The sequence below is a fragment of the Rothia sp. HMSC071F11 genome (genome assembly GCF_001809115.1).
Lineage (GTDB): Bacteria > Actinomycetota > Actinomycetes > Actinomycetales > Micrococcaceae > Rothia > Rothia dentocariosa.
The window spans coordinates 399-56,419 of record NZ_KV795754.1 but is presented as its reverse complement, the minus strand read 5'-3'; the positions used below and the strand labels follow the sequence as shown (position 1 = coordinate 56,419).

Below are 56,021 nucleotides of genomic sequence, written 5' to 3'. Positions count from 1 at the left end.
CGCGGCATCAATACTCGTCACATCGCCAAGAAGTTCGAGGGTGAGGGTTCCGTAGGCTTTCCCCTGCAAGGTCTCAATGCCGCCGTGCACAATATTGAAGCGCACGTTCCGCGAGCCCAGGTACGCCAGGATTTTGCCGAGTTCCTGGTTGCCTTCCACGATCTCGACGTTCACCAGGTAGCCCTTGTGGTTCTTGCGCAGCGCGGCAGCCGCATCGCCGGTGGGGCTCTGCTTGACGGTGGTCGCCACGAATCGTTGCGCAACCTCGGTCTGCGGATTCGAGAAAACCTCGTAAACGCTTCCGGTTTCGACCACGCGGCCTTCTTCCATGACCGCCACACGATCGGCGATCGAGGAAACAACATCCATTTCGTGGGTAATCACGATGACCGTAATCCCAAGCTCACGATTGACCTCTTTGAGCAGCTCAAGCACCTCATGCGTGGTTTCCGGGTCAAGGGCGCTGGTTGCCTCATCCGCCAACAGCAGGGAAGGCTTCGTAGCGAGCGCACGGGCAATACCCACACGCTGTTTCTGCCCGCCGGAAAGCTGGCTTGGATAGTATTTTGCGCGGTCTGCCAAGCCCACGAATTCGAGCATCTCCTGCACGCGTTTGGTGCGTTCTCCTTTGCCCCACCCGGCGACCTTGAGCGGGAACTCCACGTTTTGGGCTACGGTGCGCGAGTTCATGAGGTTGAACTGCTGGAAGATCATGCCGATATTGGTACGGACTTTTTGCAGCTCAAGGTCACGTTTACCGGAAATCTCGAAGCCGTCCACGGTCAGGGTACCGCTGGTGGTGCTCTCCAGCCCGTTGATCAGGCGCACCAGGGTGGATTTACCTGCGCCCGAGTAGCCGATAATCGCGAAGATCTCGCCCTTCTTGACGGTGAGGGAAACGTTTTTGACGGCGGCAACTTCTTTTTTGCCCTTGCCGAAAATTTTGGAGACGTTATCAATCGTGACCATGGGCTCGGCGCCGGTATCCGCTGCGCCGGGGCTGATGAGGGTGTTAGTACCCTTCGGTGTGGTGGCGCCGGGCTCTGGGTTCTTCGCCCACGGGGCTGCCTGTTCGCTCACTGTACGCTCTCTTTGCTCTCGTGTGTTTTAGGGCTGGGGCGGAATACACCGGATGCGCTTGTGCTCGGCGGCGCGCATCCGCATGTATTCACCCCAGGGACGGCAAAGGCGGTAAGCCGGTTTTCGCCTGGTTTTCAGGGAAATTCCGGGTTACCGCATTTACCGTGTGCACTCATGCACGTGTCTGTTTTACTTGCGAAGCGCCGATTCTTCTTTCTGCAGTGCCTGCTTCAGTTCATCCTGGGAGAGGTTGACCTCAACTGCAGTGTTCTTGGAGTCTTCCTTCACGGCGTCCTGCACGGGCTGGGTGTGGAAGATTTCGACGACCTTCTTGTAGGTTTCGTCGTCTACCTTATCCTTCTGTGCCACGAACAGGTTCACGTAGCGGCGGGCGTCGGGGTTGTTGGGGTCATCCTGCGCGAGGGCGTCCGAGGGGTTCAGACCCGCATCCGCCAAGAAGGTGTTATTGATGACGGAGGCGTCCACGGAGTCCAGGGAGACCACGGTCTGCGATGCATCCACGGGGGTAACCTTGACCTTGGACTTCTCGGTATCAATATCGTCGTGGGTGGGGCTGTGCACGTCAGACTTGAGGGTTACCAGGTTCTGAGCCTTCAGCAGCAGAATGGCGCGTGCCTCGTTCACGGGGTCGTTCGGGATGGCAATGGTACCGTCCTGGGGAATTTCGTCTACCTTCTTGTGCTTCTGTGAGAAGAGAGCCATGGGGTAAATATTGGTTGAACCGACGATCTGCAGGTCTTTACCCGAGTTCACGTTGTAGTTCGCCAGGTATGCGATGTGCTGGAAGCGGTTCAGGTCGGTATCGCCCGATTCCACGGAGGGGTTGGGCTGGTTGTAGTCGGTAAATTCCTGGTATTCGATGTCGATACCCTGCTTGGCGGCTTCTTCCTTGAGCACGTCGTTAGCTTTCTCGGTGCCGACCACGCCGATGGTGACCTTCTTGTTGTTACCGTTACCGTTCGAGGAGGAACCGCAGGCGGCGAGGCTGAAGACGAGAGGTACAACTGCCAGTGCAGCAACAAATTTCTTCACGGCTATGAAACTTTCTGTTGTTTGGGTTTACGATGCGCCACCACGTGCACGGTTTAACTCCTGTGCGGGTGGTTCCCGGGTTTCCGGGGGTGTTTACCCATTAGAGCATGCCCCCGGCTGTGGGTGGTAGTTATTTGACCCCACCGTGACACACTCCGTCAAGCTCGTCATATTTCTTAACATTTCGGAGCATGCAGGGTGTGAGCCAGGACTCGGGCGGGTTCTCAGGCTCGGGTTCCGTGCCCTTCCGGCTCCGCGAGCAGGTGGTTTTTGGTACGAGCAGGTAGGAAAATCCTACCTTGTCGGCAAAATCCTACCTGCTCGCGGGTAGGTTTGATACCGACAGGGATGCGGCAGTCGCCACAAACCCGCCCCCGATAGCCCAACCGCCGGGTAGAACCGGGGCATCCGGCATAGTCGGGATGCGCGCCGTGAAGGTGCCGCGCGCATCCTCTCCCCTGCGCCCCGCCCCAGATTCGACATCGCAGGCTACGGAAATATCACTCACGTCAAACCCTCGAAAACCCAGGGGGTACCAGGTTTTGAGCGCCGCCTCTTTCGCAGAAAACAACACCTTCGAGTAGACCCCAAAGGCAAACCGCTTTTCTTCGTCGCGCACAATAAGCTCTTGCACGGCGGCAGAGAGCGGCACCGCGGGCTCAACATCGATCCCGATGCCCGCATAGCGGTGTGCCGAGGCAACCGCCGCCGCACGATACCCGGCGCAATGGGTCATGCTCCCCACAACCCCGGCAGGCCAGGCGGGCGAACCATCGGCGCGCGGCACGAACACGGGCTCAGTCGGCGGTTCGGTGAGCTCAGGCTCCCGCAGGTACAGCCGCTTGAGCGCCAGTCGGGCGCAGGAACGCGCCGTAGTCGCCTCGCGCACGCGCTTGGGGACGGCACTGGCGAAATACTCCCGTTCAGCATCACGAAGGTGCCCGAAATCGCCGGTGGTCTCTGCCACGCATATATCCGGCGGAAGCAGGCTTCGCATCAGCGATTCACCCGTGTTCTCGGCGGTGCTCATATGCTCAAGCCCCCGCGAATTTTCGGTGCCGTCCGAGCTCTCGGTGCCCTTCATCTCGTCAAACGCTGCATTCACGCGGTTCACCATACTATTGCCGCCACATCCGCTGAGGTATTGTGCCTAGTCAAAGGACGGAATTTCGCCCCGTTGCATGGCGTGCACCGCATTGCGGAAATCCTCGGTGAGCACACCGCGGGCGAAGAATTCGTGCTCGGCGTGCATATGTTCCTCAAGCTCCACAACATAGCGCGCGGCCAGCATAGACTTGGCGGCGCACACCGTATGAGAGGCCGAACCGGCAATCTGCTCCGCGAGCTGTTCGGCACATGCATTCAACTCACCCGGCTCCGACACCCGATGCACCAGCGAAAGCTCCTGCGCACGCGCGGCACGCAGAACAGGCTGGGTGTATAACAGCTCGGTGGCGGCGCTGAACCCGGCGTAGCGCGGTAAGAACCAGCTCATCCCGCCGTCCGTAGATGCCCCGATCATGCCGTAGGCAATATTGAGTTTGGTGCGCGGTTCGGCAACACGCAGATCGCATGCGAGCGCCAGGGACATGCCCGCCCCCGCCGCCTGCCCGTTAATAGCGGCGATAAAGGGGATAGGCGCGGCAACGATCCCAAGAATAATGTCTTCGAGCAGACGCGCGAGGTCGCGGCTGTACGCTAAGGATTCTTCTTTTTCGCGCGACATGCCTTCGGCGAAGTCATCGTAGCTGCCGCCTAGGCTAAAGTCCTGCCCGGCCCCGGTGAGCACGGCAGCTTTGAGCGTGTCGTCCTCGTGCAGCCGGTTGAGCACCTCGCGCAGCTCGGTCGCCAGGTGGCGGCTGAGGGTGTTGCGGTTTTCGGGCTGATTCAGGGTCACATACGCGATGCTGCCGCGGCGTTCGAGGAGTACGGCGGGGTTATCTGCGGTGTTGTTAGTCATGAAGTACCATCCGAACTGTGGCTGTTGTGGCGGGTTTGCTCTGGCCTTTAACATGAACGGCAACACGAATTTCGGCGAGAGTGGCATCCCCAAAATCTTCGGCGCTCACGATTGATGCACTGCCGCATACCTGCGAGTCCACCGGCACGGCGCTGCGGAACCTGGCGGCACTCACCCCGGCGTTCACAAGCATGGAGGTGCCCTCTGCGGGGAGCAGCTGCCCGGCGAACGTGATGGCGAGGCTCAGCAGATACGCCCCGTGCACGATGGTGCCGCCGAAGGGGGTGTGCGCCGCGCGGTACGGGTCTGTGTGAATCCACTGGGTGTCGCCGGTGAGATCGCCAAAGCGGTTGATGTTCTGCTGGCTGATGCGCATCCAGGGGGTTTCGCCCAGGGGTTCGCCGATGCGCGCACTCAGATCGGCGGTGCGTTCCGCGGTCATGATGCGCCTCCGGCGGCGTGATCGGCGGCGGTTTGTACGTCTTCGGGGGTGATAGCGCCGCCTGCGCCGGTTCCGGTGACGGTTTTCAGATCGACTCCGAGGGAGCGGGCAAGCCTGCGCACGGCGGGCGAAACTTTGGCACCCGAACGAGCCTTACCGCCTTGAGTTTTGGCGGATTTTGGCGGCAGCGCGGTACCGGTGCCACCTGGTTTGATGGGCATTTTGCCCCTGCCCACCAGGTGTTTGCTCTCTCCCGCGCCAGGTTTGGCGGGGAGCTTATCGGCTGAATCCTTCGCGGGGGCTTCTGCACCAGCCGTGGGCGCCTGGGTCTGCGGGGTGGGGGTGCGCAGCTCGATGAGGGGCGCATCCACGTCGACAACCTGACCGACCGGTTCGAGCAGACGCACCACGACGCCCGCGACCGGTGAGGGGATTTCGACCGTGGATTTAGCGGTTTCGACCACCACGAGCACCTGATCCAGCTCAACCTGCTGCCCTTCGCTGATGAGCCACTCGATAATCTCGCCCGAGCGAAGCCCCTCCCCCAAATCCGGCAGGTAAAAGGTGAAGGGGTAGCCGGAAGCGTCGGAGTCCTCGGGCGGTAAGGGTTCGGGGCTTGGGGCGGATGAAGCGTGCGGTGTATCAGTCATGCGTGTTTCTCCTAGTCGTTCTCGGCGTAGAGGGTTGCGATAGCGCCCAGAATCTTCTCTTCGTTCGGCAAATACAGGTGTTCCAGCCCGGGTGGCGGATAGGGCACGTCCAGGCCGGTCACACGCTCTACGGGGCGTTCCAGATAGTCGAAACAGCGTGAGGTAATGCGCGCCACCACCTCGGCGCCGAATCCGCCGGTCTGCGGGGCCTCGTGCACCATGACGGCGCGGCCGGTGCGCATCACGCTTTCGCATACGGTGTGTTCGTCGAACGGGGTGAGGGTGCGCAGGTCGATCACCTCAACGCTGTACCCGTATTCGGCGGCGGTTTCGGCGGCGGCAAGCGCCATCGGTACCGTCGGCCCGTAGCTGATGAGGGTTACGTCCTCGCCGGGGCGGCAAATTCGTGCCTGCCCAATCGGCAGAGGGTTCGCCGAGGTATCAAGGTCACCCTCTTCCCAGTACAGACGCTTGGGTTCGTAGAAAATCACCGGGTCGTCGCTGCGAATCGCCTGGCGCAGCATATGGTAGGCGTCCGAAGGGTTCGAGGGGGTGTACACGTGCAGCCCGGGAGTATGCGCAGCGTAGCCCTCCGAACTGTCGCTGTGATGTTCCACGGCACCCACCCCGCCGCCGTAGGGCATGCGCACCACCACGGGCATGGAGAGATCGCCGCGCGTGCGGTTGCGCATTTTCGCCAGGTTGCTCACCATCTGTTCAAAGGCGGGGTAACCGAAAGCGTCAAACTGCATCTCGATCACGGGGCGGAACCCGTACATTGCCATGCCGATCGCAGCCCCCATAATTCCCGCCTCAGAGATGGGGGTGTCGAAGCAGCGTTCCTCGCCAAACCGTTCGGTCAGCCCGTCGGTCACACGGAAAACACCGCCGAGGGTGCCTACGTCCACGCCGAACATCACCACGCGGTCGTTATGCTGCATTTCGTGGCCCAAGGCCAGGTTGAGGGCGCCCACCATTGAGGTTCGCTGCACCGCATCCGAGCGGGATTGGGTCGATTCCGGCGCCTGAGGTGCGGTGTCAGATGCGGTCTTCGCGTCGCGTACCTGAGTATCTGCTGCCTGCTGGCTCATGCGTTTTCTCCATTCTGCGCGGCGTGCTGTTGTGCGTACTCTTCGGCGACGGCGCTCAGGGTTGCTGGCGGGTTCGCATACACGTGGGCGAAAAGATCCTGCGGGTCGGGCATCTGCAGCTGCATCATGCTGGTGCGGGCCTCGGAGGCGATCTTTTCTGCGGCCAGGATTGCGTTTTCGATATGGGTCTTCGCGTTCGGCAGGCGCTGGTACATCTGATGCTGAATGCGGGTGAGCGGGTCACGCCCGCGCCACTGCTCGACTTCTTCGCGGCTGCGGTACCGATCGGGGTTGTCGGAGGTCGTATGCGGCCCCATGCGGTAGGTCATCGCCTCAATCAGGGTGGGTCCGCCACCGGCGCGGGCACGCTCGACGGCTTCGTGCAGTCGGGGGTACACCTGCTCAAAGTCGTTGCCGTCAACCCGATATGCGGGCATGCCGTACCCTTCTCCCTTCGCGGCGATACTTGCCGCGCGCATCTGCCGGGATACGGGGGTTGAGATAGCGTACCCGTTATTCTGCACGAGGAAGACGACGGGTGCCTCGAAGACGGCGGCGAGGTTAAGCGCCTCATGAAAGTCGCCTTCGCTTGTGGAGCCATCGCCGCACATCGCGAGGGCTACCGTGGAATCACCGGCGAATTTTGCCGCCATTGCCAGCCCGACCGCGTGGGCGGTATGCGTGGCGAGCGGCGTTGCCTCCGGGGCGGTATGCGTTTTCGTGGGGGCATACCCGCAGTGCGAGGATCCGTGGAAGGGCGAGAGGACTTCGGCAAGGTCGATACCCCGGCTCATGACGGCGACCGAATCGCGGTAGGTGGGGAAAAGCCAGTCGGCGGGTTCTAAGGCGAGGGCGGCGGCAACCTGGCACGCCTCCTGCCCCAGGGATGAGGGGTACGCCCCCATATATCCCTGTTTGGCGAGGTTGCTCGCCTGCTGATTAAAGTGCCTGCCCGCGAGCATGGCGGCGTGGGCGGTGATGAGCAGGTCATCGCTCACACCGTTCTGCACCTGCTGCGGCGGGGATTGTAGTGTGCTGTTGGGCATGTTAACGCCTATCTGTCAGTCCCCTCATAAAAGCTCTTTTTATGAGGGGTGTGGGTGGCATAAGAGTGAAATACGGTGGCGGATTCTAGCTGCGCGCAACCGGGATGCGCCCTGACCGCCAGCGCTCAGGCGGTGGTTTTGAACCCGATCACGCCCGCGCCCCAGGTGAATCCCGCCCCGAAGGCGGTCAGCGCCAGCAAGTCTCCCGGTTTCACGTGCCCCTCCTGCTGCCCGACGGCTAGGGTAATCGGGATGGAGGCGGCAGAGGTGTTCCCGTACCGGTCGATATATGAGAGCACTTTGGAGGAATCCCAGCGCAGCCGCCGTGCGACCGCCGCCATAATCCTTCCGTTGGCCTGGTGGCAGACCAGCTGGTCGATCCTCTCCGGGTCGATACCGCACGAGTCGAGTACGTAGGTGATTTCCTCGGACATCGCATCCACCGCCGCCATATAGACCTCGGCACCGTCCATCACCACCTGCTGCGTGGAGTCAGAAATATACAGCGCCTGCGCCTGGCTGCCGTCGGAACCAAACGAACACATATAGGGGTATTCGTCCTCGCTCACCTCGGGGGCCGCCTGTACGATAGCGGCACCGGCACCGTCGGCGAAGAGTACCGCCGTGCCCGCATCCTCGGGGTTAGTCAGGCGTGACATCGCATCGGCACCAATGACGAGCGCCCGGTCGATACTGCCCTGCTCGATTTTTGAGGCGGCGTAGTCGAGGGCGTACAGGAACCCGGAACATGCGGCGTTCAGATCAACCGCGCCCACCTGCGGGGTGCCTAAACCTGAGGCGACGACGGGCGCGAGCCCCGGCGAAACCTGGTCAGCGGTTGTGGTTGCGGCAAGCACAAAGTCGATTTCTTCGGCGCTTATACCGGCATCCGCAAGTGCCTTCTCGCTCGCTTCAAGCGCCAGCTCGGCGAGAGTCTGCTCCTGGCGCAGGTGGTGGCGCTGGCGCACTCCGGTGCGACTGGCAATCCATTCGTCGTCCACGCCGAGCGCGGCGAATTCGCTGTTTGGAATGGGGTCATTGGGCACGGCGGCGCCAACGCCCGAAATTGTCACACTCATGGTGCCTTTCTTGAATTTCTATATAAAGGTGAATCGGCTGCGTGCCTTAACGGCACCGCCCTGATTCACGGTGATCTCTGTCTGATAGGTGTCGCGGTGTTTCTCGCACCGCAGCAGATTGAGGGTTGGAATCTCGGTGAGCTCCACGAACTCGAAAAACTCGTGGGATTCTTCCGCCACGCGCAGGTTCGCGGGGTCTTCCCCGGTACGATGCGCGAGCGCCGCCACCGCGAACTGCCGGGCTGCGCTTGCCATCATGAGCCCCGGATAGTGGTCCAGCGGGCGGTCAAAATGCCGTGGCGGGGCTGTGGGCACGATGCGGCATTGGGCTAGTGCGGGGGTTCCCTGCGGGTTCTGAGAGAGCCGTTCCGAGGTTTTCTTCCGCGGCTCTTCCGCCTGTTCCTGGGCGGTTTCGGTACCGTGAGCCGTATCGTTATGGCGCACGTCTCCGATCAAAACCTGGGATGCGTCGCTCACCCCACATAGGTGCGCGGGGGCAGCCTGCACGTGCCCGTACGGCGTTCCCCACACGCGCACGACCTTCGGGAGTCCAGCGGATGCGCCACCGGCGGAAGCCGCATCCTGGATTTCTGCGATGTTCCCGAGTTCACCGCGCAGTTCCTCGAAGGTATCGGCGGTGAGGAAGAGCGCCGCGCCGTCGCTTTCGGCCAGGCAGGTATCGCCCGCCCAGAGGGTGATCGCCCCGCTGATCGCATAGCACGGCTGCCCGCGCCTGCGGCGGATGGTGCTCACGGGAACGTGCAGGCTCAGCTCGATCGACTCGTCTGCGCCGGTTGTGTCGGGGCCGCGAACGTCGCCGCCCAGAACATGCGGGGTGAACCTCAGCCCGGCGCCGCGAAGCACGAAATGGTCGGCGGATTTCACGCCGAGCGCCTCGCGCCCCAGCGCCTCGATCCCCTGGCGGTGCAGGTCTTGCAGGTATTCCACATCGGTCACACTCAGCGTGACCGGCCCGCTCACATCGGGGGCGATGCGCGTATCGTACCGCAGAAACACGCGGTATTCCCCGTCGTTCGTCGAGTCTTCGGCGGAGGGTTTTTCCGCTTGCGTGAGATCCGCATCGGCTGCCGTGCCGGGGGCAGGATGGTAGGTGCATCCGAGAACCGCCGCGTATCGCGGGTCTGCGGATGCACATCCCGCCGCCAGTGGCGCGCCCTCGGGAGGCTGCCGGGTACTCATGCGCGTATCGCCAGGGTCACGTTGTGCCCGCCGAAGCCCAGGGAGTTTGAGAGTCCCAGCCTTTTAGGCGTGCCGTCGGCTGCGTTGAACGTGCCGGGTGCTAAATCCTGCGGTTCGCCGCTGATGCGCACCCGCCCCAGTCGCTTATCCAGGTTTTTCAGCCCCAGGGTGGGCGGTGCCTGCCCGTGCCGAAGCGCCTGAAGCGTGGCGATGGTCTCGACGGCGCCCGCAGCCCCGAAAAGGTGCCCAATCGCCGATTTCGTGGAGGAAACCGGGATGTCCTCAAGGGCATCCCCGAGCGCCTGCCGCAGCACGTTCACTTCGGTCGTATCGTTCAGCTCGGTTCCGGTGCCGTGAGCGTTCACATACGACACCTGCTCGGGGGTTGCCCCCGCGGTTTCAAGCGCGCGGTTGAGCGCATAGGCCGCATACATGCCGTCCGGGTTCGGCGCCGTAATGTGGTGGGCGTCCGAGGAGAGCCCGTACCCTGCGATTTCGCCCAGTATCTCGGCGCCTCGGGCGCGGGCGTTCTCGGCTGATTCGAGCACGAGAATACCGGCGCCCTCCCCCAGGTTGAAGCCGTTGCGCTCCTCATCGAAGGGGGTCGAGTTCCCGTCGGGCGAGATCGCCCCGGCGGCGTTGAAGATGGCGCGGGTGAACCGGGTGGTCCCCGCCTCTGCGCCGCCTACGACGGCTGCATCCGCCTCGCCCAGCAGAATACTGCGCATCCCGGCGATGATCGCCTGCGCCCCCGAGGAGCACGCCGTGACGATCGCGGTTGTTTCGCCGTGCAGCCCGTGGCGCATGGAAATATGCGCGGGCGCGGCGTTCGCCATCATCATGGGCACGGTCAGAGGCGAGACTTCCTCGGCGCCCTCGGTATGCATCACTAAATGCTGCGTTTCGAGGGTATCCAGCCCACCGATAGCGGTACCGATATAGCAGGTGATGCGCCGCGCATCGCACGGCAGCCCGCCGCCCCAGCCCGCCTGCGCGATAGCCTCATCGGCCGCCGCCACGGCAAGCTGAGTGTACCGGTCCATGCGGCGCATCTCGCGGCGACTGAGCGGGTTCTTCACGTCAAAGTCGAGGCATCGCCCAACCTTGCCGCCCAGCCCGTTCTCGTTTTCGTCGTTCAGCCCGCTCAGGCCCGCCACGGCACGCTCATGCAGCGTCTCGGCGCCAACACCCAGCGGGGTGACGGCACCGATTCCCGTGATGACTACTCTCGTACTCACTTCTCCTGTGCCTTTTCACGAATAATATCTACGGCATCCTGCAGGGTGGCGGCGTTTTCAAAATCCTTGGGCTTGACGGGAATCATCAGCTGCTTCTTGACCGCCTGGGTGAGCTCAACAACGTCCAGGGAGTCGAGCCCCATCGAATCGATTTTGGCGTCGAGCTTGACGGTGCTGGCGGGCACGCCCATGTCGATCACCTGCTGGGTCACGAACTCTTCCAGAGATGCGGTGTTAACGGGGGTCTCAGTCATGGTTCTCTCCTGATCGGATTATCTGGTGTTTTTCTGTGGTTGGTTATCTGTTGTTCACGGCGGGTACCCGTGAACTTATCCGGCAAACGGCGGGCTTGCTCGGGGCGAGCGCGAACCTAGTTCAGCGAAAACGCCTGAGCACTCAGCCCGCCATCTACCGCAATGCTCTGCCCGGTAATGTAGTCGGCGCGATCGCTGGCGAGGAACGCCACGCACTCGGCAATATCGCGTGCCTGCGCGGGGCGAGCCATCGGCACGGCGCGCTGCACCGACTGGGTGAAGGTTTCAACTTCTTCGGTCATTGAGGTTTCAACGAGTCCGGGGCATACCGCGTTCACGGTCACCCCGCGTCGCGCCACCTCGATAGCCATCGCGCGGGTTATTCCTAAAATTCCGCTTTTCGCGGCGGAATAGCTGCCGGTTCCGGCGATTGTCCTCCCGGCGAGAATCGAGGAAATGTTGATGATTCGCCCAAAACGTGCGCGAATCATCGGCCCCAACGCCCGCCGAGAGGTACGAAAAACCGAGCTTAAGTTTGTCGAAATCGCCGCATCCCATTCGTCGTCGCTGAGCCCCGCAACCAGCCCGTCGGAACGAATTCCGGCGTTATTGACTAGCACGGTGACCTGCCCTAACGAGTCTTCGAGCGCATCAAAGGCGTCATCAACTGAGGTGGTGCTGGTGACGTCAATTTTGATGGGCATCGCTGACACGCCGCACTCGCGGATGCGCCCGGCAACCTCTTCGGCGCGCTCGATTCCGGTGGCGTAGCCGACGGCTATATTCCATCCGTCCTGCGCCAGTCTGAGCGCGATTTGTGCGCCAATATCTCCCGACGCTCCGGTGACGAGGGCGCATCCTGGGCGCTTCTGGTGTGTCATCTGACTCCTTAGGTTTGGTTCTTATGCTGCGGCGGGTTCACGGCGTATCATATGCCGTGGTACTTCGCCGCGCGGTGCTCAATAGCGTTACGTGGGATGCGTGAATGCGTGTTTCGCCCGTGTTTTAGGCGAAGGCGGCCTGCCCGGCGTCTGCGGGGGTGGGGTACTCGGAGTTGAGAACACCGATCTGGCGCAGCAGGCCGAGCTCATCGCGCCCGCCCCAGTGCTCGATTGCCTTGCCGTCTTCAACACGGAATAGGTGCAGGTGGTGAATCTCGAAGGGCTTACCGGTGGCGGGAATACCCATGAACTCGCCGGTATGAACGCCGCTGAACTTGATCACCATGGTGTAGTGCTGACCGTCCGCGCTTGCCACGATCTTCTGGGGCTTCCACGATGCATCGGAGAACGCCTGGTTCATGTATTTCGCGGTTGCCAGGTACCCTTCGGGGCCGCCGCCAACGCCTTCGCTCGCCTCATGATCGACGAAGTCGGGGTGAATGTATTTGCGGGCGGTTTCGAGATCCATGTTCGTGAAAATCTCAGCCACGCCGAGGGCAACGGTGCGCAGGTCTTCGGGCATCTGCGCCATCATGTCTTCGATAATATTTCCCCACTTACCCATGGGTTTTCCTTTCGTTGGGTGACCTGCCGGTCACGGGGTTTAAACTGTTTCCTCTGCCGGTGAGAGCAGGGGGTGCAGCTGTTTCACGCACTCTTCGGTTGTGGTGAATTCGATGGCATCCCACCCGGCTGCACGGGCGCCTTCGCAGTTACGCGCAAGGTCGTCAATGAGGATGCACTGCGCCGGGTTCACTCCGGCAAGTTCTGCGGCGTAGTCGTAGATACCGCGCTGCGGTTTGCGGTATCCGACCTCGAAGGACAGCACAATATCGTCGAAAAGATCGGGTTCGTTGAGCATGGCGCGCCAGTGGTTATCCCAGGTGGGCACCATATTTGAGATCAGCCCTACCTTCACGCCGTGCGCCTTGATTTCGTGCAGGTACGCCACCCAGGATGCGTTGGGCTCGCGGTCGCGGAACCAGTCGTCGGCGAGGGTGTCGAGCTGGAATGCCCCGCCGACCTGTTCGGAAATTTCACTCAGCCACTCTTTTTCGCTCATCAGAGGCGTATCGACGAGTTCCAACGGGTCGGTGAGGTTGTGGTTGCGGGCGACCGCCTCAAATCCCGCGCGCAGCTGGGACTCGGTGAGCCCGTATTTCTGGCAGAAGACGCGCATCGTGTGGCTGACCGGCGGGGTGAGTACTCCGCCGAAGTCCGTCCACACATATTTCGTGGTGTTGTATTCGGGCGACATAAAGGTCCTTGTCATCTAGCTTTTGAGCGCGAAATCCGCGATCTGCCGGTTATCTTGTTCAACCACGAATTCCCCGGGCGCGATTGCACGGATCTGCACGGGTGAATCGAGTTCTGCAAACGCCAGGAAGTTCCCGCGTATTGAGGAAATTTCGGGGGCGAGCTCGCTATCCGGGCGGGTTGCCAGGTAGAGCTGCCGTGCCGCCTCGGTCAAAATTTGCATGGTGATGTGGTCGTAGGCGTGGTCGAAAAGTGCCTTATTCGCCACGTTCGGGGTCACCTGCGCCGTCGGGGTTTCGGTGGTGTTCAGCTGCGAGATCACCACGTTGAGGGGGTTGCGCCTACCCACACGCTCGGGGGCGATGGGATCCTGCACGTCTGTGAAGGTCAGCTCGTGCAGGTTCGCGGTCGTGGGCGGCGGGGTGCCGCGGTATTCGCTGCGCAGCGCCTGCAATTGGTTTTTGGTGAGAATGCGCCCGCCGCTGAAGTGCTCGGCGATCACCCGGTTGCCCATGATGAGCTGCTGGTAGCACCGACCGGAGCGCGGGGCGCCACGCCGAATGGAGGTCCAGTCGAAGTAGTTGCGAATTAGCAGGTTGGTATCTTCGGGGTTTAGCGCGGCGATTTCATGCGGATAAATCGTGAGCCCAAACTCGTTGGAGATCAGGGTGTTTCCGGCGTCTACACCAACTTCGTGGGCGCTGGCAATTGTCGCCTGCCGCGCAATTTCGAGCAGCAGGAGCGCATCGGGGGTTCCTTCGGCATCGTTGTAGATGCTGTCGTGAAAGAAGCTGTGCGATGAGGGCAGCTGCGCCGCCACGAGCACATGCTGCGCGCTCTGCCGGCGAATATCCGTGAGGAAAACTTCGGAAACCGCCGCACGGTGTACCTTATGGCGATCGACGGTACGGTCATAGTGCAGATCTTCTATATCCGGGTCTATCGTGATAGTTTCGTCGAGCTCTGGTGCCGACTCGTATATGAGGGTCATTGCCCCCTCCTTTGGCTGTGGTTGGTGTATGTTGCACGTGGTTATGGGGTCCCGTGGGGCTTACTGCGTGCGGGTGAGTAAGCTCCTTGGGTGTGCGTTATCGGTGTTGTTATGCCCTGCCGCTGGATACGGGTAATATGGTGAAGATTCTCAATATCAAAAAGATATAAGTACGGTCACTGTGGTGTGAAGGTGTGATGATCCCTTGATATTCCTGCGGATTCACGATGGATGCGGGCTGCGAAAGACCGAAAGCGCAGCGCTTGTCTATCCCGGCATATACCTGGGGGTGCACCGCTGCCCGTGAGGTTGGGTCAGCGAGGATCTGAGTGTCGGAAGGCTTCGAGTGCTCAGGCAGCGCACCGCATCGTGCGTTATCTGGCGTCTGTTATGAATTCTGCTGATTTCGTCGGTGTTCATAGCGTTCATTCCTTTTTCATCCCTACCGTGTGGGTAGGAGATACCATCGGAACGCTTCGGAAGTTTAAGCTAGGTTCTGATGGTTGTCTGTGGTTGGTTGAAAAATATGTGCAGCTGGCCTAAGGCAGCTTAGCTGCGGGTTCTGGTTCTGGCGCGACCGCTCGTTCGACGGCGGGTTCGCCAGTTTTGGGAAGCACGGTGAAGACGGCAACAGCACCCAAAAGACCTACTGCCGCACCTACCCAGCACGCAGCGGCTACGCCTCGGGGCGATTGTGCCGTTGCGGTGGCGATTCCTATACTTCCCATCAGCGCGATACCCAGGGCGCCGCCGAGCTGCATAGCAACATCGGCAACCGCCGAGCCCGCGCCGGTTTGTTTCTTGGGGGTCGATTCAATGATCGAGTTCACGGAGGCCGGGGCGCCAAAACCTACGCCCAGGCCGAACGTGAAGAGCGCTATCATAACCTGCCCGCTCTTGGGCGAGGGGCTGATAGCCAGAAGCACCATGCCGAGGGCGACCATGAGAGGGCCGGTGGCTGAGACGGGACCCAGCCCGAACTTTTCGACGAGTTTGGGCGAGATCGGTGCCACAAGAACCGCCGAACACATGGCGAGCATATGCAGACCGGAAATAAAAGGGTCAAGCCCTAGGACGAACTGCAAATGCTGAGTCATGATGAACAGCCCGCCGAAGACCCCGAAAAATACCGAAGAGATCGTCAGCAGCGGCCCACCGAACCGGCGGTTACGGAAGACCTCATGGCTGAGCATGGGCGATGCGCTGCGGTGCTCCCACACGATGAAGATCAGGCTCAGCACCACACCCGCAATCAGCAGGGTCAGCGTCAAGCTTGAGGTCCAGCCTGCTTCCGGGGCGGCGATAATGCCGTACACCAGCAGGGCGGGCCCGAAGATCGAGAGGATCAGCCCGAAGAAGTCCAGGCGGGAAGAGTGCTTTTTTGAGGATTCCGGGGCGAGCATCAGGCATGCTAAGAATGCCACGGCAATAATAGGCACGTTGACCAGGAAAATTGATCCCCACGAAAAACTTTTGAGCAGCAGTCCGCCCACGATGGGACCGAGCGGAATACCCAGCGAGGACATTCCTACCCAAATTCCGAGAGCTTTAGCACGTTCATGGTCTGGAAAAATATCACGAATAAGTGCTAGGGTCGAAGGCATAATAAATGCTGATCCGAGACCCATAATTACTCGTGAAAAAATAAGTACTTCTGCATTAGTAGAGAAAGCCGCCAATATTGAACCAAGCAGCAAAATAAACATACCGGCTAGAAAACTTAGTTTATGTCCGATTCTGTCGGCAAGACCGCCAAAGAAAAGCAGCGGTGCGGCAAATGCAAGTGAATAGGCTGCAACAACCCATTGCAATTGTTCGCCCGTTGCCTGTAGTCCAGTCTCCATAGACGGTATAGCGACCGCAACAATGAGCGAATCCAGCCCGGTCACAACCAGCGCTAGGCACATAAACCCGAGGATGGCCCAGCGCTTGGGGTGGGGTGTAGTCACGCTCATTTTTGGTCCTTGAAGTGATTGGAAGACATAGCTATATGTAACAGTGATGTCTCAAGTATACAGTTCAAATTTGGTCTGTCAATCGTTTATTTTCACTATTTACACGTCAATTATTTATATATATTTATTGCCGCCCAAGAAACAAAATTAGTGTCGCTGTAAATTATTAAAAGAATTGAGAGAGTGAAGGTTTAGTTTTTATATTTTCCTTGTAAATACTTTCATCAAATTTCCCCGGCAATTATCACATAAACCTACCGCGTTGTGTTGAGCGCATAGCATAATCCCGTCCCGTTCACCACGGTCCGTTCGCTGTCTGCAGCGAAGGCGAGCACACGACGAGAACCCCTTGTGTGGGATGCGTTACGCTCCAAAATTTTCGGTGCCAACATGCGAACGGGTCGGTTTCACCAAAAATTATGGGAAAACCGACCCGCCCGCGTGTCGTATCGAATTCTGAGGAAGATCAGGTCGCAAAGCCGAGCTGATATACAGCAAAGACGTAGCCCTTAGTTACAGCCTAGTAACTCAGTCCTCCGGGAACCTCGTAGTCTTGTAGAGCGTATCTGTCAGACCAGATCCCGCATGATCCGATCGTCCCGCTGCCGCCCTCAATGACCACCGGGCGATGGTTGGTGTATAGCGGTTCAGGTGCTTGTCGGTCTTGGTGCCCCCCCCAAAGTCTTCAGCTCAAACTTCTTCGGTGTGGCTTTACCTCAGATACAGCAGGGTGACTTTCTAAAGTCTTGGTGAGGGTGAGCTTATGGGTTTAGTTCTCAGCCACCCCAACCCTATGCTCGTCAGGGAGGCTAAGAGGGTGACCAATTGTAGGCGGTTACTCCGGTGGTACGGTAAGGAGGCAACGGTTTCTCCTAGGGTGTGTTGATGGGTTAGTTGGTTTTATAGGATCCATCATATGTCGGCTGATGAGGAGCCGTTTGTTTTTCATGTGTGGTTAGAGGTGCTGACTAGCCTTATAAATAACGCTCTTTGAACAGTGGAGAACAGTGCATGTCGGAGTATGTATAATCCACATTATAAATATTAAAATACAAAAGTAGGCTACTCCTACCTAAAAGACTTAGGTGGAGATAACCTACTTTTCAAAAATATTTAACTTATATTAAAAATATTAATACTATATGAAGCACCTGAATATAAATTAATTATTCATCCTTCATGAAGGCCATAAATGCAGGACCATCAAAGAAAATGGTCGACGCTACAATTTTACCATCTTTTACGGTAAAAAATTCAGGAACCTCAAAAATTCGCGTGGCACCGGCAGGAGATTGCGCGGTGTAACATGCTATGACGGCTGCTTTATCTCCTTCGGTAATAAGCTGAGAAAGCTCAACTTTTGTGGTAGCATCATAGAAACTTCCCGCACTTTGAAAGTATTCGTCTTTGTTGAGTTTTTGTTCTGTAGTGTTGAAGCCGTAGGCCATAGTATCACTAATGTAATCCTGCCAGTTTCCGGCATGGATAGATGCAAAATAATCCAAAACGGTCTGCTTGGTAGTCATTCGTTTAGTCTCCTCACTAAAATATAACAGACGAAAAGATGTGGTGTGGGCAACCCACCCACTTAACCATAACAGATATATTCCCGTTATTAGGGTAATAACTACATATATAATTCACCTAAACCTTTATGCACCTAAATCCGGTGCACTTTGCGGCGATCGACCGTACGGTCATAGGCAAGATCCTCTGCAGCATAATCGATAGATAAAGCTGTCGGCTATAAGTGCTTGATCCAGGACTTCTGCGGTGGGGTGAGAGTCACGAACGCTGTCGGCTAATCCGCCAAAGAAAAGCAGCGGTGCCGCGAAGGCGAGTAAATACGCCGCCACAAACCATTGCAGCTACTCACCGGTGACCTGCAGCCCTACCTCCCCATCGGAGGGGGTGGTGGCCGCGACAATCAGGGAATCTAGGCCCGTCACCACGAGCGCAAGGCACATAAATCCAAGGATTGCCCAGCGTTTGGGATGCGTTACGCCCCAAAATTTTCGGTGTGTCTGTCTGCTATGTACCACGAAGCGGGGGAGAAACAGACCGAAGTCTGTTCCTCCCCCGCTAGAATCTATGGGCTCATAGTGAGTGTTTCTGGAACCTCATAGTCTTGTAGAGCGTATCCGTTAGACCAGATCACGCACTACCTATTCTGAGTAGCCAGTCAGGGGTCTCCACCGATTCGGAAGCTTTGGAGCTTTTCCCCAAGAACCCATCATGGTAGGCAACCCCGACATCGTACCGCACTGAATCTTATGCTTGGGGAAGCGAAGAAAGATACATAGCCCTTTCCTCCTCCCTGCGCCTGTACAGCCCCTGGATGAATTCTCCGCCAGCGTGCGAGTATTGCAGCATAGCATCCGCGGCAGCCTGATAATTTCCCTGGTTCGTGAGTTCGAGAACATCACTCGACTTAAAGGTACCCGCGCCCAGGTTGAAGGTGAATGACACGAGCGCGTCGTATTGCTTCTGAGTAATTTCACGAGTAACGGCAGAATTCACAACGGCTTCGGTAGGCTTCAAATCTGCGCGAAGGATCTCCTCCCCTTCTTCTTCGGTGATATGCTGCCCCTCATAAACGGGGTATTGCTCAATGCTGGGCGCATAGGCTGAATGCCCGTAACCGATCGTGAGAACACCCGCCACATCGTAGTAGGCGTCGCCCCTGAACCCTTCTTTCTCTTTCAAGAAGGCAATTCCTTCAGGTGATATCTGATGCATTGGTATCAACTCCTCTGAAGAATAATTACGATTTCATTAAGAGGTTCCGGTCCCCACCGTAACTAAGGATTCAGAGTCATACAAGAGGTATGACAGACAGTCTTCTGCCGTGACGCTCGAACTCGCAGTTGTGCCAGAGTGTGTTTTTAATCAAGCTCCCCGCTGGCAATTAACTGTTCACGTACCTTGCGGCGCAGAATCTTGCCGAGCATCGACCGGGGCAGATCGTCCACCGCCATAACCCTGCGCGGCACCTTATAGCGGGTCACGCGCGCATAGCAGTGCTCGCGCAGCGCATGTTCATCAACCGCATGCCCTTCGGCGGGAATCACGGCGGCGACCACCATCTCTCCCCCGCTGGCCTGCGGGATGCCCACAACCGCCGCATCCGCCACGGAATCGTGCTGTTTCAGGGCGGTTTCCACTTCGGTGGGCGAAACGTTGAACCCGCCGGTAATGATGACTTCCTTAATGCGATCTACGATCTGAATGAAGTAGTCTTCGTCCAGGCGCACAATATCGCCGGTGCGCAGCCAGCCGTCAGCCGTAATGGTTTTCTGCGTGTCTTCTTCGCGTTTCCAGTACCCGGCGAAACACTGCGGGCCGTGAACCCACAGTTCTCCCTCTTCACCGAGCGGCACATCCTGAAGGGTTTCGGGATCTACCACGCGAATATCGGTCGAGGGGAAGGGAATACCGATTGACCCGGCGCGGCGCGTATCGTTGAGCGGATTGCATGAGACGAGCGGCGCACACTCAGTCAGCCCGTACCCCTCAACCATGTACCCGCCGGATGCGTCCTCCCACTCTGCCACCAGCTCGGGTGGCAGGTTCATGGCGCCTGAAACAGCATAGCGAACGCCCTGCAGCGAGATGCCCTGCTCTTTGGCGACATCCATCAGGCGGCGGTAGACCGGCGGTACTGCGGGCAGAATCGTGGGGCGGGTCTTCTTCATCGCCTTAGTAATCAGGCCCATATCGACGGTTGGGAAGAGCACCAGCCGGGCACGGCACAGCGCCGCAATCGTTACGCCCAAGGTCATGCCGTAGGCGTGGAAGAGCGGCAGCACCGAGTAGATGCTTTCGTCGTCGCCGGGCTGAATCCAGGCTTCACCCATGCGCCCGTTCGATTCGAGGTTGCGGTGGGTGAGCATCACGCCCTTGGGTAGCCCGGTGGTGCCGGAGGTGTACTGCAAGAGCGCTACGTCGTGAGCGGTGGGCCGTTTAAAGTCGGGGTCGATCGGCGGGCTCTTGAGCAGCTGCGCCCAGCTTGTGGTTCCGGGGGCGGCTCCTTCAAGTTTTTCGCGGGATTCGCGCGCCTTTTTGACCGGCAGTTTGAGCGCCGCGCGGGTGAGAGCGGGCATCGCTTTGATAAGGTTCACGGCGTAAATATGCGCCGGTCTAATATCGTCGGGAAGGCCCGTAATATGCCCAGAAATCTTATCCCACACGATGGCGGCCTTCGCGCCGTGGTCCTCGAACATATGCCGGAGCTCGGCGCCGGTGTAAAGGGGGTTATGTTCCACGACGATCGCGCCCAGGCGCAGAATCGCGTAGAAGGCAATAATATGCTGCGGGCAGTTGGGCAGAATCAGGGCGACCCGATCCCCCGCCTGCACCCCGGCCAGGCGCAGCCCTTCGGCGGCGCGGTCGATATGACTGCCAAGTTCGGCATAGGTGGTGGTTGCACCGAAAAATTCGAGGGCGACCTTGTGGGGAACCTCGCGGACAGCATCGTCAATCAGGTGGCTCAGCGAGGTTTCGGGCAGGTGAACGTCTACGGCGACGCCGGGTGAATAGTTTTTGAGCCAGGGGCGATGCGCCAGCGGGTTCTGCCCGGAAGCGGCATCAGGCGTAGGTTGCGCGGGTGCGGGTCTTTGAGATTCCTGCGTGGAGGCTTGGGCATCCTGCGGATGCGAGTCGTGATATTGCGGGTCAGTCATGCTTCGATTGTGCCTGCTGAGAGTGTTTCGCTCAACCCGCGACGCGCTTCACGCATCCATTCTGCGTTCGTTCCGCGAGCAGATAGTATTTCGACGAGAAGATAACGGATTGCTATCTTCTCGTCGAAATACTATCTGCTCGCGGCGGAGAGATCTTGTAAGCTCCCAAAGCTCCCTTAGTTATACATGCCATACAAGTCTTGCGCATAGTATAAGGAGTTAAGGATTGCGCCAAGAAGTTCCCATTTTATCTAGCTCTGTCTCTATATCTTGGCCATATTGTTTCCATAGAGCGGGCTGATTAATCTTCAGTGCTTCAACGCCACGATAGACACGCTCATCATCCAATCCCCATTCAGGTTTTGAGGAAAGGCCATCTTTTAATGCTTGCTGATGAATTCGACTTACTATAGAAGGTAATATCTGAATAGAACGCATCATAAGATGCTGCTCATCCTGTGAAGAAGTTTTCGAAACACTTCCCAGAGTCTCTACTATCAATGCAGCAAGCCACGTAATAGTATCTGAATATCGAGAGTTATCCCATTCTCCCAAACCATAGAATAGGCCACCACCATACATTCCATTGGCTAAAGAACTCAGGAGAGTGTATTTATATCCTTTCGGAGAGTCACTCTTCATATTGTTATTTGCAATATTCTCCAAGCTTCCTAGAAGAACACCCGTCAGAACATTGGCTTTAAAGCCACCATATTGGGAATCCTTTAAAACCGGCAAACCAGCATAACCTATTAGATAGCTAGACAGCTCAGGAATACTCCTTACAAGCTCGCGATAGAATTGAAGCCCTTCTCCCTTATCGAGACAAAATGCAGACTCAGGATCTGTGTACACTTCAGCAAAACTACCATAAGGCACATCTAGATTTTTCTGCTGTAGCCTTTCGATAAAGGATTCTAATTCACGTTCACTACAGTTTCCCCGAATCCTGCATCGTTCCAGCAAGCTACCCTTAATGCACTCCACACATACCTCCGAGAAATTATTTTTGGGTAGCGGAGTAACGGGATTACTCCAATATAACCGGGCAAGTTTATCCCTATCAGAACCCTCTGGCCACTTCCGAATTTCCCGACCGAAAAGAGTAACCATTTGACGATTCCGAGATTCCACCAAACGTTCCATGAGATGCTCTAACCTCTGGTTGTATACAAACCCTTTTATCTCATCAAGAACTTTCTGAGTGTCTTCACTCCCTTTCTTACCAAGTTTCCATAAACCAATAGGGATAGCTACAGTAGCGAGGAAGGAAAGAAAAGCTATAACGATGGTAATAAAAGCAAAGGTAAATGCTGGTTCACTCCAGTCCCACCATTTCATAGATTCTCCTTATCTGTAAATTTAAACCATGTATTGAGAATAGCTTAAACGCCGTATAGTTGCAACCATAACCTAACAGACCCATAAACACCATATTTAAACCAAAACATTTTACAGCCTCAAATCCGCAGGCACAGGGAATTTAGTCGGAATATCGTCAAGGATTCGGAATACCTACAAATCTGGGATCGTCAAGAAAGCAGCCCATAACTTCAGCATCGCAGTATATCTGCACAGCGATTTTGAGATACCTCCGAAGCACCATTAAATGCGGGAATTCATGCCGCTGAATGCACCAAGCTAGAAAGTCTTTGTCCCTTTTCAGACTATTACATGTACGACATTCCGCTACCATATTGTCGCCAGAATCATGCCCATTGCGAGATCGTGGAATCACATGATCAAAAGTTATTCTTTCCGAGCTTCCGCAATATGAGCATATATGTCCCCGATGGAATTTTACTTTTTCGTCATCAGAGAATGACTCCATCGTCATAGTTCCATCCAACAGTCCCTTTTTGTACGAATCATATGCGCTGTTTTCTTATACTTTCCATCTCTACACTTCACAGCATAATGGGCCGTTGCCATGTTTTACAGACGAATAGTAAAGAAAATCCCTGCACCGTCCCCTCGCTGCGCACGAACTTTCTCATATTTCTCCTCTGCCCTCTATCGAATGACATTCCGGTCTAACTCTCCCCTCCCATACCACCACGTATTCCAGAAGCATCTCGATATACAACGACGTACACCACATGCATCAGCACACATCGCAATGTTACGGTGGAAAATATGAGTGAGAAGTCTTTCGGCAATAATCCCACACACCAGAATTCGAGCTCGCAGATCTCAGCAGCAGGCACCGCACGCCCGGCTCTTCCCCTCCGGAAACTCTATGGCATGCGTTTGGGATTAGCAGGTATAACGCTTGCGCTCATGGTTCAGACTTTTCTTGCCATCTTTTATCCGAGTTCTCTCAATTATTTCCCGGTATATACATCATCACCTATCCTCGTTACTGTGCTCTACTGGGCTCTGCAGATCACCGCGACAGTATTTTATCTGCGGTCACGATATCTAGGGTTTATCCTTGGAGCCAATATCGTAGGTGCGCTGCATCATGGGATTGACCTCCTCATGCTTATCTTCTTAGGGATTCTGTATCACCCGAACGGTATCGGTCATTATCTCGAAGGTGCAAACGCTGTATATATAATTGCTTACTGGCTCGAACAGGCTGTTACCCTCATCGACTTTACGCTCTGCATTGTCTTTATCACCGTGCTCGTGCGTGTGTTTTCTCGCCGCCGCCAGAGCACAGTTCAGTTCTAGCACCTAGCCCAGTTCCCTGCGTTCAAGCCCTAGTTGAGGGCACTATGCAGCAAGCCTGCATCCGGTGGGGCCTTTCTGAGATACTAGGTGTATGAGCAACAGGCATGACATTACCGACGAGCAGTTTAAAAAGCTGCTCCGAGAAATCTCGAAACGCTTCGCCATTCTGGGCGGCATCGTGATTCTCATCGGCTTAGCGATTATCCTCATCATGTACTTCTGGATGGGAGGGACTCACTCATGAGCAAGCCCAACCGCCAGAACCTCAGCGAGGCTTTTGAACGTATGACGGCGGGCAAAGCCTACCGCTTTACCGAGGAGAATAAGCAAGTCGGCGATTCCATCTACCAGGCGGTCAAATTTTTCGAGCAGTACTATGCGCGCGGCGAGCACGCCCACGGCATGCATGTACTCCGCGACTACTTGGGCAGCCTGGGTGAGCATACCCAGATGCGCCCGCCGGTTGCCTTCGATTTTGGAGTCAATACCCATATCGGCAAGTATTGTTTCTTCAATTTCAACACCACGTTCCTAGACGTAGCCCCCATTACCATCGGCGACTATGTGTTCGTCGGCCCCGGCTGCCAGTTCCTCACCCCCACCCACCCGATTAATGTTCAGGATCGCATCAATTTTTGGGAGGGCGCCCTGCCGATCACGGTGGGCAATAACGTGTGGATAGGCGGCGGAGCCATTATTCTTGGAGGCGTCACAATAGGCGAAAACGCGGTAATCGGGGCGGGGTCTGTGGTCACGAAAGACGTTCCCGAGAACACGATCGTCGCCGGTAATCCGGCGCGCATTATCCGCACGATTGACCCGCAACAGCGACCGGCGCATCCGCACCAATATAGCGAAGAGGAAATGACGCAGGCGCAGGAGTTTTATGCGCGCCTTGAAGCTGATAACTTTTAATATCGCTCAACTTCCGACCCTTAAACTGAGCGCCACAAGCGCCACGGTTTTTATGAGCATATATAGATAAAAATTCTCAGATGCCAACCACCGATATGGAGGAGACCATGACATCTACCCCAAAGAATACCTCAGGTCCCCATCGCAATACCCCTGCTGAAGAAAATACCGCTCACGCGAAGAATAAAACGAACCAGAGTGAGCTTCGGGAGAACTCTCATGACGCATGGGACGCCGCTTTTGAGAGCGACGACCCGACCGTTGTGCTCTCCCCCAAGGATGTACCGGTCGATGATATAGCCGAAGAGAAAACCCGTCCTCTCTCTGCCGCCGACCAGCGGAAATATCTTGAGGAAAGCTCTTCAACCGCCAATGCGCAGGTGAAGACTGATGCGGGTACCGCCAATGATCGTTCGCGCGATGGCGATTCTTCCTTCGGCTGGTTAGAAGATTCCGACGAGTCTGCCGGCAGCGACTCCGTGGATCAGCTGCGCCCCGCCGTGCCCAGCAGCATGGTTACCTACAGTACGGAGGCGCTTCCCCCGCTCCCCGAGCATCCCACAACGCCTAGGGAAGGCGGCGACAGTGATGCCATCGTAGCCGTGTCCGCTCCTTCCCCCGCGCAAAATTACCTCATAGAAGACGGTGAAGATACCGACGAGCACGCCCCCATTCTCACGGCGGCAACTGCATTCGAGCTTCAGAAAGCACGCTACGGACGACTTCAGGTTATCCCCGGGTTGATGGGCTGGTTCGCCGCAATGGGTGTTTTGCAGTTTTTGCTCTGGGTTACAGCGATTGTGGTCGAGGCTAATCACGGCACCCCCTACGATTCCATGGCTCCTATTGTGCGCGGGTTATTCTCGGGGAACGATGCACTCGCTCTCTGGCAGGGTATCGGAACCGGTGCCGCGTACCTGGTGGCGTACTGCATCGGCGGGTATGTGGCTGGTCGCATGGCGCGGTTCTCCAGCGCAAAGCAGGGCATTTCGGTGTGGCTGTGGCAGGTCATGATCATGTTTGCGGCAAGCCTGCTCACCTATTTCACGCCCCAGGTTTTCCAGGGAGGCTCCGCAAACCTTTCCGTGCAGTGGTATACGCAGCACGGTACGGCAAGCGCTATTCTTTCGGTTGCGTTGGTTCTCTGCATCACCTTCATCGCCTCGGTTCTGGGCGGCCTGATGGGCGGCATCTATCACCGTCGTGTGGAACGCTATGCACAAAACTATGTGGACCAGGAGTTATAACGCTTCAGGCATATAACCCATAGGGAATATAGCGATCGGGGCAGGGTTTCGTGACGACATGAAAACCCTGCCCCCATTTTTGTGTGCACGATATGGCTATATGCCAACTCGGGAATATTCCAGAAACAGAATATGCGTGGTTCAAAGACCCCCCCCAAATACACTAGGGCGCCGAAAGAAGAGAATCCTTCGGCGCCCTTGAGCGTTACTGTACTTGTAAGCGCTACATATCCAAAAGCATAGCGGGCTCTTCAAGAATCGCGGCAACATCCGCCATGAAACGCGCCGAGAGGTCGCCGTCTACCACGCGATGATCGAAAGAACCGCCCAGCGTGGTTACCCAGCGCGGAATAACCTCACCATCAACCACCCAGGGCTTCTGCTTAATCGTGCCGAAGGCAACGATCGCCACCTCGCCGGGGTTGATAATCGGGGTCCCTGTATCGATACCAAGCGAACCGATATTCGTAATCGTCAGGGTTCCATTCGCCATCTCGGCGGGCTGGGTCTTCCCCTCACGGGCGCGAGTCGTCAGGTTATTCAAGGCGATCGCCAGCTCACGCAGAGAGAGCTCCTGCGCGTCCTTGATATTCGGCACCATCAGCCCGCGCGGGGTCGCCGCCGCAATACCCAAGTTCATAAAACGCTTGATCTGAATCTCGCTGTCCGTCCACGTAGCGTTCACCTGGGGGTTCCGTTCAGCCGCCCAAATCACGGCGGCGGCAAGCACCAGCAACGGAGTTACCTTCACACCCTCGAAATGGCGCGACTTCTTCAAACGCTTGATAAATTCCATGGTGCGCGAAGCATCCACGTCCACGAAAATCGACACGTGCGGGGCGCTAAACGCCGAAGAAACCATAGCCTTCGCGGTTGCCTTGCGCACCCCACGCACCGGAATATGCTGCATGCGGTCGCCCTGTGCGGACGGGGACTCCCAGAAACGCTGGCTCGTGGACTCCTGCACATCGTTAAGATGCGCCACATAGTTCAACAGGTCTTGTTTCGTCACCTGTCCGCGCGAGCCGGTGGCGGTCACATTCGCCAGATCGACGCCCAGCTCCTTTGCCGCCAACCGCACAGGGGGCGCAGCCAGCGATGGGCGATGCGGCACCGGCCCCTGCGTCGGCTGTGCGGTTACGACGGACCCCTCAGCCCCGCCTTGGAAACGCTGCACCACCGTATTGAACGGGCTGTTTTCCACGAATTTGGAGGCGCGTTCGGCAAGCTCGCTGAAAAGCCCCTGATTGCGCGGCTCGGGTGACGAGGGGGTATGCGCCACCGGCATCTCCTGAGCGGGCGAAGCCTGGACCTGCGGCGCGGCATGCTGAGCCGTTGCGGATGCGGGGCGCTTGCGGGCGCGGCGTTTCACCGAATCGGCCTTGGGTCCCGAACCCACGAGTGCCTGGTTACCGCTCTCATCCTCATCAGCGGATGCGGCGAGCGCATCCTGCGGTTTGTCTGCGGTGGATGCGGCACTGCCGGAGATCGCGATAATAGGCGTCCCGACTTCGATCGTCTCGCCCTCGCTCACCAGAATCTTCTCCACGGTGCCGGTGTAGGGCGAGGGCAGTTCCACAACGGATTTTGCGGTTTCGATTTCGACGAGAACATCATTGATGCTGACCTCGCTGCCAACGCTGACTTTCCAGGTGAGGATCTCAGCCTCGGTAAGACCTTCACCTACATCGGGGAGATTAAAAATCTGGGACATTTTATGCCTTTCGCTAGGGAATATAGCCTGTCGGGAATATTCTTCGCGGGTTATATAAGGAATATGGAATATACGGGTTTAGTATTCAAATGAGCGATCAACGGCTTCGAGAATACGGTCAATATCGGGCACATATTCGTCCTCCGTGCGCGGTACCGGGTACGGAATATAGTAACCGCCCACACGCAGCACCGGAGCCTGCAGACTGTAGAAGCAGCGCTCGGTGATCGCGGCGGCAAGTTCGCCGCCCATGCCCCCGAAGGTCGGCGCTTCGTGGGCAACAATCAGGCGCCCGGTCTTCACCACGGATGCGGCGACGGTGGGCACATCCATCGGGGAGATCGACCGCAGGTCAATGACTTCAATCGAGCGCCCATCTTCGACGGCGGCCTCTGCGGCGGCGAGCGCTACTGGCACCAGCGGACCGTATGCCACGATGGTCGCGTCTGTGCCTTCGCGCACCACCTGCGCCTGGAACGGGTCAAAGTCGGTGTCTGCAAAATTCACCTCGCCCTTGAGCCAGTAGCGGCGTTTGGGCTCGAAAATAATCACCGGGTCGTCGCATTCAATGGATTTGCGGGTCATCCAGTAGGCATCATGCGGTGAGGACGGTGTTACGATGCGCAGCCCGGCGGTGTGCGCGAACAGCGCCTCGGGCGATTCTGAGTGATGCTCGACCGCCCCGATTACACCACCGTAGGGAATACGTATCGTAACCGGAACAACGTATTTTTTGTCGCTGCGGTTGTGGATTTTGGCGAGCTGGGTGGTGATCTGGTTGTAGGCGGGGAAGACGAACCCGTCGAACTGAATCTCGGCTACGGGCCGATAGCCGCGCATCGCCATGCCGATGGAGGTACCCACAATACCGGCCTCTCCGAGGGGAGAATCCATCACGCGCTTCTGCCCGTGCTTCGCCAGAAGCCCTTCGGTTACGCGGTATACGCCGCCGAGTTTGCCGATATCTTCACCGATCAGCACGACTTTGCGGTTATCTGCCATCGCATCGTCGAGGCCGCGAGTGATCGCTTTCGCCAGGGTTAGGCGCTCAACCTGTGCATTCTGCTCGCTCATTCTTAGTCCTCCTCGAAACCTGCGACGTAGTTGCGGTAGAACTCGCGTTCTTCTTCTACCTGAAGGTGTTCTTCGGCGTAGGCGCGGTCGAAGAATCGGTCGAATTCATAGGGTTCGGAGGCAATCGCCGCCTCGCGTACTCCGGTGGCAAGCTCTTGTGCTTCTTCGGAGAGTTTTTCGAAGAAGGCATCATCTGCGTGCCCGTTCTCGCGCAGATGTTTTTCCAGGCGAATCAGCGGGTCTGCGTTCAGATACTGCTGGAGTTCTTCGTCGTCACGGTATTTGGTGGGGTCGTCGGCGGTGGTATGCGGGCCCAGGCGGTATGTTTCTGCTTCGATCAGTACGGGGCCTTCGCCGCGGCGGATTTTATCAAGCGCGTAGCGGGTGACGGCGAGGGTGCCGAGCGCATCGTTGCCGTCAACGCGCAGTCCTTCAAAGCCGTAGCCTTGGGCGCGGGTTGAGATGGGCACGCGCGACTGCACGTCGAAGGGTACCGAAATAGCCCAGCGGTTGTTTTGTACGAAGAAGAGTACGGGGGCATCGTAGGATGCGGCAAAGACCATCGCCTCGTGGACTTCGCCTTCGGTGGAGGAACCGTCGCCGAAGTAGACGCCGACGGCGGGTTTCACGGTGTCATTCTCGGGGTTGGTGGCCTGCCCTTGGCCTGTCTGCAGCTGCCCGGTTTCCACCGCAATATCGGCATCAAAGTTCAGGCCCATAGCGTAACCGACCGCATGCGTAACTTGTGCGGCAAGCACTTTGGTGTAGACGTGGAAGTTATGTTTTTTAGGGTCCCACCCGTGGGTTTGTGAACCGCGGAAAATCGTGATGAGTTCGCGAAAATCTACGCCGCGGGCGAAGGCGACCGCGTGTTCACGGTAGGAGGGAAAAATATAGTCGTTGGGGGCGAATGCCAGTGCGGAGCCGATCTGCGCCGCTTCCTGCCCGCGACTGGGCGCCCATAGAGCCATTTGCCCTTGCCTCTGAAGTGCCGTTCCTTCGTCATCGATACGGCGGGTGATGTACATCAGGCGGTAGGCTTCGCGAAGCTGTTCTGCGTCTACGTCCTGCACATAAGAGCTGAAGGTGGGGTTCTCGTGCACCTTGCCGTTCTCATCCATCAGCTGGATGCGTTCGGGTACTCCCGGATATTTTTCGTTCTCGTGCATCAATCCTCCACGCAGATACGAGCTGTCCTTCACGCCGGGCGTGCGCAGAGAGTTTCTGCGCGCGGGGCGGAAGGCTTGGGCATATTTCCTCTTATTTTACTCGCTTAAGAACGAAGTGAAGGTTGATTGTGCGGTTTTCTATGCTTTCCTTCTGGCGTAATGCACCGTTTCTGTGTGCATGTTGATTCACGGAATACTTACGTGAGCGAGGAGCATTCTAAGTGTTGTCGCCGAGAACCCACACGGTCTCTTCCCGAGCCCTCGGCGACATAGCTCAACCCCGCGAGTTGAGGGAGTTTAGACTCTTCTCTGCGGGAACTGCTCGCAGATGCTGATGAAGCGGTCATTTGCCTCGTCTTCGCCGATGCTCACCCGCACGCCCTCAGAGTCGAAAGCTCGAACCGCTAGGGCGTTAGCGCGCGCCAGTTCGGTAAATTCTGCGGTGTGTTCTCCCAGGGGGAGCCACACGAAGTTGGCGTAGGTTTGCGGTATGTTGTACCCCAGCTCGTGCAGCCGGGCAACCACGCGCTCACGCTCGGACACCAGGTGTTGCACACGTTCCATCACCTGATCTTCATGTTCTATGGAGGCGACGGCGGCGGCCTCTGCCACGGCGGTAACGGCAAAGGTTGTGGCGCTCACCCGCAAATACTGGGTCAGCTGCGGATGCGATACCGAGTACCCCACGCGAAGCCCTGCAAGTCCCTGTGCTTTCGAGAAGGTTCTGAGCACGATCACGTTCGGGTATTCACGGTACAGGCGCAAACCGTCCAGCGGCGCATCTTCCCCGTCGGGTACGGGTGATACCGTGCAGAACTCGAAATATGCTTCGTCGAGCACCACCACGATATGAGGGGGCACCTGCGCTAGGAACTCGCGGATTTGTTTTTCGGTGACGGCGGGCCCGGTGGGGTTATTAGGGGTGCACACCAGGATCACGCGGGTGCGGTCGGTGATCGCATCGAGCATTCCCTGCAGGTCGTGGGCGCCGTTGGGCAGGTTCGGAATCTGCACACTTTTTGCGCCCAGCAGCCCCACCAGAATGGGGTATGCCTCAAAGGAACGCCAAGCGTATATGACTTCGTCCTGCACGCCGTCGACATCGACTCCGGCAAACGCTTTGAGAATCTGGTTGAGTGCGCCCAGGCTTCCGGCGCCTGTCACGATATTCTCGGCATCTAGGTTGAACCGCTTGGCAAGCGCTTCACGCAGCTTGGTTGAGAGCGGGTCTGGGTAGCGGTGTACCGCATCGAAGGTGCTGAGAATTTCGGCGACCTTGGGTACGGGTCCGAGAGGGTTCTCGTTGGAAGATAGTTTGTACTGGTTTAGCCCGGCAACCTTCGGCGCGGGTTTTCCTGCCACGTAGGCTGGAAGGTTCGCAAAAATATGGCGCGGGGGAATCGGTGATGTCTGCGGTTGGTGTGATTCACTCATATCCACAGTATAGTGCTCGCTCTCCTCCCCGCCCCGGATTTTTGCGCTAGGTCACGCGGGTTTCTGCCGATCGGGCGCGGTTGCGTTTACGCCGGTGCGCCCAGGAGCCTGGGGTCGTGTGAGGTGCGCATCTCGGGGCCTGGGGTGATGGTGGGCATACGGCTACCGGTATCGGCGGGGGTTACGGTCTCACCATCGGGCTGCAACTGATTCTGCGGTATGTGCAGGCGCGGTGCCTCGGCGGGGTTGTTCATCAGGTGCTCCCCCAGCGGCGGCAGGTATCCTTCCTGTGTTTTCAGGTCAAGGTTCGGCAGCAGGTTTTCGCCTCCGCCCGTGCCGTGAGGTATGTCGAACTTGGGCAGATGCAGGTCACCCAGCAGGCGCGGCGCATAATACGGTTCGGCGTGGGAACCTGCCCCGGAGGGTATGATCCCCTCCCCATGATGGCTGTACGGCATGGGTTTTGGCCCCGATATGTTCTCCAGCGACTCGGGCGCATGCCATGCTGCGGGTGAGTGTTGGGTATCTGTGGTGCCGGGGTTCTGCACTGGTGCGGGTAGTCCCGAAATCTTCGGGTCCGTGTAATCGACAGGCTTTCGTGGATCAAGCGCATCCATACTGGGTTTCAAAAAATCGGGTGTCCATGACCGTGCCTTATCTTGGGCCAAGTCAACCCCTATATTTCCAAGTACTTGAGGGTTTACACCACGCTCATTTGATAATGTTGCGGCTCCGCTCTCCCATAACGAAGGCCCTCCCTCAGAGGTAGCGTTATAGACATTTCCGCCTTCGTAGGTGTAGTTACCTTCAGGGACAGCCGCCATAGGTTTCTGCGCGTTAGCATCCCGTTCTAATGATTCACGATAAAACCTCATATCGTGAGTCATTTCATGTGGTTTAGGATCGCCGCCCTGGCGAAAACTTCTACGGTCAGTAATCACGGTCGAGTCACCTGGGCGTTCCCGCCACGTCTGGCCGCTAATGATTGCGGGAATAGGATCGCCCTTATCTTTGGTTTGATGCACGCGGAAGGTCTTATTTCCTCGGTCTGGTAAAGCTTGTACGGGGCCGCCAAAAGTGTACACATCGCTCACGTGGTAGCGTGAGGCAAATTCGTTGTTATTGGCGGCGTTATAGGCGATAGCTGCGCCTTGGGAATGTCCCACAAGAATCACATCATCGGCTGAGGTTACGCCTTGATCTCTTAGCGCACGGTCTAGGGCACGCATCATGATATGGCTGTCTTGTATAGAAGCGTTCGGTGTATCGGCGCCTATTTGCAGGGTGCCTTGGATACCGTCGGGTTCACCAGGTTTATTGGAAAAGTCCGTCCCTGGAATATAGGCGTATACGATTTTGCGCCCGGTTTGGGGGTCTCGGTATACCTGTACCTCAATCCCCGAGTAACCCTTCCCGTCTTTATCTTCGCCTTCGTATTTTTTCGAGAGGTCTCCCTTGCTCACGCGCTCCATATTCTGGGCGATCTCGGCGCGGGTGCGAGGCATTTTATCCGTCGGTTCTGCCTTATCACGATGCCAGTTCTTGAGTTCACCGCGGTTCTTGTTGTCCTGTTCTTTCTTCCCGAGCCACGGCATTTTCCCGTTCACAATTCGTTCGGCTATCTCACGGGGAATACCCATTTTTTCGAGTTTTCGCGCTATACGTCTGCGCGCCATCTCTGGGTTGGCGCGCATATCCTGGTAGGCGGTCGCCCCGAAGAGGGTAATCGCCGTCAGTGCGGAAAAGCCCATAATATAGGGGTTGCCGCTGCGCATACCCCACCCGAAAATGCTCTCTGCGGCACTATATCCAAGCTCGTACTTTTCCCAGGACCACATGTCGTTGAAGGCGCCTTGCGGATGCATGAGCGCGTTGCGTATCCACTCTTCCTGCGACATGCCGTTAGGCATCTTCCCGTCCTGAGTGAGCCCGATACGGTTGAACAGTCCCTTCGCGGCTTCTTCTGCCTGATGGTAGCCCTTCGAGCAGGCGTCTATTGCGCTGGCGGTTGCCTCCAGCTTAACGGCCCGCTCCCCCAACGTCGCCGCGGCAGAGGTGGTCATGACCGAGGCTTGCCGCCCGTGCTCGTTGGTGCCGAGAAAAAGCATGAGCTGCGCCGCGATACCGCCCATCGGCAGGGGTAATGACCCGCAATCGCCGCCTAGCTGGTGTACATTCTGTGCGAGCTGCGGCAGCTCTTCCAGCAGAACGCTAATGGTTTTATCGTCCCCACCGGCTGCTATCTGTTGTCCCGGAGTGTTCATCGTGAGTCCTTCCCTATTGTCTAGCGATTAGTGAATGCCCGAGCTCTGTAAGAGCCCGGTGGGAACCTGCGAATAATTGAGTAACTGATCCAAAGCATGCTGAGCGTTCAGCGCGCCGGAGGATTTGATGATGTCTGCGGGGTTCAGGTTTTCGAGGGTATCGGCGGTGGTGTTCAGCAGGCCTTTGAGCATTCCGTCTAATCCGGCGGCGGCGCCCAAAATAGTGTTTGCTTGGGATTCCAAGGCCGCGGCAACTTCTTCGCCAGCGCGGCGGGCATCCTCGGCTGCGTGCTGTACCTGCTGGTGAGTTTCGGTCAGGCTTTTTTCGTGCTGGTCTAACGCGTTTCGATAGGCTCTCCCGGCCGAAGATTTCCAGTGTTCGGCACGCATACCGTGGGATTTGTGAAGCATCGTCTGAATGCTCGCAGCATGCTGTTCTAAACTGGCGGCGAGTTCCTGACCCTTACTGCGCGCCTGCCCCGCTAACCCTTGCAAAGACGCCGCAAAACTGGTTGCGGCGCTGGTACCGATCCCCATGTCACCGGCGGCACGCAGAATATCTGCGGACGTGGGCGGATGCGCGCCCGGGGGAACATCACCGGTATGCGGCTGGGGCGTTGGTGCGGGTGCGATGGCTGTCATGTCTTCCTCGTTAGCTCTTTGTGTACGGCGGGCGGCTCCCGGTGTGCGGCCGCACGGGTACGCCTGAGTACCCGTGCGCGTGACCGATGCTGTGGCTGCTGTACCTGTTTACCTTCACCCTAGAAGGCTCGGCACAGGTTAATACCCGCTCTCTCGTTGCCCTGTGGATAACCTGCCGTAGTGGGACACTTTCGCTGATTATCCACAGGTTATTTCTCCCGATTTCGTTGGATGCGCGCACTCGCATGACCGAATATGACATGGGCCCGCACAAGCGTGGCAGAGCGCGCATCCCCGGAATAACGCCTTAGCGGAACAAAGAAAATAACATCCAGAATCCGCAATACGCCTCACCCAAGACAGACACGGCGCCCCAGCCGCCATAGAAGACACCCAATCTGACCTTTTACGCCAAAACATGCGAAGATAGAGGTATGTCTCACCCTGAAAACACGCTCCTGCCCTCGGGAAGAATCGACCTGGGCACCAGTAATCTCGCGCTCGGTCCTCTCGATGGGCGTTACGCCCCTGTGACCGCGCCGTTAACGAACTATCTCTCCGAAGCCGCACTGAACCGCGACCGCATCCACGTGGAAGTCGAATGGTTCATATACCTGTGCGAGCATACTGTTCTTCCCGGGCTCACGCCGCTCACCGATGAGCAGAAGTCCGGTTTGCGTGCTATCGTGACCGAGTTCAACGCCGATTCCGTCACCGAACTCGCCGAGATTGAGGCGGTCACTGTTCACGATGTGAAGGCCGTCGAGTACTATATCGGTCGCCGCCTTGAAGCGCTGGGGCTGGGGCATCTGGTGCCGCTCGTGCATTTTGGGTGCACCTCCGAAGACATTAATAACCTCTCCTACGCCCTGGGTATTAAGGACGCGGTCGAGAATGTGTGGCTTCCTGCCGCCCGCGATCTGGTGCAGGTTTTGCTGGATCTTGCCGAGACCGGCAGGGATGTTCCGATGCTCTCACGCACGCACGGCCAGCCCGCAACCCCCACCACGCTGGGCAAGGAAATGGCTGTGCTGGCGTACCGTTTGAAACGCCAGATTTCCCATGTTGCCGCCACCGAATTTTTGGGCAAGATTAACGGCGCGACGGGCACCTATGCGGCGCATTACGCCTCGGTTCCGGGGGCTGACTGGCAGGCTATTTCACGGGGTTTCGTGGAGCATCTGGGGCTTAGCTGGAACCCGCTGACCACGCAGATCGAATCGCATGACTGGCAGGCGGAACTGTACTCTGATGTGGCACATTTCAACCGCGTGCTGCATAACCTGTGCACCGATGTGTGGAGCTATATTTCGATTGGCTTCTTCCGCCAGATTCCGGTGGCTGGTGCAACGGGTTCTTCGACGATGCCGCATAAGGTGAACCCGATCCGCTTTGAGAATGCGGAAGCTAATCTTGAGCTCTCCAATGCGATCTTCGATTCGCTGGCATCCACGCTGGTGACTTCGCGTTGGCAGCGTGATTTGACCGATTCTTCGGCGCAGCGCAATATTGGCGTGGCGTTTGGGCATTCGATGCTGGCGATTTCTAATGTGATTAAGGGTCTGCAGCGCCTCGATATTGCCGCCGACGTTATTGCCGCCGACCTGGAGTCCAATTGGGAGGTTCTGGCGGAGGCCATTCAGATGGTTATGCGCGCGGAGGCAATCGCGGGTACCCCCGGCATGGAGAACCCCTATGAGCGCCTGAAGGAGCTTACACGCGGTCATCGGGTGGATGCGGTGCGCCTCAAAGAATTTGTGGGCACCCTGGGTCTGTCGGCCGAGGCGCAGGAGCGGCTGTCGAACTTGACCCCGCATACGTACAACGGCATCGCCGCGCAGCTGGTGGATCACGCGAAGGATGCGCAAGGCTAAACTCCTTCGGCTCCTTTCTCCCGACCCCTACGTTCTAAAAAGGCTCTTTATTCACATAAAGCGGTTTTTCCAATGCTTTATGTGAATAAAGAGCCTTTTTACGGTTTCGGTAGGGGCTATAGAACACCCATTATTCGCCAGTTTTCCACCTCAACACAAAAAGTTGTTAGATTAAGGATGCTCTAATCTAACAACTTTTCGCACTTTGACGGAAAACTGTTAGATTATCACCCCGCTAATCTAACATCAACTACTCCACCTACAGAAATTCAGCAGATTACCGCCCCTAATGAACCATAACGTACCTTGTGGAACGACCTTGTCCTTCCTGCCTTAGAGTACCTTCATCGACTAGAGCGTCTAAAGCCCTTTTGGCGGTACCGCGGGCTATATGCGTCAGCTCCATCAAATCTCCCGTTGTGATTGCACCGGTGAGGTCGCACCAGGTCCGAATCACATCGTGCATAGCCTGCGAGGATCGTGACAGATAGGGCAGCACATAGTGGTCGTTCTCGCCCCGAGCATTCTGAGCAAGGTTAAGCGCACCTTCGCCCAGAACCCACACCTGTTGCTCTTTAAGACGGGTTACCAGCGGAACACCCTCAATAACGGTCTGTTCGGCAGCCCGCAGCGTGAGCGCCGCTGATTCTTCAGAAGATTGCAGACGTTCGGCCAAAGTTTTCAATGTGATAAAAGGGTGCTGCATCAAATAGCTGAGAATAATAGCGATTCCCACGTCTTTCTGACGTGCGGTGGGAACAATCGCAGAGGCGACTTCCAATACAGGCAGTACTGGTGTTCCTCCCACGAGCGTACATTCAATATGCGGACCCGCCACTTCCTCGAAGATAGGGGGCAGATGCCCAAGAATCATCATGGACTGGTACATCCGATCAACCCCCACTCCTTGTTTCTCCACAAGGGTCAGGGCACGGAATAGGTCGGCGAGCGCGGGGTATCGTGCAGAACGATTGCTGAGCACATTATCCGCAGTAACTCCACCGTAAAATCCGCCTGGGCTTCGCACCACGAGGGTATTATCGAGTGTAATCCAGCGGATATCGGTAGGTTCAGAGCTGTTCCAGTCGCGGTGAATAATGCCGTTGAGAATAGCCTCGCGCACAGCGTTTTCGGGAACCTGCCGGACTGTGCGGTGCGCAAACCCGGTGGGAAGCGTAATTTGTGTATTCACGTTTTGCAGAGCCTGCTCGATCTGCCGTATTTGTTCCAGCAGCGGCAGGTCAGCGTCGGGTCGCACAGTATTGAGGATTGACCCGGCGGGAACGTCGAAGATAGTGAGTTCAAGCAGGGTTCGGGATGCGGGGCACAGGGTGAGCGCGGCGGCTTGCGAGAGCTTTCCATCGGAACGCAGTGCGCCCAAACGCTGCAAGACCTCACGGTCCGTGAGGGCTGTATCGGCTCCGAGCAGGGCGCGCACATAGTTCATGGTGGAGCGTGGAATATCTTCAGGCGTGTAGCGGGTGCTTTGAGCCATTTCGTCGTATTCCCGCATATTTTCACGGTGTTCCCACCAAAGGGAACGGTCAATAGGCTTGCAGTGATCCCCAACGCGCCACCGCAGCTTATTGCCGGTATCATACACAGGCTCTTTGGCCTGGGGTACGTAGAGAACCAGCACGCGCAGACCCTGGGCTCCGCCAAGGTGGTGTTCCACAATATCGGGGGCGACCTGTACCGCCTCATCAATACGCTGGCGCAACCATTCAGTATCAAGCTCGGTTCCCAGTACCGTTCCATGACTGTCTTCAACACCTAGGATCAGAGCGCCTCCGCCGGGTGTATTGGCAAAGCAGGCGACTTCATCTGCAAGTTTTGATGCTGCTTCAGCGTTGCGTGTTTCGCCGGGCAGAAGAATACCGCCAGCGCCTCGGCGTCCTGCTTCCTCTTTGAAATCTATGGATGCGCTCTCCCGGTTTGCGTGAAGCTGCCCGTCTCGATACGAAGCAAGGATTTCGGCGACCTGTTTTTCAAGGTCTCGCCTGCGTTCTGAAAGTATCATGCCGTCTCCACAACAGTAGGTTTCAGGGTGGTTGGAGTGTTCTTCTTGACCAACGTCACCATCAAGTCTACCTAAAAACACAAAAAGTTGTTAGATTAAGGATGCTCTAATCTAACAACTTTTCGCACTTTGACGGAAAACTGTTAGATTAGCACCCCGCTAATCTAACAATCTCCCGTGTAGTCTCGTGAAAACCGCGGCAAAACGGGCACTCTTACCCGCGAAATACCGGCGGGCAGGGGCAAGGGGCTAGTTTCTTCTAGTCCCCCATCGTCTTGCGATGCTGCGCGCCAGGGTTCTGCAGCCCGTGAGCGTGCGCATCGTGGTTCTTCGTATCGGCCTTGGTGCGCTTGAACTTACTGGTCAGTGCTCGCGTAACCTTGGGTCCGTGAGAGTTTTTCTGCTCGTCAGACGTAAACTTGGGGGCACGCGGAGTAAGCATCAGCTCAGCTGGGAAAAACGCGGGAGCATCACCAAACGCATTACGGGCGCTCTTCACCACGTCACGCCCCAGCGCCAAGTTTGCGCCGCCGCCGACCACCGCACCCACGCCAAACGGCAGGGCACGCCCCAGCAGAGCTCCGCTCTGGCGGGTCAAGAAACGCTTGATAAACATATTGCGAATCGTGCGTTCCACACTAAAAGTCTTGCCCGCCGACTTACCGCCCAGCAGCATGCCCCACCGATTGGAAACACCGCTCGCCTTCCCGGTCTGCAGCAGCACGGTATTCATCAGCTGCGAGCCTTCTTCGCCGAGCATAATCGCCATCACCATCGAACGTGCAACCTCGGGGTTCTCCACGTGCACGCCGTGCAGCTCAGCCACCGCTTGGGCGAACAGCGCGGTCCTTTCCAGGTACCCGCCAACCGCGAGCGCCGAAAGGCTCATCGAGGTCACGGTTCCGATTCCGGGCACGAAGGCGGATGCGCCCGTCACCCCGCCGATCGCGGTCACGTCACGCAGATAGTTGCGTTCAAGGCGCCGCAGAATCTTTTCGGGGGTTTCATCCGGATGCGCCGCCCGCAAACTTTTCACCATCGACAGCGCCAGGGGGCGCTGAACGCGCAGAACGGTATCAAGCGTTTTGGTGAGTGCCGGGCGGGGATTGCCGTTATCGTCAAAAAGTGACTTTTTCGGGTCTAGCATAATGTCAGTAAAGCACGTTTTGACTCAAAGTAGGTACCGCATCCTGCAAAAACGGTGCTTATTCCGCCTAGCGAGTATTCCGTCGCGTTCATGACACGCCCCTGGCCTGGAATTTTAGTGCGTCAAGAACTACTTTCCCCGGCTCTACCTGTGCACACTACATATGACATAAATCTTGCCCGCTAACCCATCGGTACGGTATCTACGCCCAAGCCCAGACCTGGTATCTCAAAGCGGCATAGCTCTTTCCGCCGTTTATCTTCGGCAGGTTTCATAATGGAGTAAATTTCACGGTATGACTTTTTAGTTCGGCTTTTCGCCCCGAGGGCTTAGAATTGAGCTAGGTTACACAACACACTCGTTCACTCAGGCGCTCCGACGCGTCTTCTGCGGTGTTCAGCAATGGCTCTAACACCGGCCTTCACACAGTAAGGAACCTATATGTCTGCTCCTGCTTCGGCGCGCTCGCCACTGGCGACTCAGGGCCTCGGTATGGCGTATGCTATCGGCGCCATCATTTCGGCACAGTTCGGTTCTGCGCTCGCTAAGACGATGATGGGCGATCTGGGCGCGTGGGGCGTGGTGGCTCTGCGCATGATCACCTCGTCACTTCTGCTGTATCTCTTTTTCCGCCCACAAGTTCGTCAATGGACGCGCCCGCAGTGGCTTGCCGTGATCGTCTTGGGGGTTGCGCTTTTCGGCGCGAACGCTTTCTTCTATGTGGCAATTCAGCAGGTTCCGCTGGCGATCGCGGTGGCTATCGAGTTTATGGGTCCGCTCGTGTTGGCAACGGTTCTTTCGCGAAGAAAACTCGACCTGATCTGGATTCTTCTTTCCTTTACCGGTATGGCTATTTTGACGGCAGAGTCGCAGTCAAAGCCCGAAGATTTTGCACTGATAGGTATATTTTTCGCTATTCTCACCGCCGTTTCTCGTGCCGCCTATATTCTGGCAACAGAGCGTGTGGGCGCCACAATTCCGGGGATGGGCGGTATGGTGATGGGCAATCTTGTCTCCACACTCTTAGTTATCCCGTTCCCCTTCTTCATCACGGGCAATCATTTAGGGAAAGTTATCACCGACCCCGCCTTACTGGCGCTTGGTTTTGCGATGGGACTTCTGGCATCCGCGCTTCCCGCACTGGGCGAGATTTCGGCGCTTCGCATGCTCCCCTCGAATGTATACAGCGTGGTGCTTTCGCTGGAACCTGCGGCGGCGGCACTGGTGGGCGTTATTATTCTGCAAGAACCCACCGATGCGGTGCGCTGGGTTGCAATTGCGCTGCTGATTACAGCGAGTATCGGGATCACGATATCTCACGCTCGGGTGGAACGCCGAGCCCTTGAGGAAGGTACGGCAGAGACAATTACGCACTTCCTGCCTGGCGCGGTTGACAGCATCGGTGCCGATATTGTGCAGAAGACCGGCGTGATTACCCTGCCCACCACCGAACAGATCAAGCTCGACCGACAAGCTAAAGAAACCCAGTCAGAAGGCTCCTCCCCAACGTAGAATATCCTTCACATTTGGGGTATGCCCTAGGTTACAACAGTACGCAGGCTGCGTTACCATTATTCGCATACCGCCGCCTGTTGTCGTTGTGATCCCCAGGAGGTTCCTTGACCAGCCTCACCCCTCATAGTCGCCGCAAGCGCCCCACCGTCGGCATCATTTTTGTGGTCATCTCATGCCTTTCTCTGCAATTCGGCGCGGCTTTCGCGGTGCACCTTTTTCCGCTTTTTGGTCCGTGGCTCGTCACAACACTGCGTCTGATTCTCGCCGCAATCACGGTAGGAGCGGCGGTCTGGATTGCCGGGCGCTGGCGGGCGCATCGGGCAGGTGCACAAACCGCATATATGGCAGTACCCGCAAAAACATCCGACGGATTCTTAGGCTGGTCTTCCCGCCAGTGGCGTGCCATGCTCATTTTTGGTGTCACGCTCGGGCTCATGAATGGCTTCTTCTACAATGCGCTGGCTCGCATCCCGCTCGGGCTGGCGGTGGCGGTCGAGTTTACCGGTCCGCTCGTACTGGCCTCTATCCTCACGCGGCGTAAACGCGACCTAGTGTGGGTATTCTGCGCGGCGGCAGGCATGGCGGTACTCGGTTTCGAGGCGGTACACGGGCAGGAAACGGACCTGCTGGGTGTACTATACGCCCTGATTGCGGGCGCATTCTGGGCGCTCTACATTCGCTCAAGCGCCTCGGTCGGCGAACTCGTGCCCGGTGCAAGCGGACTCGCCGTAGCAATGGCCGTGGGTGCCATCTGCGTGGTCCCCGGGGCCCTGCTTTTCCCCGGCCCCGTAGCGCTCTGGAGCGTTACGCACGATACCCAACTGGTGCTCTTCATCATCGGAACCTCCCTGCTGGCATCGGTCGTACCGTACAGCAGCGAGTTGGCAGCCCTGCGGCACCTTCCCGAACAGGTCTTCAGCGTGCTTCTCAGCCTGGAACCGGCGATTGCGGCGCTCGCGGGATGGGCGCTGTTGGGCCAGGAAACCGGTCTGATGCGCTGGGTTGCGATTATCCTGCTGATCACAGCAAGTATCGGAATTACCCAAACGACTGGGGGTTCGGCGAGTACGGACGAGGTCTCGGGTTCTTACCGGAGGAACGAGCCTCCCGAGCATACCTCTCCCCTACCGCTGCCGGAGTAGACTGCGGGATACTACGCTGCGTGCCGGATCGGTTCTGCAGCAAACGGCGTTTCTCGGGCGGCTATTGCCCGGCCAGGTACCCCAGAAAATCCCGCAGTTCTTCGGTACCCAGCACCTCCGCCGGATGCGGTCCCCGCGCGAACAGCGCATCGGCGGTGTCTTCGTCGAGTTCGCGTGCGGTTGCGATCAGCACCAGGTTCCCCTCGTGTTCACCGCTCAGCATGGAAGAATCGCACAGGCACCACACATGCTCGAACGTGTCCAATAGGGCGCGTGCCTGCTGTTGGAAGAAGGGCAGCCCGGCATCATCGCCCACGTTCACGGCGAGTACCCCGCGAGCGCTCAGGAGCTCACGCAGCTCGGCGTAGTAGCCGGCGTTGGCAAGGTGTTCGGGCGCATCCATGCCCGTAAAAATATCAAGAATAATGGCGTCGATCCCGCGAAAAATGCCGTCGTCGGATGCGGCGTGAGCGCAGAAAAGCGTGGGAATTTCGGGGAGTACGGCGCGCGCATCCGCAACCACGAACTCGCACCGGGTACCTGCGGGCAACGGCAGCACCTCGGTCACAAACCCCATCAGCTGCGGCTCATAATCGACAGCCACTTGCGAAGACCCCGGGCGCGTGGCCTGCACATAGCGGGCAAGCGTGAGCGCCCCGGCCCCCAGATGAAGAGCCGTCACGGGTTCGCGCGGCGGTTCGAGTACATCCAGCACATTGGCAATGCGCCGCAAATACTCGTAAAACACGACGGTCGCATCAGCAGCATCAACATGGGATTGTTCGGCACCGCCGATCTCAAGCACATAGCCGTGCTCGCTGAATCCGTCCTCAAGAATGCGACCGCGCTGGCCGCTCACACTCAGATGAACGCCCAGCGCGGCACGCTCTCGCTGTCTTTCATCCATCACGAAAGACTAGCTCAGCCCGGCTGCTTTCTTGAATTCTTTGACCATATCCTCAGCGGAGGTCGAAGAATCCACATTCTCAAGAGGCTTGTCGTTCACCGCAAATTGGGGGGTGCCCTTCACGCCGATCTTTCGGCCGTACTCAAAATCGCTCTTGATCAAGTCGATGGTTTTTGGATCAGTCATGTCGGTCTTGAATTTCTCCTCCTCCAGCCCAAGTTCCTGAGCATAGCTGAGGAGAACTCCCGCAAACTCGGTCTGCTCGGTAATATTCTTCCAGCTGTCCTGAGTTTCAAAAAGCTTATTCGCCATCTCCAGGTGCTTATCCTGAAGTTCTGCCGCCTGCACGGCCTGCGCGGCGGCAATAGCATTCTTGTGAATTTGGGACAGCGGCATATTGCGCACGGTCACATTCATGGTGCCCTCAAGATCCTTGGCGACCTTCTCATAGGTGGGTTCGGCCTTGGCGCAGTAAGGGCACTGATAGTCGGTGTACAGGGTCACGGTGGGCGCACCCTGCTTGGGGGTGTTGAGGTGGTATCCAACCTCGTCACGCTCGCCAACTTTGGTAGCGGTCATTTTGGCGGAGTCACCCGAGGCTGAAGCCGAACCGGATGCGCTTGCCTCTCCCCCGGCGCTAGCGCTGCCGGAAGCATCGCCCGAGGGAGCGCTGCTTGCTGAGCCGCTTGAGCTGGCGTTAGAGCTTGAACTACCGCTTGCGGATGCACTCGACCCGGAATTTGAGGTCGCGTTACCGCATGCGGAGAATACGACTGCGAGAGCGGGTACCCCGAGCGAAAGCGCGGTACGGCGATTGAGCATAGATGTCATGAGGGTTCCTTTACCGTAAAGATAATAGACTTACTTTTCATCCTCCCATATATTGCGGGGGAACGCACCCCTTTCGAGTTATGGGTCATATTCGCCCTACCCTGTAATCTCTGCTAATATTGGCGATGGTATAAGCGCCATATAGGTCGTATATCGTGTGCCTCCTTAGCTCAGGGGTAGAGCATTTCCCTCGTAAAGAAAAGGTCGTGGGTTCGAATCCCACAGGGGGCTCCATTCGCACGTCACTCTGGTACAAGAAATCCCGGTCCAGCCGGGAGGTGTCCAGGGTGGCGTTTTTGCTGTTCTGGCGCGGTTTTTGCGAGGCTCGGATACTCGGTCGGCAGCGGTCCGACCTACGAGCATCCCTGAGACCCAGAGAGCTACGGCAATCGGGTCAGGGGAGGCTTCGTCGCCGGTTGCCACCAAATAGGACACCCCATATCAAAAGGTTTACGGTGTTTGGCTGAGACCTATGTGTGAGCTGGAATCCAATGTGAAGGCGCTAAGCTTGCAAATTGTAACTACTAGTATGTACAGTTATGGTTATGGACAGCAGGACTCGACTTGTGGAGGCAACCCAGGATCTCCTATGGGAACAGGGGTATTCGGCAACCAGCCCGAAAGATATTATGCGCCGATCAGGTGCTGGTCAGGGCAGTATGTACCACCACTTCACTAATAAGCAGGAACTGGCCGTGGTAGCTCTAGAATGCAGCGCCCATTCCATGCGTCACGACACAGAAAAGCTGCTTGCGACAGATGGTAGTGCTTATGAAATAGCAACAGCTTATCTGCGTCGACAGCGCGATGTTCTAAAGGGGTGCCGCATGGGAAGAATGACATTCGATGCCGATGTCTTGAACACCCCGGAACTCATCGAGCCTGTCAAACGCACGTTTGTGTGGCTGCTCGAAGCTCTCACAGTACTCTTTGAGCGAGGCAGAGACCAAGGCGAGTTTGCAGCAGACATTGATGCCCGCAATCTGGCTTCACTGGTGGTAGCAACAGTACAAGGAGGCTATGTGCTAGCACGTGCCACACGAGATACGGATGCCTTTGATGCGGCGGTTGAAGGGGCTGCTGCGCTCCTACGCAAGGCCACAGTACCTCTGACTACCGAGGCGTCGGATCATTCTGAGTGAGTAACCACATGAGCTAAGAAGAAATGGGGAAAGACGTATGTATTCAATGCAGTACCGTGTCCAGCTTCCAACGAACTACGATATGGAGATCATCAGGGACCGCGTCCGTCGCACTGGGCACTTGATGGATGGATATCCGGGACTGGAATTCAAAGCTTACCTTATCCAGGAGAAAGCCAAAGGAGCCATGGAAAACTGCTACGCACCATTTTACGTCTGGAACGATACAGAGGGAATGCGATCTTTCTGCTGGGGAGAGCCTGGGTACTCATCAATTGTGCGCGATTTCGGCCGTCACCCCATCCAAGATTGGACAGTCCACAAACTCCTCAAAGGAAATACACCTCTCACCCAAGCACGCAGCCTCAATATCCAAACTGTCACCCTGCCCGAGTTTACCGCACCGTCTGAAATCATAGAGCCCCTGACTGCGGACTTCCTTAACGGACAGAACGCTAACACGCTCTGCCGCCTGGCCGCAGTCGACATCACAACTTGGAAACTCATCCAGGTTGAACTCAGCAGTGCCAACCCCGACCACGCACAACCGAAAACCACCTCCTATGAGGTCCTCCACGTCTCGACCGCCGATATTGACTCCCGCTGATCAGGAAACCACTCAGCACGAACCCCAACTTTGCTGGGAGGTGTTCGGGCGGCGTTTTACCTGTTCTGGGACGGTTTTGCAGGGGCGGAGTGGTTTGACGCCAGACGGTCTGAGAGTTAATGGTTATCATCGGTTTCTGATTCCTAAACTTTCTTGCTAGAGCACCTCAGCTGGCCCACCTATCAAATAGCCACCTGCTCTTGGTAAGGCGAAAATATCCAGGATAGACACACAATAAACCCGATTACCCTTGAAAACCCGTACAATAAGGAAAAGAGTTTTACCGTTTTGTTTGCACTTCGAGAGGGGCATCATGCGTCATAAAAAACAGACCCAGCGTTTTGGGTTGGTATTCGTGCTTCTGCTGATACCGTGTTGTGCGCTGTGGTTCTTTTATCGATGGATTTTCGGTGAAGACACCATTATTGCCGTTCCCATCGTGCTGGGGGTTGTGACCTCCTATATTTGCGCCTATGCCTTTACCGGCGGCAGGACTCCGTACAACTAGCCGCCCGCAGCGAAGCTGTACCGCACAGAGAACACGTGAGCCGCGCATCCTAACCTGAGGCAGGATGCGCGGCTCACGTTTATATGCCAAGACTTTAGACGTTGGCGCGCTGGGCGTCGCTTTCGGTCTTTCCCCACAGCCCGTAGACTTTGGCGAGTTCTTTAACCTTCTTGGCGCGCAGGTAACGCGGCAGATATGAACCGTCGTGCGGCCCGTCAATGGGAACATCAAGCATTTTGTGCGCCTCGGCGATTTCGTGGTCACTCGGCGAGAATGCCTGGTTGATGGTGTCTGCCTGATCGGAGTCAAGAGTGAGTTTTCCGGTCATGCCGTGGGCCGTGGCGTAGGTGCAGGCCTCGGTGAGCGCCGCCTTGTACTTACCCACGGATGGTCCGTCAATAGGGCCAGGAATACCGCCCAGAGTTGAAGCAATCACGAGCTGCGAGCGCACATAGGCGAGCGCCATGGGGGTGTCGCTGGAACCGGTATCGCGGCGGTAATCGCCTGCTCCGAAGGCGATGCGGAAGGTTCCGATAGCGCTGGCGATTTCGACGGCGTTGTGCACCCCGAGAGCCGATTCAATAAGCGCGATGATGGGCGTTCCGGCGGGCAGTTCGGAGGCGGTGCGGTCAATATCGGTCGCGTGTTCTGCGGTGGCGAGCATAACGCCGCGCAGACCTTTGGTGTTTTTGAGGGCTTTGACGTCTTTCCACCAGTGCTCGGTGGTGATAGCGTTGATGCGCACCCATGCGACCACGCCGGAGTTAAGCATTTTGACGACTCGACTGCGGGCTTCGTCTTTTTCGTCTTCGGGGCAGCCGTCTTCGAGGTCTAGAATAATGGAGTCTGCTTCACTAGCGAACGCTTCTTCAAAGTCTTTTTCGGCTGAATTAGGGCGCACAAGAAGCCAGGAGCGAGAGAGACTGGGGCGTAGCTGGCGCGCACGTTCATTGCGATGGAATTCGAGCATTGGTTGGTCTTTTCCCTGATGTGCTGGTGTCCGAGCTTTTAGTGTAGGTGTCTGGTCCATGATGGTTATACTAAGCTCAACCTTAGTTAAGGTTCTAGTTACCTCATGTCATGTGGGGTTTTACGCGGATTTATATGGTTTTATGTTGGATAATTCGCGACGTGAAACCCTCAAAAGACACTAAACCCCCGAAATTATCGGGGAAATCATACGATGCTCGTAACTACACAACTATTCGCACATCGCCGCTAGTTTCACGTTTATGACGTTAAACCGAGATTGTCTGCAGAGACAGGTTTTCGTTACGCGCCTGTGCAGCTTTTTCATCACGTGCACGGGCGATCAGGCGTTCCGCATTCTCGACATGCTCAACCACACTCTGCACGCGGCGTTCCACCGTAATCTTGCGGTGGCACTGCACACTGCACTCGCCAAAGCACCGCGCCATCGCCAGCGCCTCAGCGCAGAGGGCTACCGCATTACCAGCTTTTGAGAGCGCCCGATGCAGATCCGAGAACGTACCCTCAGGGGAGGCAGGAATATCCATGCCGTCACTGGGGGCAATACGCTGCGCCTCCATCGCGACGGCACGAACCCGCGGAATAAGATCGGCAAGAGTATTCGCATCCGGCACGATAAGTTCGATCATCTCGGTATCGGCAAGGCGTTCAAGAACCTGATGGAAACGATCAATACCGCGAATAAACCGGTCGTGCGCACGACGCCAGAGACCACGCCCAAGTTCCGCGTCATCACGCCGTGATTGCAGGAAATCTTTGAGTCCCATAGCCCCTCCTCATGCTCAGCCGGTCGTGCGTCTAGAAAGCTCTATATACTTAGGGTACCCTAAATCTCGTTTTGGTGACAGGATGTCGTACAAAAAATGTTGATATGGGATTAAGCTCTCGAAAAATTCACGCATTTAGCCCAGTTAAACCGGCACAACACGACTTACATCACACGCAAAACAACCTTGCCGCGATGCTGACCAGCATCAAAGTACTCATGAGCCTGCGACGCCTGCCACCACGGGAATTCACGATCAAGATTCGCCGAAAGAACGCCGCGCTCAAGCAACGGTAACACGTTCTCATGCACCCCTGCCATAATTTTTGCCTTCTCATCCGCAGACCGTGATCGCAAAGACGTACCGTGCACCGATAGGCGCTTCGTCAGCATAAGACCCAGATCAAGTTCCGCGCGGCGGCCACCCTGCACAGCAATCGTCGCCAGATGCCCACCATCGGCTAAAGACCGCAGATTATCTTCCAGGTATTTCGCGCCCACCACATCAAGAATATAATTCACGCCGTGACCGGCACTCTCACGCTGAATCACCTGACGAAAAGACTCCGTACGGTAATTAATCGGATGCGCCCCCAACGCCCGCACAGCCTGAGCCTTTTCGTCATCACCGACCGTCGCAAAAACCCGCACACCGGCGGCGCGCGCCAGCTGAATAGCGTGCACGCCCACGCCCCCGGTACCGCCATGCACCAGGAGCGAAGTCTGCTCATCTTCCGCCGGGTTATTCTGCGCGGGATCAAGGCTCATTCCGCACAGAAGCACCAGATTCGAGTACACCGTCGCGGCGACCTCCGGGATGCACGCTGCCTCAACCATGCTCATACCCTTGGGAACGGGCAGGGTATGGCGCACATCTACCGCCGCATACTCGGCGTAACCGCCGCCAGCAAGAAGCGCCATAACGCGCTCGCCCACCAGAGCGGGATCAACGCCCTCGCCCACAGCCTCTACCACACCCGCGATCTCAAGACCGTATACGGAGCTTGCCCCCGCAGGAGGCGGATAATGCCCGCGCCGCTGCAGGGAATCCGCCCGGTTCAGCCCGGCGGCATGCACCCGCACCAAGACCTGCCCGGGTGCAGGGGCGGGAATCGGAACCTCAGAGAGCGTTAGAATCTCTGGATCTCCATGTTCTTTCTCGACAATGGCGCGCATAGTAGCCTCAATAACCTTCTTATCTGTATCTTCCTGCACCGAGATTAGCATGTGTTCTCGGGGCATACCGCAATGTTCAGATTTACAGAAAAGCATAGAACATGAGATAATCGGCGGGTACCTTTTCCGCCCAAGGGCGGAAAATACCGGGATGGTTGTCCGAGCGGCCGAAGGAGCTGGTCTTGAAAACCAGTAGGCGGTAACCCCGTCTCAAGGGTTCAAATCCCTTACCATCCGCACACTAAAACCCCGCGATGCGCCTGAGTTTTTCAGGTTCCTCGCGGGGTTTTATCTACAGTCACTTACCTCGCCACAAAAGACAGCGCAATACTCACTACGCTCAATAAGCCACCACTCATTGCCCAAGCCTTCCGCAACAGCACATGTTTGCCGGTGCTTCCTTTGAGGCTTTCTAGAGCAAAAATAGAAAGCGCCAGAGCAATTATGGCGTAGACAAGAGAGAAGTTTTTTATGGTCAAGCTGGCAAGCCCGAAGAGGAACCCGGCAAGTGAATTCCACATGGCGTCCCTCTTTGCCCGAGCAGCAGGTTCCTTGTTTTGCGCGTTCTGTGGAGTATGATCAGACATTCTGCTCCTATCCCATGAATGAGTCTTCACCAAGTTATAAGGTCAGAAAAACTTCTATTTACTGTACAGGGTTAAAGGATGAGTGCATTCTTTCGACATGCGGTTCTCAGAATCTGCCAAAGCCCCAGAGTATGCAGTCACCGCCTACACAAAACCCCGCGATGCGCCTGAGTTCTCAGGTGTACTGCGGGGTTTCGGCGTAGAATCTGCAGGTTACGAGACCAACCTTGAGAGGAACCACAGCACAATATCAAAGACACCGAGGATACCCCCGATAAGCGCCATAGCGGTATAGCCAGCATTCTTTCCCTTATTAGCAATAAGACCCCTAATACAGTAAACTACAGCGACAATGCCAAAACCGATGGCAAAAATCCCAAGACCTGCAGCGCCTAGGGCAAGGGAAGCAATGGAACAAGTTTTTGCGTTTTTCTCTGCTTTAATTGCTTCAGGATCAATTGTCGGCGGGTACGGCTGCTGGTAACCCTGCTGAGGGTATCCGCCCTGCGGGTTCTGCTGGGGCTGGAAGTTGTAGTTTTCGGACATTACTATCCTTCTTGGGGTAGACGATCCTATCGTTGGACATAAGATCTATTTCATTATCGGCTTTATTTACTGTACAGGGTTAAAGATAAGTACACGCTTTCCAACATGCCGTGTTAACAAATCCGTACCAACACGGCATACGCGTTAAAGCGCCCAGATCATGCACGATAAAGCCCCGCTGTCCTCCCGACATCGGGATTCCGCGGGGCTGCATCTGTAAGCCCACGGCTGCTACCGAGTGCTGGCTATAGCGGCTATCACAAACGCCACCATCGGAATAAAGAAGAACAGAGTCTCAATCGCCCCCAGCGACAGGGCAATCCAGCTGGTGGCAAGGCCGCCTCCGGCGGGAACTCCGGCGCGTGAAGCCTGAGCACCTTTAATCGCGCCCCAGATCCCCAAACCCAGTGGAATCACACTCGTAACCCAGAAGAGGGCGAGCACCAAACCAACAATGCCCAGCGCTAAAGAGGTTTGTGCCGCCTGCTCACCGGCAATCTGCTGCGGGGTTTTGGGGACAACCGTCATCATGGGCACGGGCTGCACATATACCGGCTGCTGATAGTAGTGTTGAGGAGCAGGCTGTTGGTAATACTGTTGAGGGGCGGACTGGTGATAGTACTGCTGAGGAACAGCTAGTTGATAGTCTTGCTGTCTAGGAGTGGGCTGCTGTTGGTTCTGATAAAGCTTAGTGTATTCGGGCAGAGAGTCAGAGAGAGGGCGAGTTTTCTCGTAGGCGTCCTCACCCTGATGGGGGTTTTGCGACTGAGATGGTTGCTCTCCTGCGTGATGCGCAGACATAACTATTCCTTTCGGTGACAAGAAGCGACAACTAGACCTGCCCACTGTCTACCTGCTGTAAGGAAATATCTGGGGAACCGTTTTCAGCCTGCGTGAATGGGCGTGGCAATAACTCTAACTATAGCGCGTTGTTTTTCGCTCATGGGGGAAGTTTGGTCGGCAATTCCGAATTGACCAGCCTGCTTACTCCCGATATTCTTATAGGGATGCACTCGTTTTGTGCACCGTGGAGACGTGCCAGAGCGGCCGAATGGACTTCACTGCTAATGAAGGGTCGGGGTTGAACTCGACCGGGGGTTCAAATCCCCCCGTCTCCGCCATAGAACGAACCCCCGAACCGTAAAAGGTGCGGGGGTTCGCTGCGTCCTAGGTGCGTAAGGCATCAGATTTTGCAGTCTGTCTTATGATGCAGCTTTGTTTCCGCCTGGCTAACCTTGCCCTCCTCCCGGTCGAAAAGCTGCGGTTCAGCAGAAGAGAAGGCGCGGGCGCAGTGTGCCGACTGCGGATAGGATTTAGAAGCTCATAAAGTCGATAAGGCGCGCATCCGCACCATCAAGAAGCGCCCACTCCCCCGGCACCTCAAAGACTGCCACGGACGAAGGCGAAAAGCCATAGGAAGCGTCCATCAGAGAATTGTAGTCAGAGTCGGGGCTCGCAAGCTGTAAGGTCACATCTTGTACCGCAGGCAGATGCGACACCACCATAAGCGTGCGTACGCTCTCAGAAACCCCGTTAATGCGCGCCAGTACCCGGGATGCAGGAACCTCATACAGACCCTCGTCCAGGTGCGGAGTAGGTGCCTGCTCGCCGAGCGCATCTGAAATCCAGGTGGTGGTCTGCCGGGTGCGCAGCGCCGCCGAAGACATCAGCTGCTCGGGAATATAGCCCTTCTGCTTGAGCCAGGAGCCCGCATCCGCAGCCTGACGATGCCCGCGCTTAGTCAGTGGGCGATCGAAATCATCCATACCCCAGTCGGCTTCAGCATGACGCATGATAATCAGGCGCTTAACGTCTCGGAGTGAGTTCTCAACCATACCTTCATAGTACAACGTAGGCACCCCGATACGCCGGGTTGCCGCGTGATAACGCGCCACAAAAACGGCATGTGAAAACCCCGCGCTCTTAAGAAAGAACGCGGGGTTTCGAGCGTAAAAAGTCTAGATAGAGTATTCGGGGGCGGCCCACACCACAACTTCGGGATGCTCAAAGAACCGGTACCCCTGACCGCGCACGGTACGCACGGTTCCCGAAAGACGCCCCAACTTCGAACGCAGACGCCGAATATGCACGTCAATGGTGCGTTCGTGGGGATGCTCGTCCCCGGCACTCCAGAGCGACTCCAAAAGCTCATCGCGCCCCACGGTGCGGGTGGAGTTCTCAACCAGATGCGCCAGAAGCTCAAACTCTTTGAAGGTGAGCATCAGCTGTTCCCCATCAAGGAACACCTCACGACGTGCCAAATCGATCAGAACGCCATTGGAACTGGGAGTTGCGGGCTGTTCGGCTTCACGCGCCTGCTTGTGCAGCTCAGCCTGGTAGAACACGGCAGTCGGATCGCCAAGCGCATTGCGCACAACCTCAAGATCGCTGCCCTCCGCATGAACGGGAGCCAAAGCAACAGCGGCATAGGATTCGGCCTCAGGTGCCAGATGGTGTGCATAGGTTCGCAAATCCTGCACAATACGCACCAGCGATGTGCCGTTGGCTGCGGCAAGTTCTTCATTGAGCCCCACATACAGCACAAACCCGCGCGCCTCGTTCTCCTGAGCTCCTGCCTTCTGGGTGCCCTGCTGATCCCCGGAGGAGAAGGTCATCGGGCGCAAAGTAGCTGCGGACCCTTGTGTGCGGTTCTGCTGCGGCACTTGACGCTTTGCAGCACGACCACGCTGGGAGATGTGGACGTATCCAGGTACTGCACCTGACATTGTTCAACCTTCTCTCAAGATTTGTTGCGTACGGGTCCCTTGATTCTGCATAATGCGGAATGCTCAAACGCCGCGCGGTAAAGGCGGCGTTTCCTTTGCTATCAATATTTCTATTATTTGACTCATAAATCAAGCAACTTGGGGTATCTGCGACGTTCTGCTCGCAGCTTCACACCCTCGTGAACTTTGATTCAGTGCCGGGAAACGACGCTGACAAGCACCGTTTCTCCCTCATATTATACATGGAGATTCGGAACCGATACCCCAAAAAGCCGCGCGCTCAGAGCCCCTGACCGCATACGAACCGGGCGCAATTTCCACGTTCTGGAGCGGAGGCTCCCAAGGGTACCGGCGACTCGTACACTACTAGTGTTTTTCGCCGCACTCGCAGATGCATGTGGAGAAAGGGGCACACCGCAGTATGAAGGTGACAAGGAACCGACGCCCCGCGTGCAATCTCAGAATCAAGTCCCAAAGCACATGTTTGCGGCACCCGACGTCTAAGACCGCCCACGCGCAATCGTCAGACCCTTAAGGATGCGCTACTGCGCCAGCCCATAGAGACGGTCGCCTGCATCGCCCAAACCGGGCACAATATACGCCCTTTCGTTCAGACGCTCATCTTTAGCGGCAAGGAACAGGTCAATATTCCGCAGACCCTCAACGCCCTTTTCGAGAGCCGCAATACCTTCGGGGGCAGCAATCAGGCAGACGCAGGTGATGGATTCGGCGCCACGTTCGCGCAGGAATTTAATAGCCTCAATCAAGGTGCCGCCGGTGGCAAGCATAGGATCGAGCAGGTACACCTGACGACCGGTCAAATCTTCGGGCAGACGTTCGGCGTACGTGACAATATCGAGGGTCTCTTCGTTACGGGCCATACCCAAAAACCCGACTTCGGCGGTAGGTACCAGGCGAGTCATGCCTTCAAGCATGCCTAACCCGGCGCGCAGAATCGGCACAACCAGGGGCTTCGGATTAGCGATAACGGTTCCCATCGTGCGCGCCACCGGGGTTTCGATAGGGCGTTGCTCAACCCGAATCTCACGGGTGGCCTCATAGGCGAGCAGGGTAACGAGTTCATCGACGAGCTGGCGGAACGTGGGTGAGGGAGTGTTTTTATCGCGGAGCACACTAATCTTGTGCGCCACCAGCGGGTGATCAAGAATCTTAATACGCATACTCTCAGTTTACTCTGCCTGCTAGTGCGGGTGCTGTTTGCCGGTTACTACAGTTTGCCGTGCGAGTGATCCAAAAGGTACTGTACCCCACTATTGGTTTCGATGGATTCCTCAAGTTTTCGCCGGTCATCAGTGCTATGCGGTTGAGCCCAGCGCCCTTCAGTTATGCGAAAAGCCAAGTGGAAAAGGGATAACTGCGAAGAGGTTTTTAAGGGGCGGATAAGAGTTTTTCTGCCCCGAAAGTCTTTAATGATGAGCTTATCGCTGTGTGGTTTAAAGATGTACTCAGAAATATCTGTATAGGGTATATTCTTCCTACGCCCATAAAATTTTCTCACGGTAATGCCTTGGGAGTCTATGCGCACATACACATCACTGAAAGATTTGTGAATATATAAGAACAGAATAGAGAAAATAGCTATAATTACCCAAAACATGGGAGCAACAAGCACCCTAGGACCTGACATTATCGATCCCCATATCAAGAATATAGCAACCAATAAACAGATAATATCAATGACCAATACAGAAATTTTGTATATCCAATGGAGCCGAAATATCACCTCTTTCTTTAGCTCAAAAACAGGAGGTTTTGTGCTAATAAAACGAGGTATTACTGAAGCTGCCAATGATATAATGACAACAGGAAGAACCGGTATAAGGGCTCGTATTAAATCTGTCAATTCCATAGCTATACCTATATCACCGTTCTATAACACAAGGGGACCAACTCATAAGAATTTCACGAGCCTTCTCAGGCTTATCAATAAAGTTCTGAAGCAGTTGTTGGTCTTCTGGATCTGCACTTTTTGCCCAATAACCATTCTCAACCCGAAATGCCAGTTGTGGAATCAACGAACCAGAACCTGTTAGTAAAGGGTCAAAACGCAAGGTTTTTCCATGATTAGTTTTCACTACAAGCCACGTAAGACCGTAGATTCCCCGTGTCTCGTATGAAAACTTTGTAATGTCTTCGTATGATGCATCATAAGAAATTGACAATAAATTACCCCAAGATATACCTTCGGTTGTTGTCTGTAAGTAGAAGTTCTTGCGATCCAAATATAGCGCCAAACTAATATACCAACCACCGCTTACCAAAAGTAAAAACCAAACTGGAGCATTTTTAAAATTCGGATCATATTTAACGAGCAAGATACTTATCAAAGTCATTATACCACACAACACTAAAACTACCTTTGATATAAAACCGAAAAAACCGTCTTTAGTTCCACGGTATGGAAATTTATAGCATAAGTAATTCCAATTTCTATGCCCCTTAATAATTAATACACAAGATAGCATTTGAGTAACAGCAAGGACTAAAGCTATATTTAATATCATTTCTTTAGACCCTTCAATAAATAACCTGCGGTATCTTTTGCTACACTTTTAGTTTCGGCTGACGTGCTACTGCGACCTGATGCTTTCAACATATCTTCACCAGATTTACGAGCTTCCTTGGGCTTCAGAGCCTCACTTAACCCAAGATTCGCATTAGCGGTACCATAAGCACCAGCAGCATTAATAGTCCCTTTAACTAATGCTTGCGAACCCCTACCCATATTCGGAGCAACGCCAGTAATACCACGATTCAAGCCGCCAGTAAATGTTGACACCATAAAACCAGTCCCAGCGCCCGCAGAACCAGCACCAAGATATGCAACGGGATCAAAGTTTCCACTTGCCATTGAGTTATAACGGTAAGTTTCGGCAGTACTTACCCCGTTAGACACAGTGCCCTTAGCAACATCTTGTGAATACTGACTTGAAAGTGCTTTCCTCATAGGACTTAACTTTTGTGCCTTTTGCTCAGCAATTACCCCCTTACTCGCAGCTTCTGCTGCTTTTTTACCTTTACTTGCTACGTTGGCAGCTTTAACGCCTCGTTCCACCTTACCAATAGCTTTCATACCGGTCGCTGCGATACCACCAGCAAGACCTGAAACGCCACCTATTAAGGCTTCACGCCCAATCGCAGACCAATCCAGGTTTTCCCTTCCTTCAAGCTTCTGCATGAACATCTCAGACCCTGCCCCTAAAAGAGCACCGCCCAAACCACCAGCTAAAATACCTATTGGACCAGCAAACGAAGCCACAGACAGCAACGCACCAGCAACTATCATGGTACCGGCTAATACCCATTCTCCGACGTTGCGAACACCTTTCCAGAACTTATCGTATTGTTCTTGCGAGTATTTCTGGAACTCATCCGGCGACATCGGCTTCAGACCCCACGGATCCATCAGCCCTACCGGGTTGTTCCCACAGAACGCATATACATCCGCGAAGAAACCAGTAC

53 protein-coding genes, 3 tRNA genes and 1 pseudogene (1 of these 57 only partly in view) are annotated in these 56,021 nt (G+C 56.4%); 13 read left to right on the top strand and 44 right to left on the bottom strand.

Annotated elements, in window-relative coordinates:
• From HMPREF2554_RS04405 to HMPREF2554_RS11985, 22 genes are all read right to left on the bottom strand, one after another.
• On the bottom strand, nucleotides 1-1,080 hold the 5' portion of the coding sequence (locus HMPREF2554_RS04405; RefSeq protein ID WP_004005610.1) for a methionine ABC transporter ATP-binding protein. Its footprint begins 45 nt before the window's first position; the window shows 1,080 of its 1,125 coding nt (coding positions 1-1,080); its start codon is at nucleotides 1,078-1,080; its stop codon lies beyond the left edge, outside the window.
• A gap of 189 nt (nucleotides 1,081-1,269) precedes the next feature.
• Nucleotides 1,270-2,133, bottom strand: a complete 864-nt coding sequence (locus tag HMPREF2554_RS04400) for a MetQ/NlpA family ABC transporter substrate-binding protein (RefSeq protein WP_070554177.1) — start codon at nucleotides 2,131-2,133, stop codon at nucleotides 1,270-1,272.
• Nucleotides 2,134-2,446: 313 nt separating this feature from the next.
• Complete coding sequence (locus tag HMPREF2554_RS04395) at nucleotides 2,447-3,238, bottom strand: 4'-phosphopantetheinyl transferase family protein (protein WP_141744366.1); 792 nt, start codon at nucleotides 3,236-3,238, stop codon at nucleotides 2,447-2,449.
• A gap of 45 nt (nucleotides 3,239-3,283) precedes the next feature.
• The gene (locus HMPREF2554_RS04390) at nucleotides 3,284-4,093 is read right to left on the bottom strand and encodes an enoyl-CoA hydratase/isomerase family protein (RefSeq protein ID WP_070521894.1); all 810 of its coding nucleotides are present in this window, start codon (nucleotides 4,091-4,093) and stop codon (nucleotides 3,284-3,286) included.
• Nucleotides 4,086-4,535, bottom strand: coding sequence for a MaoC/PaaZ C-terminal domain-containing protein (locus HMPREF2554_RS04385; protein ID WP_070521891.1), 450 nt, complete (start codon nucleotides 4,533-4,535; stop codon nucleotides 4,086-4,088). Before HMPREF2554_RS04385 ends, HMPREF2554_RS04390 begins: the two co-directional genes overlap by 8 nt.
• Nucleotides 4,532-5,185 carry a biotin/lipoyl-containing protein gene (locus tag HMPREF2554_RS04380; RefSeq protein ID WP_070554175.1) on the bottom strand — a complete coding sequence of 218 codons (654 nt, stop codon included), beginning with the start codon at nucleotides 5,183-5,185 and terminating at the stop codon, nucleotides 4,532-4,534. Before HMPREF2554_RS04380 ends, HMPREF2554_RS04385 begins: the two co-directional genes overlap by 4 nt.
• Before the next feature lie 11 nt (nucleotides 5,186-5,196).
• Nucleotides 5,197-6,276, bottom strand: coding sequence for an alpha-ketoacid dehydrogenase subunit beta (locus HMPREF2554_RS04375; RefSeq protein WP_083295604.1), 1,080 nt, complete (start codon nucleotides 6,274-6,276; stop codon nucleotides 5,197-5,199).
• The gene (locus tag HMPREF2554_RS04370) at nucleotides 6,273-7,322 is read right to left on the bottom strand and encodes a thiamine pyrophosphate-dependent enzyme (RefSeq protein ID WP_070554173.1); all 1,050 of its coding nucleotides are present in this window, start codon (nucleotides 7,320-7,322) and stop codon (nucleotides 6,273-6,275) included. The genes HMPREF2554_RS04375 and HMPREF2554_RS04370 overlap by 4 nt, the downstream gene beginning before the upstream one ends.
• 125 nt (nucleotides 7,323-7,447) lie before the next feature.
• Nucleotides 7,448-8,401 carry a 3-oxoacyl-ACP synthase III family protein gene (locus tag HMPREF2554_RS04365; protein WP_070554170.1) on the bottom strand — a complete coding sequence of 318 codons (954 nt, stop codon included), beginning with the start codon at nucleotides 8,399-8,401 and terminating at the stop codon, nucleotides 7,448-7,450.
• An 18-nt stretch (nucleotides 8,402-8,419) separates the two neighbouring features.
• The gene (locus HMPREF2554_RS04360) at nucleotides 8,420-9,601 is read right to left on the bottom strand and encodes an AfsA-related hotdog domain-containing protein (RefSeq protein ID WP_070554168.1); all 1,182 of its coding nucleotides are present in this window, start codon (nucleotides 9,599-9,601) and stop codon (nucleotides 8,420-8,422) included.
• Nucleotides 9,598-10,839, bottom strand: coding sequence for a beta-ketoacyl-[acyl-carrier-protein] synthase family protein (locus HMPREF2554_RS04355; protein ID WP_070554166.1), 1,242 nt, complete (start codon nucleotides 10,837-10,839; stop codon nucleotides 9,598-9,600). Before HMPREF2554_RS04355 ends, HMPREF2554_RS04360 begins: the two co-directional genes overlap by 4 nt.
• Nucleotides 10,836-11,093: an acyl carrier protein gene (locus HMPREF2554_RS04350; protein WP_004005620.1), complete on the bottom strand. Its 258-nt coding sequence runs from the start codon at nucleotides 11,091-11,093 to the stop codon at nucleotides 10,836-10,838. Before HMPREF2554_RS04350 ends, HMPREF2554_RS04355 begins: the two co-directional genes overlap by 4 nt.
• Nucleotides 11,094-11,209: 116 nt before the next feature.
• Complete coding sequence (locus HMPREF2554_RS04345) at nucleotides 11,210-11,974, bottom strand: SDR family oxidoreductase (RefSeq protein ID WP_048754943.1); 765 nt, start codon at nucleotides 11,972-11,974, stop codon at nucleotides 11,210-11,212.
• 124 nt (nucleotides 11,975-12,098) lie between these two features.
• Complete coding sequence (locus tag HMPREF2554_RS04340; protein ID WP_070554164.1) at nucleotides 12,099-12,599, bottom strand: ester cyclase; 501 nt, start codon at nucleotides 12,597-12,599, stop codon at nucleotides 12,099-12,101.
• 39 nt (nucleotides 12,600-12,638) lie between these two features.
• Complete coding sequence (locus HMPREF2554_RS04335; protein WP_246826001.1) at nucleotides 12,639-13,292, bottom strand: HAD family hydrolase; 654 nt, start codon at nucleotides 13,290-13,292, stop codon at nucleotides 12,639-12,641.
• A 15-nt stretch (nucleotides 13,293-13,307) separates the two neighbouring features.
• Nucleotides 13,308-14,282 (bottom strand): AfsA-related hotdog domain-containing protein, encoded by a 975-nt coding sequence (locus HMPREF2554_RS04330; RefSeq protein ID WP_070554160.1) that lies wholly within the window; start codon nucleotides 14,280-14,282, stop codon nucleotides 13,308-13,310.
• A gap of 539 nt (nucleotides 14,283-14,821) precedes the next feature.
• Nucleotides 14,822-16,237 (bottom strand): MFS transporter, encoded by a 1,416-nt coding sequence (locus tag HMPREF2554_RS04325; protein ID WP_070554158.1) that lies wholly within the window; start codon nucleotides 16,235-16,237, stop codon nucleotides 14,822-14,824.
• A gap of 1,166 nt (nucleotides 16,238-17,403) precedes the next feature.
• Nucleotides 17,404-17,763, bottom strand: coding sequence for a nuclear transport factor 2 family protein (locus HMPREF2554_RS04320; RefSeq protein WP_070554156.1), 360 nt, complete (start codon nucleotides 17,761-17,763; stop codon nucleotides 17,404-17,406).
• 745 nt (nucleotides 17,764-18,508) lie between these two features.
• Entirely contained in the window at nucleotides 18,509-18,943 is a 435-nt protein-coding gene (locus tag HMPREF2554_RS04315; protein ID WP_246826000.1) for a lysozyme, read from the bottom strand.
• A gap of 179 nt (nucleotides 18,944-19,122) precedes the next feature.
• Complete coding sequence (locus HMPREF2554_RS04310; RefSeq protein WP_246825999.1) at nucleotides 19,123-20,919, bottom strand: long-chain-fatty-acid--CoA ligase; 1,797 nt, start codon at nucleotides 20,917-20,919, stop codon at nucleotides 19,123-19,125.
• 219 nt (nucleotides 20,920-21,138) lie between these two features.
• On the bottom strand, nucleotides 21,139-22,260 hold the full coding sequence (locus tag HMPREF2554_RS04305) for a hypothetical protein (protein ID WP_070554150.1): 1,122 nt from the start codon (nucleotides 22,258-22,260) through the stop codon (nucleotides 21,139-21,141).
• Nucleotides 22,261-22,417: 157 nt separating this feature from the next.
• Nucleotides 22,418-22,750 carry an HNH endonuclease gene (locus HMPREF2554_RS11985; RefSeq protein ID WP_210396018.1) on the bottom strand — a complete coding sequence of 111 codons (333 nt, stop codon included), beginning with the start codon at nucleotides 22,748-22,750 and terminating at the stop codon, nucleotides 22,418-22,420.
• A 305-nt stretch (nucleotides 22,751-23,055) separates the two neighbouring features.
• On the opposite strand from HMPREF2554_RS11985, the gene HMPREF2554_RS04300 reads away from it, so the two are divergent.
• The 4 genes from HMPREF2554_RS04300 (at nucleotide 23,056) to HMPREF2554_RS04290 (ending at nucleotide 25,757) form a co-directional block, all read left to right on the top strand.
• On the top strand, nucleotides 23,056-23,595 hold the full coding sequence (locus tag HMPREF2554_RS04300; RefSeq protein WP_246825998.1) for a potassium channel protein: 540 nt from the start codon (nucleotides 23,056-23,058) through the stop codon (nucleotides 23,593-23,595).
• A 91-nt stretch (nucleotides 23,596-23,686) separates the two neighbouring features.
• A complete protein-coding gene (locus HMPREF2554_RS11540; RefSeq protein WP_004005629.1) occupies nucleotides 23,687-23,839 on the top strand; it encodes a hypothetical protein in 153 nt (50 codons plus the stop codon).
• A complete protein-coding gene (locus HMPREF2554_RS04295) occupies nucleotides 23,836-24,510 on the top strand; it encodes a sugar O-acetyltransferase (RefSeq protein WP_070554146.1) in 675 nt (224 codons plus the stop codon). Before HMPREF2554_RS11540 ends, HMPREF2554_RS04295 begins: the two co-directional genes overlap by 4 nt.
• Nucleotides 24,511-24,617: 107 nt before the next feature.
• A complete protein-coding gene (locus HMPREF2554_RS04290; protein WP_246825997.1) occupies nucleotides 24,618-25,757 on the top strand; it encodes a voltage-gated chloride channel family protein in 1,140 nt (379 codons plus the stop codon).
• A 223-nt stretch (nucleotides 25,758-25,980) separates the two neighbouring features.
• Here HMPREF2554_RS04290 and HMPREF2554_RS04285 read toward each other — a convergent pair whose 3' ends face one another.
• The 6 genes from HMPREF2554_RS04285 to HMPREF2554_RS04260 form a co-directional block, all read right to left on the bottom strand.
• The gene (locus tag HMPREF2554_RS04285; RefSeq protein WP_070554142.1) at nucleotides 25,981-27,471 is read right to left on the bottom strand and encodes a dihydrolipoamide acetyltransferase family protein; all 1,491 of its coding nucleotides are present in this window, start codon (nucleotides 27,469-27,471) and stop codon (nucleotides 25,981-25,983) included.
• 78 nt (nucleotides 27,472-27,549) lie between these two features.
• Nucleotides 27,550-28,545, bottom strand: a complete 996-nt coding sequence (locus HMPREF2554_RS04280; RefSeq protein WP_070554140.1) for an alpha-ketoacid dehydrogenase subunit beta — start codon at nucleotides 28,543-28,545, stop codon at nucleotides 27,550-27,552.
• Nucleotides 28,546-28,547: 2 nt separating this feature from the next.
• Nucleotides 28,548-29,714, bottom strand: a complete 1,167-nt coding sequence (locus tag HMPREF2554_RS04275; protein ID WP_070554137.1) for a thiamine pyrophosphate-dependent enzyme — start codon at nucleotides 29,712-29,714, stop codon at nucleotides 28,548-28,550.
• Nucleotides 29,715-30,011: 297 nt separating this feature from the next.
• Nucleotides 30,012-31,148: a histidinol-phosphate transaminase gene (locus HMPREF2554_RS04270; protein ID WP_210396016.1), complete on the bottom strand. Its 1,137-nt coding sequence runs from the start codon at nucleotides 31,146-31,148 to the stop codon at nucleotides 30,012-30,014.
• Between the two features lie 86 nt (nucleotides 31,149-31,234).
• Entirely contained in the window at nucleotides 31,235-33,412 is a 2,178-nt protein-coding gene (locus HMPREF2554_RS04265) for a hypothetical protein (protein WP_070554132.1), read from the bottom strand.
• A gap of 27 nt (nucleotides 33,413-33,439) precedes the next feature.
• Entirely contained in the window at nucleotides 33,440-34,054 is a 615-nt protein-coding gene (locus HMPREF2554_RS04260; protein WP_070554131.1) for a hypothetical protein, read from the bottom strand.
• A gap of 434 nt (nucleotides 34,055-34,488) precedes the next feature.
• Here HMPREF2554_RS04260 and purB point away from each other — a divergent pair, with 434 nt between their 5' ends.
• On the top strand, nucleotides 34,489-35,928 hold the full coding sequence (purB, locus tag HMPREF2554_RS04255) for an adenylosuccinate lyase (protein ID WP_070554129.1): 1,440 nt from the start codon (nucleotides 34,489-34,491) through the stop codon (nucleotides 35,926-35,928).
• Between the two features lie 286 nt (nucleotides 35,929-36,214).
• On the opposite strand, the gene HMPREF2554_RS04250 is transcribed toward purB, so the two are convergent.
• Complete coding sequence (locus HMPREF2554_RS04250; RefSeq protein WP_070554127.1) at nucleotides 36,215-37,948, bottom strand: DUF5635 domain-containing protein; 1,734 nt, start codon at nucleotides 37,946-37,948, stop codon at nucleotides 36,215-36,217.
• Nucleotides 37,949-38,207: 259 nt separating this feature from the next.
• Nucleotides 38,208-39,095 (bottom strand): di- and tripeptidase, encoded by an 888-nt coding sequence (locus tag HMPREF2554_RS04245; RefSeq protein ID WP_070554125.1) that lies wholly within the window; start codon nucleotides 39,093-39,095, stop codon nucleotides 38,208-38,210.
• A gap of 441 nt (nucleotides 39,096-39,536) precedes the next feature.
• Between HMPREF2554_RS04245 and HMPREF2554_RS04240 the strand changes: the two genes are divergently transcribed.
• On the top strand, nucleotides 39,537-40,607 hold the full coding sequence (locus HMPREF2554_RS04240; RefSeq protein ID WP_070554123.1) for an EamA family transporter: 1,071 nt from the start codon (nucleotides 39,537-39,539) through the stop codon (nucleotides 40,605-40,607).
• A gap of 107 nt (nucleotides 40,608-40,714) precedes the next feature.
• Nucleotides 40,715-41,752 (top strand): EamA family transporter, encoded by a 1,038-nt coding sequence (locus HMPREF2554_RS04235; protein WP_070554121.1) that lies wholly within the window; start codon nucleotides 40,715-40,717, stop codon nucleotides 41,750-41,752.
• A gap of 61 nt (nucleotides 41,753-41,813) precedes the next feature.
• Here HMPREF2554_RS04235 and HMPREF2554_RS04230 read toward each other — a convergent pair whose 3' ends face one another.
• Together HMPREF2554_RS04230 and HMPREF2554_RS04225 are read right to left on the bottom strand one after the other, a co-directional pair.
• Nucleotides 41,814-42,659 carry a spermidine synthase gene (locus HMPREF2554_RS04230; protein WP_013397911.1) on the bottom strand — a complete coding sequence of 282 codons (846 nt, stop codon included), beginning with the start codon at nucleotides 42,657-42,659 and terminating at the stop codon, nucleotides 41,814-41,816.
• A 9-nt stretch (nucleotides 42,660-42,668) separates the two neighbouring features.
• Complete coding sequence (locus HMPREF2554_RS04225; RefSeq protein ID WP_013397912.1) at nucleotides 42,669-43,490, bottom strand: DsbA family protein; 822 nt, start codon at nucleotides 43,488-43,490, stop codon at nucleotides 42,669-42,671.
• Nucleotides 43,491-43,649: 159 nt separating this feature from the next.
• On the opposite strand from HMPREF2554_RS04225, the gene HMPREF2554_RS04220 reads away from it, so the two are divergent.
• The 4 genes from HMPREF2554_RS04220 to HMPREF2554_RS04205 all read left to right on the top strand — a co-directional run bounded on the left by HMPREF2554_RS04220 (nucleotide 43,650) and on the right by HMPREF2554_RS04205 (nucleotide 45,747).
• Nucleotides 43,650-43,724 (top strand) — tRNA-Thr (locus tag HMPREF2554_RS04220).
• Between the two features lie 311 nt (nucleotides 43,725-44,035).
• Nucleotides 44,036-44,632 carry a TetR/AcrR family transcriptional regulator gene (locus tag HMPREF2554_RS04215; protein WP_172461374.1) on the top strand — a complete coding sequence of 199 codons (597 nt, stop codon included), beginning with the start codon at nucleotides 44,036-44,038 and terminating at the stop codon, nucleotides 44,630-44,632.
• Between the two features lie 37 nt (nucleotides 44,633-44,669).
• Nucleotides 44,670-45,239 (top strand): DUF4865 family protein, encoded by a 570-nt coding sequence (locus tag HMPREF2554_RS04210; RefSeq protein WP_041321580.1) that lies wholly within the window; start codon nucleotides 44,670-44,672, stop codon nucleotides 45,237-45,239.
• Between the two features lie 313 nt (nucleotides 45,240-45,552).
• Nucleotides 45,553-45,747, top strand: a complete 195-nt coding sequence (locus HMPREF2554_RS04205) for a hypothetical protein (protein ID WP_013397915.1) — start codon at nucleotides 45,553-45,555, stop codon at nucleotides 45,745-45,747.
• Nucleotides 45,748-45,841: 94 nt separating this feature from the next.
• Here the strand turns inward: HMPREF2554_RS04205 and HMPREF2554_RS04200 are convergent, their stop codons facing one another.
• From HMPREF2554_RS04200 to HMPREF2554_RS04190, 3 genes are all read right to left on the bottom strand, one after another.
• Nucleotides 45,842-46,717, bottom strand: coding sequence for an HpcH/HpaI aldolase/citrate lyase family protein (locus HMPREF2554_RS04200; RefSeq protein ID WP_004005648.1), 876 nt, complete (start codon nucleotides 46,715-46,717; stop codon nucleotides 45,842-45,844).
• Between the two features lie 268 nt (nucleotides 46,718-46,985).
• On the bottom strand, nucleotides 46,986-47,504 hold the full coding sequence (locus tag HMPREF2554_RS04195; RefSeq protein ID WP_070554119.1) for a dehydrogenase: 519 nt from the start codon (nucleotides 47,502-47,504) through the stop codon (nucleotides 46,986-46,988).
• Between the two features lie 164 nt (nucleotides 47,505-47,668).
• Complete coding sequence (locus HMPREF2554_RS04190) at nucleotides 47,669-48,679, bottom strand: NAD(P)H-quinone oxidoreductase (RefSeq protein WP_070554200.1); 1,011 nt, start codon at nucleotides 48,677-48,679, stop codon at nucleotides 47,669-47,671.
• A gap of 149 nt (nucleotides 48,680-48,828) precedes the next feature.
• On the opposite strand from HMPREF2554_RS04190, the gene HMPREF2554_RS04185 reads away from it, so the two are divergent.
• A tRNA-Ser gene (locus HMPREF2554_RS04185) sits at nucleotides 48,829-48,916 on the top strand.
• A gap of 65 nt (nucleotides 48,917-48,981) precedes the next feature.
• Here the strand turns inward: HMPREF2554_RS04185 and HMPREF2554_RS04180 are convergent.
• The 3 genes from HMPREF2554_RS04180 to HMPREF2554_RS04170 all read right to left on the bottom strand — a co-directional run bounded on the left by HMPREF2554_RS04180 (nucleotide 48,982) and on the right by HMPREF2554_RS04170 (nucleotide 50,613).
• Complete coding sequence (locus HMPREF2554_RS04180) at nucleotides 48,982-49,266, bottom strand: hypothetical protein (RefSeq protein ID WP_070554117.1); 285 nt, start codon at nucleotides 49,264-49,266, stop codon at nucleotides 48,982-48,984.
• A 213-nt stretch (nucleotides 49,267-49,479) separates the two neighbouring features.
• Nucleotides 49,480-49,812 (bottom strand): DUF4190 domain-containing protein, encoded by a 333-nt coding sequence (locus HMPREF2554_RS04175; RefSeq protein ID WP_070554115.1) that lies wholly within the window; start codon nucleotides 49,810-49,812, stop codon nucleotides 49,480-49,482.
• A gap of 231 nt (nucleotides 49,813-50,043) precedes the next feature.
• Nucleotides 50,044-50,613: a cell division protein FtsK gene (locus HMPREF2554_RS04170; RefSeq protein ID WP_070554113.1), complete on the bottom strand. Its 570-nt coding sequence runs from the start codon at nucleotides 50,611-50,613 to the stop codon at nucleotides 50,044-50,046.
• Nucleotides 50,614-50,841: 228 nt separating this feature from the next.
• Between HMPREF2554_RS04170 and HMPREF2554_RS04165 the strand changes: the two genes are divergently transcribed.
• Nucleotides 50,842-50,933 (top strand) — tRNA-Ser (locus HMPREF2554_RS04165).
• Nucleotides 50,934-51,125: 192 nt separating this feature from the next.
• Here the strand turns inward: HMPREF2554_RS04165 and HMPREF2554_RS04160 are convergent.
• The 6 genes and pseudogenes from HMPREF2554_RS04160 to HMPREF2554_RS04135 all read right to left on the bottom strand — a co-directional run.
• Nucleotides 51,126-51,647 carry a SixA phosphatase family protein gene (locus tag HMPREF2554_RS04160; protein ID WP_004005656.1) on the bottom strand — a complete coding sequence of 174 codons (522 nt, stop codon included), beginning with the start codon at nucleotides 51,645-51,647 and terminating at the stop codon, nucleotides 51,126-51,128.
• Between the two features lie 123 nt (nucleotides 51,648-51,770).
• Nucleotides 51,771-52,538, bottom strand: coding sequence for a winged helix-turn-helix domain-containing protein (locus HMPREF2554_RS04155; RefSeq protein WP_004005657.1), 768 nt, complete (start codon nucleotides 52,536-52,538; stop codon nucleotides 51,771-51,773).
• Nucleotides 52,539-53,080: 542 nt separating this feature from the next.
• On the bottom strand, nucleotides 53,081-53,719 hold the full coding sequence (gene upp, locus HMPREF2554_RS04150) for a uracil phosphoribosyltransferase (protein ID WP_013397921.1): 639 nt from the start codon (nucleotides 53,717-53,719) through the stop codon (nucleotides 53,081-53,083).
• Between the two features lie 47 nt (nucleotides 53,720-53,766).
• Nucleotides 53,767-54,408 (bottom strand): hypothetical protein, encoded by a 642-nt coding sequence (locus HMPREF2554_RS04145; RefSeq protein WP_013397922.1) that lies wholly within the window; start codon nucleotides 54,406-54,408, stop codon nucleotides 53,767-53,769.
• Nucleotides 54,409-54,421: 13 nt separating this feature from the next.
• Entirely contained in the window at nucleotides 54,422-55,063 is a 642-nt protein-coding gene (locus HMPREF2554_RS04140; protein ID WP_013397923.1) for a hypothetical protein, read from the bottom strand.
• Nucleotides 55,060-56,021 (bottom strand): annotated as a pseudogene (locus HMPREF2554_RS04135) (hypothetical protein); the annotation flags it as partial. The pseudogene HMPREF2554_RS04135 and the gene HMPREF2554_RS04140, both read right to left, overlap by 4 nt.

Excerpts from the sequence above, each read along its gene's own strand:
- HMPREF2554_RS04390 (WP_070521894.1), bottom strand. The coding sequence starts at position 4,093 with ATGACTAACAACACCGCAGATAACCCCGCCGTACTCCTCGAACGCCGC.
- HMPREF2554_RS04385 (WP_070521891.1), bottom strand. The coding sequence starts at position 4,535 with ATGACCGCGGAACGCACCGCCGATCTGAGTGCGCGCATCGGCGAACCC.
- HMPREF2554_RS04380 (WP_070554175.1), bottom strand. The coding sequence starts at position 5,185 with ATGACTGATACACCGCACGCTTCATCCGCCCCAAGCCCCGAACCCTTA.
- HMPREF2554_RS04375 (WP_083295604.1), bottom strand. The coding sequence starts at position 6,276 with ATGAGCCAGCAGGCAGCAGATACTCAGGTACGCGACGCGAAGACCGCA.
- HMPREF2554_RS04370 (WP_070554173.1), bottom strand. The coding sequence starts at position 7,322 with ATGCCCAACAGCACACTACAATCCCCGCCGCAGCAGGTGCAGAACGGT.
- HMPREF2554_RS04365 (WP_070554170.1), bottom strand. The coding sequence starts at position 8,401 with ATGAGTGTGACAATTTCGGGCGTTGGCGCCGCCGTGCCCAATGACCCC.
- HMPREF2554_RS04360 (WP_070554168.1), bottom strand. The coding sequence starts at position 9,601 with ATGAGTACCCGGCAGCCTCCCGAGGGCGCGCCACTGGCGGCGGGATGT.
- HMPREF2554_RS04350 (WP_004005620.1), bottom strand. The coding sequence starts at position 11,093 with ATGACTGAGACCCCCGTTAACACCGCATCTCTGGAAGAGTTCGTGACC.
- HMPREF2554_RS04345 (WP_048754943.1), bottom strand. The coding sequence starts at position 11,974 with ATGACACACCAGAAGCGCCCAGGATGCGCCCTCGTCACCGGAGCGTCG.
- HMPREF2554_RS04340 (WP_070554164.1), bottom strand. The coding sequence starts at position 12,599 with ATGGGTAAGTGGGGAAATATTATCGAAGACATGATGGCGCAGATGCCC.
- HMPREF2554_RS04335 (WP_246826001.1), bottom strand. The coding sequence starts at position 13,292 with ATGTCGCCCGAATACAACACCACGAAATATGTGTGGACGGACTTCGGC.
- HMPREF2554_RS04330 (WP_070554160.1), bottom strand. The coding sequence starts at position 14,282 with ATGACCCTCATATACGAGTCGGCACCAGAGCTCGACGAAACTATCACG.
- HMPREF2554_RS04325 (WP_070554158.1), bottom strand. The coding sequence starts at position 16,237 with ATGAGCGTGACTACACCCCACCCCAAGCGCTGGGCCATCCTCGGGTTT.
- HMPREF2554_RS04320 (WP_070554156.1), bottom strand. The coding sequence starts at position 17,763 with ATGACTACCAAGCAGACCGTTTTGGATTATTTTGCATCTATCCATGCC.
- HMPREF2554_RS04310 (WP_246825999.1), bottom strand. The coding sequence starts at position 20,919 with ATGACTGACCCGCAATATCACGACTCGCATCCGCAGGATGCCCAAGCC.
- HMPREF2554_RS04305 (WP_070554150.1), bottom strand. The coding sequence starts at position 22,260 with ATGAAATGGTGGGACTGGAGTGAACCAGCATTTACCTTTGCTTTTATT.
- HMPREF2554_RS11985 (WP_210396018.1), bottom strand. The coding sequence starts at position 22,750 with ATGGAGTCATTCTCTGATGACGAAAAAGTAAAATTCCATCGGGGACAT.
- HMPREF2554_RS04300 (WP_246825998.1), top strand. The coding sequence starts at position 23,056 with ATGAGTGAGAAGTCTTTCGGCAATAATCCCACACACCAGAATTCGAGC.
- HMPREF2554_RS11540 (WP_004005629.1), top strand. The coding sequence starts at position 23,687 with ATGAGCAACAGGCATGACATTACCGACGAGCAGTTTAAAAAGCTGCTC.
- HMPREF2554_RS04295 (WP_070554146.1), top strand. The coding sequence starts at position 23,836 with ATGAGCAAGCCCAACCGCCAGAACCTCAGCGAGGCTTTTGAACGTATG.
- HMPREF2554_RS04290 (WP_246825997.1), top strand. The coding sequence starts at position 24,618 with ATGACATCTACCCCAAAGAATACCTCAGGTCCCCATCGCAATACCCCT.
- HMPREF2554_RS04285 (WP_070554142.1), bottom strand. The coding sequence starts at position 27,471 with ATGTCCCAGATTTTTAATCTCCCCGATGTAGGTGAAGGTCTTACCGAG.
- HMPREF2554_RS04280 (WP_070554140.1), bottom strand. The coding sequence starts at position 28,545 with ATGAGCGAGCAGAATGCACAGGTTGAGCGCCTAACCCTGGCGAAAGCG.
- HMPREF2554_RS04275 (WP_070554137.1), bottom strand. The coding sequence starts at position 29,714 with ATGCACGAGAACGAAAAATATCCGGGAGTACCCGAACGCATCCAGCTG.
- HMPREF2554_RS04270 (WP_210396016.1), bottom strand. The coding sequence starts at position 31,148 with ATGAGTGAATCACACCAACCGCAGACATCACCGATTCCCCCGCGCCAT.
- HMPREF2554_RS04265 (WP_070554132.1), bottom strand. The coding sequence starts at position 33,412 with ATGAACACTCCGGGACAACAGATAGCAGCCGGTGGGGACGATAAAACC.
- HMPREF2554_RS04260 (WP_070554131.1), bottom strand. The coding sequence starts at position 34,054 with ATGACAGCCATCGCACCCGCACCAACGCCCCAGCCGCATACCGGTGAT.
- purB (WP_070554129.1), top strand. The coding sequence starts at position 34,489 with ATGTCTCACCCTGAAAACACGCTCCTGCCCTCGGGAAGAATCGACCTG.
- HMPREF2554_RS04250 (WP_070554127.1), bottom strand. The coding sequence starts at position 37,948 with ATGATACTTTCAGAACGCAGGCGAGACCTTGAAAAACAGGTCGCCGAA.
- HMPREF2554_RS04245 (WP_070554125.1), bottom strand. The coding sequence starts at position 39,095 with ATGCTAGACCCGAAAAAGTCACTTTTTGACGATAACGGCAATCCCCGC.
- HMPREF2554_RS04240 (WP_070554123.1), top strand. The coding sequence starts at position 39,537 with ATGTCTGCTCCTGCTTCGGCGCGCTCGCCACTGGCGACTCAGGGCCTC.
- HMPREF2554_RS04230 (WP_013397911.1), bottom strand. The coding sequence starts at position 42,659 with ATGGATGAAAGACAGCGAGAGCGTGCCGCGCTGGGCGTTCATCTGAGT.
- HMPREF2554_RS04225 (WP_013397912.1), bottom strand. The coding sequence starts at position 43,490 with ATGACATCTATGCTCAATCGCCGTACCGCGCTTTCGCTCGGGGTACCC.
- HMPREF2554_RS04215 (WP_172461374.1), top strand. The coding sequence starts at position 44,036 with ATGGACAGCAGGACTCGACTTGTGGAGGCAACCCAGGATCTCCTATGG.
- HMPREF2554_RS04210 (WP_041321580.1), top strand. The coding sequence starts at position 44,670 with ATGTATTCAATGCAGTACCGTGTCCAGCTTCCAACGAACTACGATATG.
- HMPREF2554_RS04205 (WP_013397915.1), top strand. The coding sequence starts at position 45,553 with ATGCGTCATAAAAAACAGACCCAGCGTTTTGGGTTGGTATTCGTGCTT.
- HMPREF2554_RS04200 (WP_004005648.1), bottom strand. The coding sequence starts at position 46,717 with ATGCTCGAATTCCATCGCAATGAACGTGCGCGCCAGCTACGCCCCAGT.
- HMPREF2554_RS04195 (WP_070554119.1), bottom strand. The coding sequence starts at position 47,504 with ATGGGACTCAAAGATTTCCTGCAATCACGGCGTGATGACGCGGAACTT.
- HMPREF2554_RS04190 (WP_070554200.1), bottom strand. The coding sequence starts at position 48,679 with ATGCGCGCCATTGTCGAGAAAGAACATGGAGATCCAGAGATTCTAACG.
- HMPREF2554_RS04180 (WP_070554117.1), bottom strand. The coding sequence starts at position 49,266 with ATGTCTGATCATACTCCACAGAACGCGCAAAACAAGGAACCTGCTGCT.
- HMPREF2554_RS04175 (WP_070554115.1), bottom strand. The coding sequence starts at position 49,812 with ATGTCCGAAAACTACAACTTCCAGCCCCAGCAGAACCCGCAGGGCGGA.
- HMPREF2554_RS04170 (WP_070554113.1), bottom strand. The coding sequence starts at position 50,613 with ATGTCTGCGCATCACGCAGGAGAGCAACCATCTCAGTCGCAAAACCCC.
- HMPREF2554_RS04160 (WP_004005656.1), bottom strand. The coding sequence starts at position 51,647 with ATGGTTGAGAACTCACTCCGAGACGTTAAGCGCCTGATTATCATGCGT.
- HMPREF2554_RS04155 (WP_004005657.1), bottom strand. The coding sequence starts at position 52,538 with ATGTCAGGTGCAGTACCTGGATACGTCCACATCTCCCAGCGTGGTCGT.
- upp (WP_013397921.1), bottom strand. The coding sequence starts at position 53,719 with ATGCGTATTAAGATTCTTGATCACCCGCTGGTGGCGCACAAGATTAGT.
- HMPREF2554_RS04145 (WP_013397922.1), bottom strand. The coding sequence starts at position 54,408 with ATGGAATTGACAGATTTAATACGAGCCCTTATACCGGTTCTTCCTGTT.
- HMPREF2554_RS04140 (WP_013397923.1), bottom strand. The coding sequence starts at position 55,063 with ATGATATTAAATATAGCTTTAGTCCTTGCTGTTACTCAAATGCTATCT.